The sequence below is a fragment of the Microbacterium sp. 1.5R genome, from assembly GCF_001889265.1.
Classification (GTDB): Bacteria; Actinomycetota; Actinomycetes; order Actinomycetales; family Microbacteriaceae; genus Microbacterium.
On record NZ_CP018151.1, the window covers coordinates 1,365,839 to 1,422,337 of the forward strand.

Annotated in this window: 53 protein-coding genes (2 of these 53 only partly in view); 25 read left to right on the forward strand and 28 right to left on the reverse strand. The window is 68.2% G+C overall.

The annotated features are described in order from the left end of the window. Both BMW26_RS06345 and BMW26_RS06350 read right to left on the reverse strand, forming a co-directional pair. Positions 1-107, reverse strand: the start of a protein-coding gene (locus BMW26_RS06345) for a bifunctional o-acetylhomoserine/o-acetylserine sulfhydrylase (protein WP_056278296.1). It extends 1,216 nt beyond the left edge of the window; 107 of the gene's 1,323 nt are visible here — the first part of the coding sequence; it begins with the start codon at positions 105-107; its stop codon lies off the left edge, out of view. Positions 108-250: 143 nt separating this feature from the next. Then, positions 251-841 carry a TetR/AcrR family transcriptional regulator gene (locus BMW26_RS06350; RefSeq protein WP_053095691.1) on the reverse strand — a complete coding sequence of 197 codons (591 nt, stop codon included), beginning with the start codon at positions 839-841 and terminating at the stop codon, positions 251-253. 34 nt (positions 842-875) lie between these two features. Between BMW26_RS06350 and BMW26_RS06355 the strand changes: the two genes are divergently transcribed. From BMW26_RS06355 to BMW26_RS06370, 4 genes are read left to right on the forward strand one after another with little or no spacing between them, the layout of a single operon-like run. Beyond that, positions 876-1,862, forward strand: coding sequence for a DMT family transporter (locus BMW26_RS06355; RefSeq protein WP_083569306.1), 987 nt, complete (start codon positions 876-878; stop codon positions 1,860-1,862). Then, complete coding sequence (locus BMW26_RS06360; RefSeq protein ID WP_171821902.1) at positions 1,856-2,638, forward strand: SDR family oxidoreductase; 783 nt, start codon at positions 1,856-1,858, stop codon at positions 2,636-2,638. Before BMW26_RS06355 ends, BMW26_RS06360 begins: the two co-directional genes overlap by 7 nt. A gap of 2 nt (positions 2,639-2,640) precedes the next feature. Then, positions 2,641-3,351, forward strand: a complete 711-nt coding sequence (locus BMW26_RS06365) for a uracil-DNA glycosylase (RefSeq protein WP_072591070.1) — start codon at positions 2,641-2,643, stop codon at positions 3,349-3,351. Between the two features lie 4 nt (positions 3,352-3,355). Then, positions 3,356-3,973, forward strand: a complete 618-nt coding sequence (locus tag BMW26_RS06370; RefSeq protein ID WP_053095693.1) for a GNAT family N-acetyltransferase — start codon at positions 3,356-3,358, stop codon at positions 3,971-3,973. 9 nt (positions 3,974-3,982) lie between these two features. On the opposite strand, the gene BMW26_RS06375 is transcribed toward BMW26_RS06370, so the two are convergent. The 6 genes from BMW26_RS06375 to BMW26_RS06400 all read right to left on the reverse strand — a co-directional run bounded on the left by BMW26_RS06375 (position 3,983) and on the right by BMW26_RS06400 (position 9,930). After that, on the reverse strand, positions 3,983-4,777 hold the full coding sequence (locus BMW26_RS06375; RefSeq protein ID WP_083569307.1) for an ABC transporter ATP-binding protein: 795 nt from the start codon (positions 4,775-4,777) through the stop codon (positions 3,983-3,985). Beyond that, entirely contained in the window at positions 4,774-5,565 is a 792-nt protein-coding gene (locus tag BMW26_RS06380; RefSeq protein WP_072591071.1) for an ATP-binding cassette domain-containing protein, read from the reverse strand. The genes BMW26_RS06375 and BMW26_RS06380 overlap by 4 nt, the downstream gene beginning before the upstream one ends. Next, positions 5,562-6,428, reverse strand: a complete 867-nt coding sequence (locus BMW26_RS06385) for an ABC transporter permease (RefSeq protein ID WP_053095695.1) — start codon at positions 6,426-6,428, stop codon at positions 5,562-5,564. The genes BMW26_RS06380 and BMW26_RS06385 overlap by 4 nt, the downstream gene beginning before the upstream one ends. Then, positions 6,428-7,375, reverse strand: a complete 948-nt coding sequence (locus BMW26_RS06390; RefSeq protein WP_053095696.1) for an ABC transporter permease — start codon at positions 7,373-7,375, stop codon at positions 6,428-6,430. The genes BMW26_RS06385 and BMW26_RS06390 overlap by 1 nt, the downstream gene beginning before the upstream one ends. Positions 7,376-7,388: 13 nt before the next feature. Then, positions 7,389-8,909, reverse strand: coding sequence for an ABC transporter substrate-binding protein (locus tag BMW26_RS06395; RefSeq protein ID WP_072591072.1), 1,521 nt, complete (start codon positions 8,907-8,909; stop codon positions 7,389-7,391). Between the two features lie 94 nt (positions 8,910-9,003). Further along, positions 9,004-9,930 (reverse strand): alpha/beta fold hydrolase, encoded by a 927-nt coding sequence (locus tag BMW26_RS06400; RefSeq protein WP_072591073.1) that lies wholly within the window; start codon positions 9,928-9,930, stop codon positions 9,004-9,006. A 171-nt stretch (positions 9,931-10,101) separates the two neighbouring features. Between BMW26_RS06400 and BMW26_RS06405 the strand changes: the two genes are divergently transcribed. Genes BMW26_RS06405 through BMW26_RS06415 form a run of 3 tightly spaced genes read left to right on the forward strand, consistent with a single transcriptional unit; the run spans position 10,102 to position 11,807 of the window. Continuing rightward, positions 10,102-10,584: a carboxymuconolactone decarboxylase family protein gene (locus BMW26_RS06405; RefSeq protein ID WP_072591074.1), complete on the forward strand. Its 483-nt coding sequence runs from the start codon at positions 10,102-10,104 to the stop codon at positions 10,582-10,584. Continuing rightward, the gene (locus BMW26_RS06410; protein ID WP_072591075.1) at positions 10,581-11,303 is read left to right on the forward strand and encodes a tyrosine-protein phosphatase; all 723 of its coding nucleotides are present in this window, start codon (positions 10,581-10,583) and stop codon (positions 11,301-11,303) included. Before BMW26_RS06405 ends, BMW26_RS06410 begins: the two co-directional genes overlap by 4 nt. A 33-nt stretch (positions 11,304-11,336) precedes the next feature. After that, the gene (locus tag BMW26_RS06415) at positions 11,337-11,807 is read left to right on the forward strand and encodes an SIP domain-containing protein (RefSeq protein ID WP_053095701.1); all 471 of its coding nucleotides are present in this window, start codon (positions 11,337-11,339) and stop codon (positions 11,805-11,807) included. A 13-nt stretch (positions 11,808-11,820) separates the two neighbouring features. On the opposite strand, the gene BMW26_RS06420 is transcribed toward BMW26_RS06415, so the two are convergent. The 4 genes from BMW26_RS06420 to BMW26_RS06435 form a co-directional block, all read right to left on the reverse strand. Beyond that, the gene (locus BMW26_RS06420) at positions 11,821-12,267 is read right to left on the reverse strand and encodes a Fe-S oxidoreductase (protein ID WP_072591076.1); all 447 of its coding nucleotides are present in this window, start codon (positions 12,265-12,267) and stop codon (positions 11,821-11,823) included. Further along, complete coding sequence (locus BMW26_RS06425) at positions 12,264-13,067, reverse strand: arginase family protein (protein ID WP_072591077.1); 804 nt, start codon at positions 13,065-13,067, stop codon at positions 12,264-12,266. Before BMW26_RS06425 ends, BMW26_RS06420 begins: the two co-directional genes overlap by 4 nt. A gap of 68 nt (positions 13,068-13,135) precedes the next feature. Continuing rightward, entirely contained in the window at positions 13,136-13,879 is a 744-nt protein-coding gene (locus BMW26_RS06430) for a PspA/IM30 family protein (protein WP_053095704.1), read from the reverse strand. A 55-nt stretch (positions 13,880-13,934) separates the two neighbouring features. Then, complete coding sequence (locus BMW26_RS06435) at positions 13,935-15,986, reverse strand: TPM domain-containing protein (RefSeq protein WP_072591078.1); 2,052 nt, start codon at positions 15,984-15,986, stop codon at positions 13,935-13,937. 122 nt (positions 15,987-16,108) lie between these two features. Here BMW26_RS06435 and BMW26_RS06440 point away from each other — a divergent pair, with 122 nt between their 5' ends. The 5 genes from BMW26_RS06440 (at position 16,109) to BMW26_RS06460 (ending at position 20,170) form a co-directional block, all read left to right on the forward strand. Continuing rightward, complete coding sequence (locus BMW26_RS06440; protein ID WP_056278323.1) at positions 16,109-16,948, forward strand: DUF3097 domain-containing protein; 840 nt, start codon at positions 16,109-16,111, stop codon at positions 16,946-16,948. A gap of 43 nt (positions 16,949-16,991) precedes the next feature. After that, on the forward strand, positions 16,992-17,717 hold the full coding sequence (gene trmB, locus BMW26_RS06445) for a tRNA (guanosine(46)-N7)-methyltransferase TrmB (protein WP_072591079.1): 726 nt from the start codon (positions 16,992-16,994) through the stop codon (positions 17,715-17,717). Next, the gene (locus BMW26_RS06450; protein ID WP_072591080.1) at positions 17,714-18,607 is read left to right on the forward strand and encodes a CPBP family intramembrane glutamic endopeptidase; all 894 of its coding nucleotides are present in this window, start codon (positions 17,714-17,716) and stop codon (positions 18,605-18,607) included. Before trmB ends, BMW26_RS06450 begins: the two co-directional genes overlap by 4 nt. A gap of 28 nt (positions 18,608-18,635) precedes the next feature. Continuing rightward, entirely contained in the window at positions 18,636-19,028 is a 393-nt protein-coding gene (locus tag BMW26_RS06455) for a DUF1304 domain-containing protein (protein ID WP_056278330.1), read from the forward strand. Between the two features lie 65 nt (positions 19,029-19,093). After that, complete coding sequence (locus BMW26_RS06460) at positions 19,094-20,170, forward strand: DNA polymerase IV (RefSeq protein ID WP_198032391.1); 1,077 nt, start codon at positions 19,094-19,096, stop codon at positions 20,168-20,170. 15 nt (positions 20,171-20,185) lie between these two features. On the opposite strand, the gene BMW26_RS06465 is transcribed toward BMW26_RS06460, so the two are convergent. The 3 genes from BMW26_RS06465 to BMW26_RS06475 form a co-directional block, all read right to left on the reverse strand. After that, positions 20,186-20,587 carry a RidA family protein gene (locus BMW26_RS06465; protein ID WP_072591081.1) on the reverse strand — a complete coding sequence of 134 codons (402 nt, stop codon included), beginning with the start codon at positions 20,585-20,587 and terminating at the stop codon, positions 20,186-20,188. 88 nt (positions 20,588-20,675) lie between these two features. Next, positions 20,676-23,237, reverse strand: a complete 2,562-nt coding sequence (locus tag BMW26_RS06470) for a X2-like carbohydrate binding domain-containing protein (RefSeq protein WP_232224535.1) — start codon at positions 23,235-23,237, stop codon at positions 20,676-20,678. Positions 23,238-23,326: 89 nt separating this feature from the next. Further along, positions 23,327-25,531: an alpha-galactosidase gene (locus BMW26_RS06475; protein WP_072591082.1), complete on the reverse strand. Its 2,205-nt coding sequence runs from the start codon at positions 25,529-25,531 to the stop codon at positions 23,327-23,329. 164 nt (positions 25,532-25,695) lie between these two features. Here BMW26_RS06475 and BMW26_RS06480 point away from each other — a divergent pair, with 164 nt between their 5' ends. The 3 genes from BMW26_RS06480 (at position 25,696) to BMW26_RS06490 (ending at position 29,344) form a co-directional block, all read left to right on the forward strand. Next, a complete protein-coding gene (locus BMW26_RS06480) occupies positions 25,696-26,670 on the forward strand; it encodes an ABC transporter permease (RefSeq protein WP_082297779.1) in 975 nt (324 codons plus the stop codon). Further along, positions 26,667-27,650, forward strand: a complete 984-nt coding sequence (locus BMW26_RS06485) for a carbohydrate ABC transporter permease (RefSeq protein ID WP_230100627.1) — start codon at positions 26,667-26,669, stop codon at positions 27,648-27,650. The genes BMW26_RS06480 and BMW26_RS06485 overlap by 4 nt, the downstream gene beginning before the upstream one ends. A 65-nt stretch (positions 27,651-27,715) precedes the next feature. After that, on the forward strand, positions 27,716-29,344 hold the full coding sequence (locus tag BMW26_RS06490; protein ID WP_072591083.1) for an extracellular solute-binding protein: 1,629 nt from the start codon (positions 27,716-27,718) through the stop codon (positions 29,342-29,344). A gap of 131 nt (positions 29,345-29,475) precedes the next feature. Here the strand turns inward: BMW26_RS06490 and BMW26_RS06495 are convergent, their stop codons facing one another. From BMW26_RS06495 to BMW26_RS06530, 8 genes are all read right to left on the reverse strand, one after another. After that, entirely contained in the window at positions 29,476-30,642 is a 1,167-nt protein-coding gene (locus BMW26_RS06495) for an ROK family transcriptional regulator (RefSeq protein WP_083569309.1), read from the reverse strand. Beyond that, a complete protein-coding gene (locus BMW26_RS06500; RefSeq protein WP_198032393.1) occupies positions 30,642-31,646 on the reverse strand; it encodes an acetylxylan esterase in 1,005 nt (334 codons plus the stop codon). Before BMW26_RS06500 ends, BMW26_RS06495 begins: the two co-directional genes overlap by 1 nt. Beyond that, a complete protein-coding gene (locus tag BMW26_RS06505; RefSeq protein ID WP_083569310.1) occupies positions 31,636-34,059 on the reverse strand; it encodes a glycosyl hydrolase family 95 catalytic domain-containing protein in 2,424 nt (807 codons plus the stop codon). Before BMW26_RS06505 ends, BMW26_RS06500 begins: the two co-directional genes overlap by 11 nt. Before the next feature lie 98 nt (positions 34,060-34,157). Next, positions 34,158-35,135: a zinc-binding dehydrogenase gene (locus tag BMW26_RS06510; protein WP_072591085.1), complete on the reverse strand. Its 978-nt coding sequence runs from the start codon at positions 35,133-35,135 to the stop codon at positions 34,158-34,160. A 44-nt stretch (positions 35,136-35,179) separates the two neighbouring features. Then, positions 35,180-35,602 (reverse strand): organic hydroperoxide resistance protein, encoded by a 423-nt coding sequence (locus tag BMW26_RS06515; RefSeq protein WP_053095718.1) that lies wholly within the window; start codon positions 35,600-35,602, stop codon positions 35,180-35,182. Between the two features lie 32 nt (positions 35,603-35,634). Beyond that, positions 35,635-36,063: a MarR family winged helix-turn-helix transcriptional regulator gene (locus tag BMW26_RS06520; RefSeq protein ID WP_053095719.1), complete on the reverse strand. Its 429-nt coding sequence runs from the start codon at positions 36,061-36,063 to the stop codon at positions 35,635-35,637. Positions 36,064-36,154: 91 nt separating this feature from the next. Further along, positions 36,155-38,497: an arylsulfatase gene (locus BMW26_RS06525; protein ID WP_072591086.1), complete on the reverse strand. Its 2,343-nt coding sequence runs from the start codon at positions 38,495-38,497 to the stop codon at positions 36,155-36,157. A 111-nt stretch (positions 38,498-38,608) separates the two neighbouring features. Next, entirely contained in the window at positions 38,609-39,322 is a 714-nt protein-coding gene (locus BMW26_RS06530) for a GAP family protein (protein ID WP_072591087.1), read from the reverse strand. A 315-nt stretch (positions 39,323-39,637) separates the two neighbouring features. Between BMW26_RS06530 and BMW26_RS06535 the strand changes: the two genes are divergently transcribed. Then, complete coding sequence (locus tag BMW26_RS06535) at positions 39,638-42,088, forward strand: LuxR C-terminal-related transcriptional regulator (protein WP_072591088.1); 2,451 nt, start codon at positions 39,638-39,640, stop codon at positions 42,086-42,088. A gap of 31 nt (positions 42,089-42,119) precedes the next feature. On the opposite strand, the gene BMW26_RS06540 is transcribed toward BMW26_RS06535, so the two are convergent. Both BMW26_RS06540 and BMW26_RS06545 read right to left on the reverse strand, forming a co-directional pair. Continuing rightward, complete coding sequence (locus tag BMW26_RS06540; protein WP_053095722.1) at positions 42,120-42,542, reverse strand: DUF6325 family protein; 423 nt, start codon at positions 42,540-42,542, stop codon at positions 42,120-42,122. A gap of 26 nt (positions 42,543-42,568) precedes the next feature. After that, a complete protein-coding gene (locus BMW26_RS06545) occupies positions 42,569-42,955 on the reverse strand; it encodes an SHOCT domain-containing protein (protein WP_053095723.1) in 387 nt (128 codons plus the stop codon). Between the two features lie 131 nt (positions 42,956-43,086). On the opposite strand from BMW26_RS06545, the gene BMW26_RS06550 reads away from it, so the two are divergent. From BMW26_RS06550 to BMW26_RS06590, 9 genes are all read left to right on the forward strand, one after another. After that, positions 43,087-44,217 (forward strand): AI-2E family transporter, encoded by a 1,131-nt coding sequence (locus BMW26_RS06550; RefSeq protein WP_083569313.1) that lies wholly within the window; start codon positions 43,087-43,089, stop codon positions 44,215-44,217. A gap of 108 nt (positions 44,218-44,325) precedes the next feature. After that, complete coding sequence (locus BMW26_RS06555; RefSeq protein ID WP_072591090.1) at positions 44,326-45,999, forward strand: SulP family inorganic anion transporter; 1,674 nt, start codon at positions 44,326-44,328, stop codon at positions 45,997-45,999. Then, entirely contained in the window at positions 45,992-46,423 is a 432-nt protein-coding gene (locus BMW26_RS06560) for a DUF6325 family protein (protein ID WP_053095726.1), read from the forward strand. The genes BMW26_RS06555 and BMW26_RS06560 overlap by 8 nt, the downstream gene beginning before the upstream one ends. Position 46,424: 1 nt before the next feature. Next, on the forward strand, positions 46,425-46,781 hold the full coding sequence (locus BMW26_RS06565) for an SHOCT domain-containing protein (protein ID WP_053095727.1): 357 nt from the start codon (positions 46,425-46,427) through the stop codon (positions 46,779-46,781). A 31-nt stretch (positions 46,782-46,812) separates the two neighbouring features. Continuing rightward, entirely contained in the window at positions 46,813-47,487 is a 675-nt protein-coding gene (locus BMW26_RS06570) for a GAP family protein (RefSeq protein WP_072591091.1), read from the forward strand. A gap of 25 nt (positions 47,488-47,512) precedes the next feature. Beyond that, the gene (locus BMW26_RS06575) at positions 47,513-48,877 is read left to right on the forward strand and encodes a hypothetical protein (protein ID WP_072591092.1); all 1,365 of its coding nucleotides are present in this window, start codon (positions 47,513-47,515) and stop codon (positions 48,875-48,877) included. A gap of 76 nt (positions 48,878-48,953) precedes the next feature. Beyond that, entirely contained in the window at positions 48,954-49,583 is a 630-nt protein-coding gene (locus BMW26_RS06580; RefSeq protein ID WP_053095729.1) for a hypothetical protein, read from the forward strand. A 16-nt stretch (positions 49,584-49,599) separates the two neighbouring features. Further along, entirely contained in the window at positions 49,600-51,291 is a 1,692-nt protein-coding gene (locus tag BMW26_RS06585; RefSeq protein ID WP_083569441.1) for a SulP family inorganic anion transporter, read from the forward strand. A gap of 106 nt (positions 51,292-51,397) precedes the next feature. After that, positions 51,398-53,731: an arylsulfatase gene (locus BMW26_RS06590; RefSeq protein WP_072591093.1), complete on the forward strand. Its 2,334-nt coding sequence runs from the start codon at positions 51,398-51,400 to the stop codon at positions 53,729-53,731. A 16-nt stretch (positions 53,732-53,747) separates the two neighbouring features. Here the strand turns inward: BMW26_RS06590 and BMW26_RS06595 are convergent, their stop codons facing one another. From BMW26_RS06595 to BMW26_RS06605, 3 genes are all read right to left on the reverse strand, one after another. Then, the gene (locus tag BMW26_RS06595; protein ID WP_072591094.1) at positions 53,748-55,376 is read right to left on the reverse strand and encodes a SulP family inorganic anion transporter; all 1,629 of its coding nucleotides are present in this window, start codon (positions 55,374-55,376) and stop codon (positions 53,748-53,750) included. A 74-nt stretch (positions 55,377-55,450) separates the two neighbouring features. After that, positions 55,451-56,158: a potassium channel family protein gene (locus BMW26_RS06600; RefSeq protein WP_198032394.1), complete on the reverse strand. Its 708-nt coding sequence runs from the start codon at positions 56,156-56,158 to the stop codon at positions 55,451-55,453. After that, positions 56,155-56,499, reverse strand: partial view of an AI-2E family transporter gene (locus BMW26_RS06605; protein ID WP_072591095.1) — the end only. Its footprint extends 774 nt past the window's final position; only the last 345 of its 1,119 coding nucleotides appear in the window; its start codon lies beyond the right edge, outside the window; the stop codon is at positions 56,155-56,157. The genes BMW26_RS06600 and BMW26_RS06605 overlap by 4 nt, the downstream gene beginning before the upstream one ends.

The window sequence follows — 56,499 nt, forward strand, 5'->3', positions numbered from 1 at the left end:
GACGTGGTCTGGTAGATCGGAGTGGCGCGGGCCTTGGTCACGGGGTCGGGAGCCGCGCCGGAGTGGATCTGCTTGGTCTCGAAACGCCAGGTCTCGGGTGCGGACATGTGTTCCCCCTGGAACTGTTGGAAGGTCGATTCGACTGATGTCGTTGATGCGACAGTACGGAATATCGGAAGTTGTCAACAGTGGGTGGGAAATGTGACGTAATGAACACCGGCCGGATCCCGGCGCCGGTGCGCGTGCGGGTTCAGGGCCGGCCGAGAAGCCTCGCCGCCCACGTGCGAGCGATCGCGAACGGCTCGGCGAACGTCGTCATCCCGACCGTGACGATCGCGCCCTCGTACAGCAGCATCATCGCCTGTGCCATCGCCTGCGGATCGGTGATCCCCGCTTCGCTGCAGAGCTCCTCGAACAGATCGAGGAGCCAGGCCTTCTGGCGAGACACCTCGGGGAACACCGGGTGGTCGTCGTTGCCCTCGCCGATCTCGGCTCGGGCGTTGATCGCGCTGCATCCCTTCGGGCTGTTCTCGTCGGACCAGGAGATCGCGGCGTCGAAGACCGCGAGCACACGGTCGGCGCCGGGATCGGGCACCCGGGCGAGCTGGCCGGCGACGTGGTCGCGCCACCGCGCATCCCGGTGCTGGAGGTAGGAGACGACCAGCGCCTCCTTCGACCCGAAGCGGTCGTAGAGCGTCTTCTTCGTGACTCCGGCCGCCTCGGCGATCGTGTCGACCCCGACCGCGTGGATGCCTCGCTCGTAGAACAGTCGGGATGCGGCGTCGAGAACGCGCCGCCCTCCGGGCGTGAGCGGGACGAGTTCGGGAACGGACGAGGTCATGCGGACGACTATACCAGTCTGTATAGTCGGCATCATGAGTAAACAGATCGGTGTACTTCCGGTCGTGACGACGGCGACCGCCGCGACCGCATTCGTCGTGACCTGGAGCTCGGGGTTCATCATCCCGGCGTTCGCCACCGTCGAGGTCTCGCCCCTGACGCTCCTCGTGTGGCGGTTCGCGCCCCTGGCCGTCGCGCTGCTCGTGCTCGTCGTCGTCTCAGGAGCGGCGACGGGGATGCACCGACGTGAGCTCCGGATCCAGGCTTCGATAGGGATCTTCGCGCAGTTCGGCTACTGCATCGCGGTCTACGGTGCCGTCGCCGCAGGCATCGCCACCGGCACCGTGGCTCTCATCGACGCGGTGCAGCCCCTGGTGGTGGCTGTGCTCGTCGGGCCCATCCTCGGTCTGCGTGTGCGCGGAGCTCAATGGGTCGGGCTCGGAGTGGGCGCGATCGGAGTGCTGCTCGTCATCCAGTCGCAGCTCGGCGCCACCGAGGCTCCACCTGCGGCCTATGCGCTGCCGGCCGTCGCCATGGTGTGCCTCATCGTCGGCACCCTGCTGCAGCGGAAGACCGGGGTGCAGACCGGCGTGCTCGTGACGCTGACCGTCCACGTGACGGTGACGGCGGCGCTGCTCGTGGTGATCGCGGCGGTGACGGGGACGCTGGTTCCGCCCGCCTCCGGATCGTTCTGGCTCGCCGTGGTGCTGACCGCGGCCGCTCCGACGCTCGCCGCATACGGCCTGTACTGGTGGCTGCTGAAGCGCATCGGCATCACCGCCCTGCAGGCGCTGCTCTTCCTGATCGCGCCGACGACGTCACTGGCCGGAACCATTCTGCTGGGGGAGCCTCTGACGATCCTCACGATCGCCGGATTCGCGCTGTGCGGAGCCGGGGTCGCACTCGTCCTCGTCTCCGAGGTCCGGTCGGCGCGCGTCGACTCCCGACGCGGCGCGTCGACGCGACCCGACGATGCGCAGCGGCTTTCGCGGCCGGAACATCGTACGGTGGAGGAATGGTGAACAGGCGTGCAGTGGTGACGGGTGCGAGTTCGGGTATCGGACAGGCGACGGTGCGCGCGCTGCGCGCCCGCGGCTGGGGGGTCGTGGGAGTCGCGCGACGGGCGTCCCGACTGGAGGCGCTCTCGGCGGAGACCGGGGCGTCGACGATCGCGTGCGACCTGACGAACCCGGAAGCCGTCGCAGCGCTGGTCTCGGAGCTCGAGGATTCGGGACCCGTGCACGCTCTCGTGCAGGTCGCGGGCGGAGCGCGAGGCACGGATCGCATCGAGAACGCGTCGATCGACGACTGGCAGTGGATGTACGACGCGAACGTGCTCTCGAGCCAGCGTCTGGTGGCGGGGCTCCTGCCTCTGCTTCGTCGGGCAGCCGCCGCGGACGGTCACGCGGACACCGTGTTCGTGACCTCGACGGCCGCCCAGGTGGCCTACCCGGGCGGCGGAGGCTACAACGCCGCCAAGGCCGCGCAGGCCATGCTCGTGCACGCCCTCCGTCTCGAGTTGAACGGCGAGCCGATCCGCGTGTCCGAGATCGCTCCCGGAATGGTGCACACCGAGGAGTTCACGCTCAACCGTCTGGGCGGAGACGCGGTCGCGGCAGAGGCCGTGTATTCGGGCGTCGAGGCGCCGCTGCGTGCCGAGGACGTCGCCGACGTGATCGCCTATGCCCTCGACGCGCCCGCTCATGTGAATCTCGACCTCGTCACGATGCGACCCGTCGCGCAGTCGGCCAACCATCTTCTCGCCCGCGGACCGCTGCGCGTGCGGCCGATCGACTGAGGATGACCGCGCGCACTCTCGCCGAGCTCGCCGGCGACGGTCTCATGGACCCCGAATGGGCGGACGCACTCGCTCCGGCTCAGCAGACGATCACCGCCCTCGGGGAGCGGCTGCGGGAGGAGCAGGCCGCAGGACGCGGTTATCTTCCCGCGGGCGATCACGTGCTGCGCGCCTTCGAACGCCCGATGTCCGACGTCAAGGTGCTCATCACCGGCCAGGACCCGTATCCGACTCCCGGGCACCCGATCGGGCTGTCGTTCGCCGTCGACCATGACGTGCGGCCGCTGCCGCGCAGCCTGGGGAACATCTACCGGGAACTCGCGAGCGATCTCGGCATCCCGCCTGCCCCCCACGGAGATCTGTCCGCGTGGAGCGACCAGGGGGTCCTGCTGCTCAACAGGGTGCTGACCGTGCGGCCCGGCGAGGCCGGCTCCCATCGCCGCTGGGGATGGGAGCAGGTGACCGAGCTCGCGATCCGCGCACTCGTCGCGCGGGACCAGCCGCTCGTCGCGATCCTGTGGGGCAAGGACGCCGCGAATCTGCAGCCCCTCCTCGGCGAGACCCCCGTGATCGCCTCGGCGCACCCGTCTCCGCTCTCCGCACGGCGCGGATTCTTCGGCTCTCGGCCGTTCTCGCGAGCGAACGAGCTGCTCGACGGGCTCGGTGCGAGTCCGATCGACTGGCGCGTCGGCGAAGCGCCCCCTCTAAGCTGATCGCATGCAGTTCGAGCCCGGTGATCGCCGCCGTGTGCTGCCGCGCCATCTGCGCCCGCAGCCCGAACCCGACGTGTTCTCGTACTCGATCCGCCCCGCACGTTCGGGCGACCTCCCGTACGTGCGCGAGATCTACAACCATTTCGTCAGCAATTCGGTGGTCACTCTCGATGAGCGGCGCAGCAGCATCCCCTACTGGCGTGAGAAGTTCGCGCTGCTGAGCAAGCTCGGCCTGCCCTTCCTGGTGGCGGTCTCGCCGGCGGGGGTCGTGATCGGGTACGCGCTGGCGCAGCCGTGGGCGGGCAAGAACGCGTACCGGTACACGGTCGAGGACTCGATCTACCTCGGCCCGGGAGCCGGCGGCAAGGGGCTCGGAGCTGCGCTGCTGCAGGCGCTCATCGACGCCTGCGAACAGCTCGGCATCCGCGAGATGGTGGCCGTGATCAGCGACACGAAGGCCGACGCCTCGATTCGGCTCCACGCGAAGCTCGGCTTCGTCGAGGCCGGACGGATGGGCCGGGTCGGGCACAAGTTCGGCCGGGACCTCGGGACCGTCTACATGCGCCGCGCGCTGCGTCCCAGCCGTCGGCGGAAGTTCTTCAGCACGAGCTCGGCGCGCTGACGACCCTGCTCACGACGGGGGAGCGGGGATCACGGGGATCGCGGCGAGGAGAGCCTTCGTGTAGTCCTGCGTCGGGCGCAGCAGCACGTCTGCGGTGGGTCCTCGCTCGACGACGGCGCCGTCCTTCATCACGACCACCGTGTCGCACAGGTTCTGTACCACGCCGATGTCGTGCGACACCAGGACGAGCGTCAGGTCGGCGCTGCGTCGCAGCTCGATCAGGAGCTCGAGGATCTGAGCTCGCACGGTCACGTCGAGCGCCGACAGGGGCTCGTCTCCGACGAGGATGCGGGGTCGATGCACGATGGCGCGGGCCAACGCGATCCGCTGCCGCTGCCCTCCCGAGAACTCGTGCGGGTAGCGGTCGCCCATCTCGGGTTCGAGGCCGACCTGCTCGAGCACGTCGCGCACGCGCGCGCGGTCGTCTCCCTCGATGCCGAGCGCCCAGAGGGGCTCGCGGATGATCTGGGCGGCGGTCATCCGAGGGTCCAGCGATGCGTACGGGTCCTGGAACACGAGCCCGGTCTGACGGCGCAGCCAGTGCAGCGAGCGGGCGGATGCCGCGGCATCCACGACTCTTCCATCGACGGTGACGGTGCCGGACGTCGGACGGTCGAGTCCGAGCAGCAGTCTGACGAGCGTCGATTTCCCCGACCCGGATTCGCCGATGATCCCGACGGACGACCCCTCGACGATGTCGAGGTCGGTCGGCGCCAAGGCTGTCTGCCTGCGCGTCGGCTCGAAGGCGGAGCGCTTGGGGATCACGAAGTCACGCCGCAGAGACCGCGCCTCGATCAGGCTCATCGCGTGCCTCCCTCGGGCCGCCACAGGGTCGCGGTCGCGTCGCGGAGCAGCCCTTGGGTGATCGGCGATGTCGGGGCGGTGAGGAGCGTGCTCACGCGAGCCGCCTCGACCACGTGGCCGTCTTCGAGGACCACGCCCTGGGTCGCGACCTGAGCGAGGACGGCGAGATCGTGGGTGATGAACACGAGTGACATGCCCTGCTCCTCGACGAGGTTCAACAGCAGAGCGAGGATCTCGGCTTGGATCGTGACGTCGAGAGCGGTCGTCGGCTCATCGGCGATGAGCAGACGCGGTCGGCACGCGAGCGCCATCGCGATCGCCACCCGCTGCCTCTGACCGCCGGACAGCTGGTGCGGATACCGATCGACGATCGACGCCGGGTCGGGCAGGCGCACGCGAGCCGCCTCCTGGATCGCTCGCTCTCGGGCCTCTCGTCGACCGATGCCCTCGTGGATGCGGATCGACTCGGCGATCTGCCTGCCGACCGTGCGGATCGGGTTCAGAGCGGTGCGCGGCTCCTGGAAGACGATCCCGATCTCGTCACCGCGCAGGCGTGCGAGCTCGCGATCCGGCATTCCGATCAGCTCAGTGCCGTTCCAGCGGATGCTGCCGCTCGCGGTCGCGCCGTCGGGAAGGAGCCCGAGAACGGCCAGGGCGGTCAAGGACTTGCCGGATCCGGATTCGCCGATCAGGCCCAGGCGCGATCCGTCCGGCACCTCGAACGAGACGCCGTCGACCACCGGCCGTCCGTCGATGCGGACGACGAGGTCGGTCACTTCGAGACTCATGCGATCACCGCCGGCGTGTGGATCTCGGCGGCGCGATGGCGCAGCGTGGGATCGGTGGCCTCGCGCAGGCCGTCGCCCAGGAGGTTGAGAGCGAGCACCGTGATCGTGATCGCGAGGCCCGGCCAGATGACCGAGAGGGGATGCACGCCGATGTAGCGCTGGAGATCGGCGAGCAGCAGCCCCCAGCTCGGCTCCACCACCGACGCGCCGAAGCCCAGGTACGACAGTCCCGCTTCGGCGAGCACGGCGACCGCCATCGACCACGACAGCTGCACGATGAACACGGGCGCGACGTTGGGCAGCAGGTGGCGCGCGAGGCTCTGACCGGTCGTCAGGCCGGAGGCCCGCGCGGCGAGGACGAAGTCGCTCTGCTGCACGCGGCGCAGCTCTGGTCGGGTGACGCGAGCGATGTTGACGCCGAAGCCGATGCCCACCGACCAGATCACCACCCAGAGCGAGCCGCCCCAGACCGACGAGATCATCATCGCGATGAGCAGCACGGGGAAGGCGATCAGGATGTCGACGAGCACGGCCACCGTCTCACGCAGCCACCGTGCCGTGAGCGCGCCGAGCGCGGCCAGGGCGATGCCGACGACCGTGGCGACGAGCCCGGCGCCGATGCTCACGAACACCGTCGTCCGAGAGCCCGCCATGAGCAGACTGAGGATGTCGCGCCCGGTGTCGTCGGTGCCGAGCAGATGGGGCCAGCCGGGGACACCCCAGCGAGCCGCCAGATCGGACTCCTGCGGGTCGAACGGCGTCCAGAACAGCGAGACGAGCGCCGTGAGAGCGACGATGGCGACGACGATCAGACCGAATCGCCCGGTCGCGGTCCGCCACAGTCTCGACAGCCAACCGGACATCAGGCCTCCCTCTGCCGAGGATCGATCGCACGATGGACCAGATCGACGAGGAAGCCCACCACGAGCACGAAACCGGTGAGCACGAGCAGCTCGCTCTGCACCTTGACGAGGTCGCGCGTTCCGACGTCGGCCACGAGCATCCGCCCGATGCCCGGGAGGGTGAACAGCTGCTCGATGACGACCGAGCCGACGATGATGCCCGCGACCTGCAGTCCGAGGACAGTGATGATCGAGAGTCCGACTGCCGGTATGCCGTGGGAGATGAGGGCGCGCGTGCGGGTGAGTCCCTTGGCGGCGGCGGTGCGGACGAAGTCCTGTCCCGCAGCCTGCAGGGTCGCACTGCGCACGAATCTCATGAGCATCGCGCCCTCGACGATGCCGATCGTGAGAGCGGGCAGCAGCAGCGATTCGATCGCTCGCCAGGGCGTGCTCCACCCGGTGCGGGGGAAGCCCTGCGGGGGAAGCCAGCCGAGCCAGACCGAGAAGACGACGATGAGCATCATGCCCGCCCAGACGACGGGCACCGCGGCGAGAGCCTGCGCGCCCACGCTCAGCGCCGTGCCTCCGCGACCGCCACGACGCAGCGCGGCCAGGATTCCGAACGGCACGGCGATGAGGACGGCGATGAGCAGGGAGAGGATGCCGAGCGGGACCGTGACCTGCGCCTTCTCGAGCAGCTCCTCGCCGACCGAGGCGCCCGAGAGGAGCGACGTGCCGAGATCGCCGCGGAAGATCCCGCCGATCCACTCCGCGTACTGCGCGGGGAGAGGACGGTTCAGACCGAGGGATTCGCGAAGGGCCTCCACCTCGTCGGGGGAGGCCTGCGTGCCCGCGATCAGCTGTGCGACATCGCCGGGGAAGACCCTGAGTGTCAGGAAGATCACCGCACTCGAGACGAGGAGCCCTGCGATGAGCAGGGCTCCTCGAACGAGCGCGTAGCGGATCACGACGTGCGCGTCATCACTTCTCGGTGGCCACGGTCACCCCGGCCAGGTTGATGCGGGAGTTGATCGAGTCCTCGGGGAAGCCGGTCACGAGCGGGCTCACGGCCGTGATGGTCGCACCGTTGTACAGCCAGTCCGCCGCGTGGTCCTCGGACACGATGCGCGCGGCTTCGGCGAGCAGGTCCGCGGACTTGTCGGGATCGACCTCGGCCAGCGCCTCGGTGTACAGGCCCTGCACCTCGGCGTTGTCGTAGCCGAAGTAGTAGTCGGGGTTCGCGAAGTTGCCGAAGTCACGCGGCTCGACGTGCAGCACGAAGCTGAGGTCGTAGTCGTGGTTGGTGTAGACGTCCTCCAACCAGGTCGGGAACTCGACGGAGTCGACATCGAGGGTGACGCCGACCTTCTGGAAGTCCGAGATGAGCACCTTGGGGACCGTCGTTCCGTAGAAGCTGGGGATCGTCAGGGTGAGCTCGAGATCCTCCTGGCCGGCTTCTGCAAGCAACTCCTTCGCCTTCTCCGGATCGTAGGAGACGACATCGGAGAGGTCCTCGTAACCGGGGTCCAGCTCGGGGATCGGTCCGTACAGGGTGGATCCCGCACCGACGGCCTCGACGAGAGCCTCGTGATCGATCGCGAGGCGGAGTGCCTCGCGTACCCGCACGTCGTCGAGAGGCGCCTTGGCGTTGTTGAACGCGAGCGTGGCCTTGTCTGTGGTGCGGCCGGTCGTGAGGGTGAAGTCGCCGGAATCCTCGAGCTGCGGGGCGAGATTCGGGTCGACGGCTGTGAGAACCTGAACCCCGCCGTCGAGAGCGGTGTTCACTCCGGCGGTGAAGTCGGGGATGTACTGGAACTCGACCTCGGCGACTCCCGCCGGTTCGCCCCAATAGGCGTCGTTGCGGGCGAAGGTGATGGCGCTGCCCTTGTTCCACCGAGTCAGGGTGAAGGGGCCGGTTCCGTTCTCGGCGGTCTTGAGGTCGGTCGTGTCGCCCGTCTGGAAGACGAGACCCGCAGGCCCGGTGAGCGAGAACAGGAAGTTCTGGTTCGGCTCCGTGAGCACGATCTGCACCGTCGCGGGGTCCGGGGCGGTGATAGAGGCCACCGAGGCGAACTCGGCGTTGCCCTGCAGCGTCGCGTCCGTGCGGACGGCCTCGTACGAGGCGACCACGTCGGCCGAGGTGAGTGCGGTTCCGCTGTGGAACGTGATGCCCTCGTTGAGGGTGAACGTGTAAGTGAGTCCGTCGTCGGAGACCTCGTAGTCCGAGGCGAGGCGGGGCACGATCTCGTTCTCCTGCGTCCGGCTGATCAGACCCTCGTAGATGTTGTCGATGAGGATCTGCTCGAGGGCGGCGCCGCTGGTGTGACGGATGTCGAGATTGGTGGGTTCGAGGACGAGCCCCACCTGGAGCGTCGCGTCCGGATCGGGCTCTCCGACGGGCTCAGTGGTCTCGGGCTCTGCGGCACCCGCGCAGGCGGTGAGGACGATGGCGCTCGCCGCGATGGCGGAGATCAGCGCGAGTCGTCGCGTACGTCGGAACATGGGTTGTTTCCTCTCGGTGCGGCAGTTGCTGTGTGCCGATGGATCGAGCCTAGGGATGTGTCGGGTGGGTGAGGGCGGAATGTGGAACGGAACGTCACATTCCGTGCGGCGGGAGCGAGGACGAGATCACCGCGGCGAGCTGCCCGGGCGCGGTCTCCTGAACGTTGTGGGTGGCCTGGACGGCGACCACGCGGGCCTGAGGCAGACGATCGGCGAACTCCTGCGCATCCGCTGCGGTCACGAAGCCGTCGATGGCGCGGAGGAGCGTGAGGGGTGCCGACGTCTGCGAGAGATCCTGCCAGCCGGTGGTGTGAAGTGCGGACGGCGCCGAGACGTCGCCGCGGTCGTGCGCAGCGAGCGTCTGGGCCGCGAGGTGCGCGAAGTGGTGCTTCCACTCGACGCGGCCGTCGGCGCGCACGCGGGTGTTCAGGAACACGCCCCGCTCGGTGTCAGACCTGGCGCCTCCGAACCCGAACGAGATCGCGCGGTCGACGAGCTCGTCGCGCGTCTCGAAATCCGTGGGGCCGGCGTAGAACTCGCGCAGGGCGGCGGGCCCGGCGGACGTGTCGATGCCCGGAGTGATGTCGACCACGATCAGCCCCGACACGAGGTCGGGACGGGCAGCGGCAAGAGCTGCGCCGGTGAGGCCGCCGAGCGAGTGACCCACGACCAGCTGCGGGGCGTCCGTCCAGGCGTCGAGCGCCGCGGCGACGTCGAGGGCGAGAGTGCGAGGGGTGTAATCGAGGTCGTCGCGCCACGACGAGTCGCCGTGACCGGCGAGGTCGATCGCCAGCACCGGCTGCTGGAGCGCGAGCACCGTCGTGTCCCACGTGTGCGCATTGAGACCGGCGCCGTGCAGCAGTGTCACTCGAGGTGCCTCGTCGCCGAATCGCAGCGCGCTCACCTGGCGGCCGTCCGGCAGGGGCAGCGTCACGCGTCGAACGGACGGTTCGGAGACCCCCATCGTCTGCGCCTGTGCGGGAAGATAGCTGAACTCGCTGGTGTCGATCGCCACCTGCATATTCTGCTCTGCTTCGAGGGTGGTGGGGAAATGCGGGAGCATTATGTTTGCCGTAACCCGGCTCACCCTTGGCGAAAAGGTATCAAATCGGCGCTGTCATTTCGCGCTCTGCATTCTCGCTTCCTGTGAGCGGCTCGCCAGCTTGAGTGCACAACGGAATATCATTGAGCCATGAGCGAGACGCGAGTGCACCTCTCAAAGACCGAGCCGGCGGCCTACCAGGCGCTCGACGCCTTCGCCCGCACTGTGGGAGACATCTGCGCAGCCAACGGGATCGACGATCGGCTCAAGGAGATCGTGATGATCCACTCGTCGCAGCTCAACGGGTGCAGCTACTGCACGCGTCTGCATGTGGATCGCGCGCTCAAGGCGGGCATCGACACCGACACGCTCATGCAGATCGCGACGTGGCGCGAGAGCAATGTCTTCAGTGACCGCGAGGAAGCCGCGCTCGAGCTCGCCGAGGCTTTCACCTTCATCTCCGAGGAGGGCATCTCCGACAACGTGTACGACCGGGTCGGTGGAGTGTTCACCGAGAAGGAGTACGCGGCACTGAGCTGGGCCTGCATCTCGATCAACGCCTTCAACCGAGTCGTGATCGCCGGAAGATACCCGGTTCCGCCGCGCTCGCCGCAGGCTCAGGCGCAGGCATGAGCGTTCTCGAGGTCGACGGGGTCAACAACTTCCGCGACGTCGGGGGGATGCTCGCAGACGGTGGTCGGATCCGTTCGGGCGTGCTGTTGCGATCCGGCCAGCTCTCGGCGGCGACCACTGCCGGGGTGAACGAGGTCCGTCGCCGCGTCGCTCACATCGTCGATCTCCGCGACGGCGAAGAGGTCGCCGCAGAGCCGACTGAGATCGAGGGTCCCGACACCACTCACCTTCCGCTGTTCCTCGGATCCGTGCGGTCGTTCTTCGAGACGGACACGAGCCTGGAGGATCTCTACCTGCACCTGCTCGAGGAGAGCGGAGATCGGCTCGTCGCCGCGATCCGCATCATCGCCGAGGGGGAGCCGACTCTCGTCCACTGCACGGTCGGCAAGGACCGCACCGGGGTGACCGTCGCGCTCGCGCTCGCCGCAGTGGGCGCCGACCGTGAGGCGATCGTCGCGGACTACGCGCTCACGGAGTCGCTGCTGCCCGCCGAGCGGTCGCAGCGCATCGCCGCGTACCTGAGGTCGCAGCATCCGCAGGCGGTGCACGCCGTCGCTCTGGCGACGCAGTCGCCGGCACCGGTGATGCGGGCGCTGCTCGAGCAGGTCGACGAACGTTGGGGTTCGGCCGCCGGCTATCTGCGCGCGAACGGGATGACGGACCAGGAACTCGAGTCTCTGCGACGCGCACTGGTGGAAGAAGTCCCCGAGCAAGGTTAGGCAACCCTTCATGTGCTGTATGATGGATGCATCATGGAGACCTTCCTCGAGACCCGCAGCACGCGTGCCGAGCGCCGCGCCGCACGTCGCCGTGCTCACCACCTGGTGACGGCCGACGAGCACTCGCTCACCGAGCTCGAGGTCTTCCTCGCCACTCTGCCGCTGTGCGCGTCGGGTCGGATCTTCATCGAGGTCGCCGACGCGTCCGACATCGGCGTGATCGAAGCCCCTGGACGCATGACGGTCACGTGGCTCGCTCGATCCCAGCGATCGGGCGCACCGGGAAGCGGGCGAGCGTGCGCACCCGGCGAGGCTCTCGCCCGAGCGACCTGCGCATGGGCAGACGAGATGCTCTGCGACGACGAACTCGACACCCACGTCACCCTTCTCGGAGGCTTCCTCGGCACGGCTGACATCGTCGAGCACCTGACGGGCGCCCTCGAGATCCAGCCTGCTCAGATCCACGCTCCGGAGCGCTTCGGGCTGCTGCCCGTCGACCGCTGAGCGCCTCCGCGCTCTACGGCCGCGACCTGCTGCGGCGCACGTAGTTGCCGTCTTCCAGGCCTGCCTCGATCTCGAAGCGGTTACGCAGCGGATCCCTGCCCGCGAACAGGTAGAGCACCGGAAGCAGGATGCCGTAGCGCAGCCACTGCGCCTTGTGCACCGCCTCGTGGCGCAGCACGGCGTCGCTCGGACGGGCGTCACCCGTCAGGAAGCAGCCGCCGACGCACACTCCGCCGCGGTTGAACGTCCAGTTCGGCATCCCCTGGAACACCCACAGGCCCGATCGGCGTTCGACGGGACCCGTGCTCCACAGGGACCCCCAGATCCAGCCCACGGACGTGCCCCACCAGTAGCCGATCCGGCTGATCGGCGAACGCAGGAGGAACGCGGGGATCCGGCGGTCGAGTCTCCGACCGCGAGCCACAGCGCGGTCGGCGGCCGGCCGCCAGTCGGACGTCATGCGACGGCTCCGACGAGACGGAGCAGCGCGCCGAGGTCCTCGACCGCGTCAACGGGTGAGCGAGGGGCGAACCCCGCGATGGTGGCGCCCGCCAGCGGCACACGGGACCGCAGTGCGCGGATCGCGGTGCTCAGACTCGCGGGCGAGAGTCCGAACGGTGCGGGGGAGGAGACACCGGCGATCTCCGCAGGGTCGAGCACATCGACGTCGATGTGCACCCATACGCGGCGCGCGCCGGTCGCTTCGACCGCGTCGGCGAGAGCGTCGGGCGATTCCAGATCGTCGACGGAGAGCTGGGCGAGGCCGTCGAGGGCGGTGACCTCGTCGTCGTCGAGATTGCGCATGCCCACCGTGACCACCCGATCGCGGGGGATCCCGGGCGAGAGCGCGAGTTGAGGCTCTCCGTCGCCGAGTACCGCGCGGAGCGCCATGCCGGAGAACGCTCCGGAGGGTGAGGTGTCCGGCGTGTGCAGGTCGGCGTGGGCATCGCACCACACGACGGCCAGGTCGTCGGTTCCGCCGGGAAGAGCCGCCAGGGCGGCGACGGTCACGCTGCAGTCGCCGCCGATGATCACGGTGTCGGCGGTCATGCCGGTTTCGACGAGCTCTCGGGTGCGAAGGAGAGCGCTGAGTCGGCGGACGCCGGTGCCGAGGGATTCACCGGCTTCGACCGGCACATCGAGCACCGTGGTCGCGGCACGCGGAAGGTCGCCAGCGATCGCCGAGGCGCCGTCGACGAGCAGCATCGCGCGAGCGGCGGGGGAGCCCTGCCACTGCGGGACGACGAGGAAACGCACCATGGGTGCCTCCAGCTGAGAAAGAGGAGCGGGTGCCTCGGACGCGAGGATCCGAGGCACCCGCAGGTGTGTCAGGAGCCTTCGATGGCCTGGCGAGGGGCGGAGCCGCCCGCCTTCAGCTCGGCGAGACGAGCCTCGACCTCGGTGAGCTCACCGAGGTCTTCGAGGCTCTCGAACTGAGCGTCGAGGCTGGATGCCGCGAGCTCGATCTTGCCCTGGGCGAGGGCCTCCTGACGGCGGACCTTGTCTTCGAAACGTCCCAGCTCGCTGGTGGGGTCGAGGACGTTGATCGAGGAGACCGCATCCTGCACCTTCGTCTGAGCCTCGGCGACCTTGGCGCGGGCGAGCAGCTCGCTGCGCTTGTTCTTCAGCTCGCCGAGCTTGTCCTTCATGCCGTTGAGGCCGGACTTCAGCTTGTCGACGATCTCGGTCTGAGCGGCGATCTGCGGCTCGGCCCCGGTCGCCTCGCGCTCGGCGCTGATCTGGCGCTGCAGAGCGATCTTCGCGAGGTTGTCGAACTTGTCGGCATCGGCGGCGTCGCCGGTGGAGCGCATCTCGTCGGCCTTGCGGCTGGCGGCGAGAGCCTTGTTGCCCCACTCGGTGGCGGCCTGGACGTCTTCTTCGTGGTCGCGCTCCAGCAGACGCAGGTTGCCGATGGTCTCGGCGATGGCCGACTCCGCGTCGGCGATGCTGTTCGTGTAGTCGCGAACGAGCTGGTCGATCATCTTCTGCGGGTCTTCCGCAGAGTCCAGGAGCGAGTTGATGTTCGCGCGGACGAGGGTCGAGATACGTCCGAAGATGGACTGCTTGGTCATGCGTGGTTCCTTTCAGAGGGTCGGACTCGATGTCTGGGGTCGATAGGTGTGCGGTTCAGAAGCGTCGCCCTCCCGAACGGCCGCTGCGGCCGCTGGAGCGGCTGCCGCCGCCTCCGCCGAAACCGGAGCTGCGGAACCCGCCGCCACCGCTGGAACGCCAGCTGCTGCTGCGCGAGGAGCCGCCGCCTCCGCCTCCGCCGCCCGAGAGCAGACCGCCGATGATGCCGCCCAGGATGTCGCCGCCCAGGCCGGAACCGCCGGAGCCTGATCCGCCGCCGAAGATGCTGCCGCCGGCGCCGCCCCATCCGCTCTCATAGCGGCTCGGGCTCATGGCCGCGACATCCGCCTGGGCGGACGAGGTGGCCTGCCGGGCGAGTTCGAGCGCGCGTCCTGCTTCTGCGAGCGCGGTCTCGGGATCCGACGACCGCAGACTCACGGCCTGAGTAAGGGTCGCGTCGGCCTGGGAGAGGCGGGTGCGAGCCGTGGAGCCGACGGTTCCCCGCCGCGTCTCGATGTACTCGCGCGCTGCTCGGATCTCGGAGCCCGCCTGCGTCAGGGTCTGCTCGAGAAGCTGCTGCACGCGTCGCGCCCGTTCCACGGCCTGGGTGCCCTCCGCGATCGCGGCGTCGATCTGCGTGTTCGCCGCGCTGAGCGCTTCGAGCACGCGCTGCGGACTGCGCGATGCTCCGGAGAGGTCGGCCTGCGCACGCTGCAGCTGCTGCGAGGTTGCGGCCGCGACCGCGGCGAGCGTGCCTCCGGCGTCAGGCAGCTGCTGTGCCGCGGCGATGTCGGCCTGCAGCTCGGCGACGAGAGCCTGCGCCTGCGATTCGATACGGGAGAGTTCGGTGCCCAGCGCGGTGATGGCCTCGACCAGCTGTGTCGCCTGCGCCACCGACTGCTCGGCCGTGCGGATGGCGAACGCCGCCTCGCCGGAGCGACCGGCCGCTATCGCCTGCTGCGCGGCCTCGATCGAGCGGTCGGCCAGGGCTGCCCGCTCCTGAGCCTGTGCCGGGTTGTCGGACACCGTGCTCAGTGCCGATGCGTCGTAGGTGGCGGACAGCGCGGCCAGAGCGGGAGCCGCGGAAGTCAGAAGCGGGACGAGAGCGGCTCGCTCGCCGCGGACTCTGTCGAGTTCCTGTGGTGCGTTCTGCTCGAGCTTGCGGAGCGCGTCGAACGCGTCGGTGTTCTCGTCGAGGACGTCGTCGATCTCGTCGCACAGCCGGATGATGCGGATGTGCCAGGCGCGGCGATCGTGGACGGTGTCCTCGATCTCGTCGTCGAGCTTCTGCTTCAGATCGAAGGCCTCGGACATCTTCGACTTCGCGGTCTCGACTGCTCCGCTGAACTCGGCGGTCGCCGCGTCGCCGAACTGGGCGACGGCGAAGCCGAGCTCCTCGCGGCTCGAGGTGATCGCATCGTCCGCCTGCACGAGTGCGGCCCCCGCCTGCGTCTCCACCTGCTCGTCGGTCAGCGTGGAGAACGGATCGTTCGGATCGGGCGTCTCGGGCATGGCGCCACGCCTGCGGATCGCGGCATTGCGACGCGCGCGGCGAATGAGGGCGATGATCAGCCAGATGATCAGGCCGACCGCGATGACGGCGACCACGATCAGTGTGGCCCGTAGAGCGCCCGCACCGCCGTCGCCCTCGATCTCGTCGGCGGCGAGGACGATCATGCCCTCCCAGTCCTCTTGTGCGGCCAGACCCTGGATCTTGTCTTCCACGTCGTCGAGCTCGCTGTCACTGAGCGGGCCGTCGGGTGCTGCCGAGATGTAGTAGCTGCGTCCCTCTACCGCGATCGCGAGCAGGTACTGCTCGGAGCCGAGGTTGTTGTTCTCTGCGACGGTATCGGCCCAGGCGACGTTGTCGGTCGGCGAGGTGAAGTCATCGACGAGGACGACGAAGAGATCGGACGAGGAATTGTCGCTGAGCGTCTGGAGTCGAGCCTCGACGGCGTCCTCTTGGCTCGGGCTGAGGACGTCGGCGTCGTCCGTCACGTATCCCGAGTCGAGCGTCACGGGGTCGGTCGCGGAGGCAGCAGATGCGGAGAACGCGGCTGCTGCAGCCGCCGCGGTCAGTGCGGCCAGCGCCAGCCACCGTGTCTTCATCGTGTTCCCTCCGACCGGCAGCCGAGCCCCATGGCACGAGTCTATGCACAGAGGCCGACACGCGACACCTTCCGAGGGGGGATAGCCGTTCGCCCTCAGCGGAGACACATACGCTGGATGGCATGGACGACAGGTACGGATCCGATGTGCTCGCTGCCGGCTGGAGGGAACGAGCAGCCAAGCCGGTGCCGCAGGTTCCCGCCGAGCTCGATCTCGTCGTCGAGGTGGCGCAGGACGGATTCTGCGGAGCGGTCACACGGGTGCAGGGCGGCAACGTCGAACTCGAGGACCGGGTGGGGCGCAAGCGCCTCTTCCCGCTCGGAGGCGGGTTCCTGATCGACGGATCACCGGTGCGGCTCACGGTCCCGGCCGCGAAGGAGCAGGGCCTCCGACGCACGGCATCCGGATCGTTCGTCGCCGCCGATCAACGAGCCAGGGTCGCGCTTCCCAGCCGGATCCTGGTCGAGGGCAAGCACGACGCCGAGCTGGTCGAGAAGGTATGGGGAGCGGACCTGCGGGTCGAGGGCGTCGTCGTCGAGTTCCTGCAGGGAGTCGACCTGCTCGACGAGCTGCTCGCCGCAGAGCCTCCCAGTGCATCGCGCCGCTACGGGGTCCTCGTGGATCACCTCGTGCCCGGGTCGAAGGAATCGCGCATCGCCGACGCCGTCGCCCGGGGTCCGCACGGCAGGCATGTGAAGATCGTCGGCCACCCGTTCGTGGATGTCTGGCAGTGCGTCACCCCTCGGGCTCTCGGTATCGCGAGATGGCCGGAGATCCCTCGGGGCACGGACTGGAAGACCGGGATCTGCCGCGCATTCGGGTGGCCGTACGAGACGCAGGCGGACACCGGTCGAGCCTGGCAGCACATCCTGTCGAAGGTGCACACCTACCGCGACCTCGAGCCGGCGCTCCTCGGTCGGGTGGAGGAGCTGATCGACTTCGTGACGGCACCCGCCTCCTGACCCGCGGTCGGTGGCGTTCAGCGCCGCCGACTACCCTGGAAGCATGCCCGAACCCCGCACCTTCCGCGACGAACCGGTCTCCTTCGTGCGCCGCAGCGGCCGGATGTCCGATGCTCAGGAGCGCGCGTTCGAAGAGCTCGGACCGCACTACCTCCTCGACGTGCCCCGCGATGTCGCCTGGACCTCGGTGCACCCGGAGGCGCGTCTCGATCCCGCCTCCGAGTACGGGCGGGATGCGGACCTGTACGTCGAGATCGGCTCCGGTCAGGGGCACGCCATCGTCGCCGCCGCATCGTCCCGCCCCGACGACGACTTCCTCGCGGTCGAGGTCTTCCGCGCGGGTCTCGCCAGGACCATGCTCGACGCCGACCGCGAAGGCGCTCGCAACGTCCGCGTGGTCGAGGCGAATGCGCCGGAGGTGCTCTCGTCGTACCTCCCCGAAGCGGCAGCGGCAGAGGTCTGGATCTTCTTCCCTGATCCGTGGCACAAGAAGAAGCACACCAAGCGCCGTCTCGTCCGCGAGGGGTTCGCCGACACCGCCGCTCGCGCACTCCGTGACGGCGGTCTGCTCCGCCTCGCGACCGACTGGGAGGACTACGCGCTGCAGATGCGCGAGGTGCTCGACGCGGAGCCTCTGTTCGAGCGCGCCTTCGACGGCGACTGGGCCGAGCGATTCGATGGACGCGTCATGACCGCATTCGAACGCAAGGGGATCGCCAAGGGGCGAGACATCCGCGATCTCGTGTATCGGCGGAAGTCGCGCGCGTGATCACCGCGCAGCGCATCTCGGCGACGTGGCCGGCGGTCGTCTCCGCGCTCCTCGTGTGCGCTGCGGCGCCGGCGTTCTTCGTGGTGCAGATCCCGTGGCTCGGCTGGGCGCTGCTCGCACTCGGCGTCGGGAGCGCGTGGCTCGTCGAGCGCCGTCTGCCGGTGACGGCGGATCAGACGGTGCGCGTGGGCACGCGTCGCGAGAGCGCCCGAGTCGTGGGGACCAGCCGTCAGCCCTCACTCACCAGGGACCTGTCCCTGATCGCCCTCGGCATGCTCATCGTCAGCGTGATCCCGCTCGCGGCAGAGCTCGACAACCTCGCGATGCTGCGGTTCACGCTCGCCCTCGGCGGCGCGGTGGCGGTTCCGTACGTCGTCTCCCGCTTCGTGTTCCGCGACCGGGCGATCGGCTTCCCCTGGCGGGCGCACCGCCGGTGGGGGCTCCTGCAGTGGGGCTGGCTCGTCGCCGTCCTGGTGCTCGGCTGGCTGATCCTGCCGTTCTACTTCATCACCAGCGGCGTCTATCAGAACTGGCCGGTCGTGGACTCGCCCGACCTCATCGCCCGGCTGTTCGTCGGCGTCGGAGCGGTCGGCATCTGGGACGAGCTGTTCTTCATCTGCACCGTCTTCGCCCTGCTGCGCAGGCATTTCCCCGACGCCCTCGCCAACGTGCTGCAGATGATCGTGTTCGTCTCATTCCTGTGGGAGCTGGGCTATCGCGAGTGGGGACCGCTGCTGACCATCCCGTTCGCGCTGCTGCAGGGGTTCATCTTCATTCGGACGCACTCGCTGGCCTATGTCGTCACGGTGCACCTGCTGTTCGATGCGGTGGTGTTCGGAGTGCTCGTGCACGCCCACAACCCCGGGCTTCTGCCGATCTTCCTGATCTAGCGCGAGCGGACATCGATACGATCGAGTCATGCTCATCGTCGGACTCGTCCTCGCCGCGGCCGCTGCCGCCTTCCACGTCTTCATCTTCGCGCTCGAGTCGCTGAGATGGACAGAGCCCGAGACGAGGAAGATCTTCGGCGTCGCGAGCGAGGCGGACGCCCTCACGACGAAGGCGCTCGCCTTCAACCAGGGCTTCTACAACCTGTTCCTCGCGCTGACCGCGCTGCTCGGCGTCGGCTTCGTGATCATCGGCTTCACAACGGTGGGACTGACTCTCGTGTTCGCCGGAACGGGGATGATGCTCGCCGCCGCACTGGTGCTGATCCTCTCCGATCGCACGAAGGCGCGTGCCGCGGTGATGCAGGGCACGCTGCCGCTCCTCGCCCTGATCGCGACCGCGATCGCCGTCTCGATCGGCTGATCTCGGTGATGCGCTGATCGTCTCCGAGGGGTGACAACTCGCTCGGCACGGGCCACACTCGGTGCATGACCGACTGGGTGCTGCACGTCGACATGGATCAGTTCATCGCTGCGGTCGAGGTGCTGCGCCGACCGGAGCTCGCAGGGCTCCCCGTGATCGTCGGCGGCCGGGGCGACCCGACGGAGCGCGCCGTCGTGTCGACGGCGTCGTACGAGGCGCGGAAGTTCGGCATCGGATCCGGCATGCCGCTGAAGATCGCGGCAGGTAAGGCGCCTGAGAACGCGGTCTTCCTGCCGGTGGACCACGACGCGTATGAGTCGGCCTCGACCGAGGTGATGTCGACACTGCGTGCGCTGCCCGGGGTGGTGCTCGAGGCCATCGGCTGGGACGAGTGCTTTCTCGGCGTGACCACGGACGACCCCGAGCAGACGGCGCGCAGCGCGCAGAACGCGGTGCTCGAGTCGACGGCACTGCACTGCTCGGTCGGCATCGGCGACAACAAGGTGCGGGCCAAGATCGCCACGGAGTTCGGCAAGCCCCGGGGTGTCTTCCGGCTCACCGCCGAGAACTGGTTCGACGTGATGGGAGACCGGCCTACTCGGGGCCTGTGGGGAGTCGGCCCGAAGGTTCAGAAGCGGCTCGCCACCCGCGGCATCACGACGGTCCGGGAACTCGCTGACGCGGACGAGGCAGAGCTCATCGCGGAGTTCGGACCGCGGATGGGCGTCTGGTACCACGGGCTGGGCTCGGGTCTCGGTCCGACCGTGGTCGACAGCACCCCATGGGTGGCCCGTAGCCACAGTCGCGAGATGACGTACCAGCAGAACCTCACGACGACTGCAGAGGTTCAGGCGGCGCTGACCGAACTGGCGGGGCAGGCCTTCGACGACTGCGCCGCCGAGGGGCGCCCGGTCGTCCGCGTGCATCTGAAGGTGCGCTATGCGCCGTTCGAGACCAAGACCTTCGGCCGCAAGTTGCCGGAGCCGACCACCCGGCGCGCGACGGTCATCGAGGCGGCACTTGCGCTCGGTGCCACGCTCGATCACGACCGGGAGGTCAGACTGCTCGGCGTCCGCGCGGAGATGGCCATGCCCGAGGGCGGTGACTCGGCCGAGCGGACCCCGGTGCGCGGAAGGATCTGAGTCGGCGCGCCGCGGTCATTCACGGATGACGGCGGCGATCGCGCTCACCTCGATCACTGCGCCCGGGACGCCGAGCCCGGCCACGAGGGCTGCGGTCACCAGCGGAGGGGCGCCATCACGGGCGAGCGTCGCTGCGACGGCACCGTAGGCGGCACGAAGATCGGCATCCTGGTGGATGTAGATCGTCCAGCTGATGACATCTTCGAGGCCTGCGCCCGCCGACTCGAGCGCGATCCGAGCGTTCTCGACCGCGCGGAGCGACTGCTCGGCGGCATCCGTCGAGACGAGCGCGCCCGTCTCATCGACGCCGTTCTGGCCGCCGACGTGGATCGTCGTGGCCCCGGGCGGGACGACGGCGACATGACTGAAGGCGGGGCTCACGACGAGTCCCGCCGGCTGTGCGAGTGTGATCTCCATCTGCAGAGTGTGCACCCGGGGGCGGACATCCGCGATAGGGTTCGTCGGCGGTGCATCGGGGCGGGCACGGGGCCCGCCCCGACGGGGATCAGCCGACCTTCTTGACCGTGTATCGGAACACGTCCGTGCGGAGCACGTCTCCCGACGTCTTCACGACCTTGATCGTGTGCTCGCCGTCCTTCAGCCCGGTCGCCTCGAACAGTGTCTGATTCGAGACGCGCGACTCGGCGTGGGTGTCGACGCTCTTCACCTTCTTGCCGTCGATGTACACATCGACGGCTCCCTGGTCGGGTGCCTTCGGGCCGAGCCACGCGACGCCGGTCCCGCGGAACGTGAACGACACGGAGTCGCCGTCGGCCGTGGTGGCGTGGACATCGTCGAGATGGTCTCCGGTGAACGCGAAGTCCAGCGTCGCGTCCCCCACCGGGAGTGCGGCGAGGTACGACGACTTCAGTGTGACCGTCGATCCGGACAGCGTGTAGTCGGCGTCGCGCTCGAGCGGCTCACCGCCGAGGCTGATCGAGGAGAGCTCGCTCGGGTCGCGCAGCACATCGACCGTCACGTCGGCGGGAGCGGCCTTGTTGAACGCACCCGAGGTCGTGCTCAGCTGGCTGTCGAGAGTGACGACGAGCTTGTCGAGCAGCATGAAGGATCCGGACTTCTTGACCACCCGCAGGGTGTGACTTCCGCTCGCGAGATCGGCGACGGCGTAGACCACCTGCTGGGAGAGGCGCCCGTCGGCCGCGGGCAGCGAGGTGTCGACGGTCTCGACCAGCTGTCCGTCGAGGTAGACCTCGACCTCGCCCTGCGATTCGTGCTTCTCGGTGACGTACTGGATCCCGGTTCCCTGGAACGTGTACTCGAAGGCCGCTCCGTTCGTCTCGACGTAGTGGACGTCGTCGCCGTGGTCGCCCAGCCCGCGGTTGTTGCTGTCGCCCCAGGACCCGCTGTAGCCGATGCGTGAATCGTCGTCGTTCAGGGTCACTGTCAGCCCGGTGGCGGGCGGTTCGGGCGTGCCTCCACCCGGGGTGTCGGACACCGCGACGGTGAAGGGCTGCGATGTCGCAGGCACCTCGTTGCCGTCGTTGCGCACCCACGCCCCGTCGTAGCCGACCCGCAGCGAGTCGTCGTTGACGGTGAGTGCCGCCTGCTTCGCGGGCGTCACCTTCAGAAGGCGCACGCCGTGGATCGGCACGCTCTCGGCGGTGAAGCCCTCCGCTTCCGATCCCAGGTTCTTGCCGGCCCAGAGATCGCGGACCTTCGCGGAGCCGTCGAGTCCGATGTCGGACCAGTCGACCGTGATGTCGGCGTCTGCACGGCCCAGGTTGTACAGCGCCACGGTGTAGGTGCCATCCGGGTTCAGTGCGTACCAGACCTGCTGCTTCGTGGCCGTCGAGACGGGGCGAGCGGGCACGCCTGCCTGGTTCACGGCGATGACCTCGCGGTTGGTGATCAGCTCGAGCCCGTACTCGTCGAGGTTCGTCAGATCGTTGCCCAGGTACATCGGCGCCGCGGAGGTCGCCCAGAGCGTCGTCGCGGTGCGGCGTTCGTCGCGCGTGAGGCCGTCCATCTTCCCGTTGCCCACGTTGAGGGAGTCGAGGTCGTTCCAGCCTGCGGGCCCGGCGTGGCGCCACCAGTCCGAGAGCCTCGGGAACAGGCGAGCGACGTTCTCCCAGGTGGTCAGGGCCTCATCGCCGCAGTAGCATTCGACGTCCCAGTCGATGCGCCAGCCGTCTGCATACTGCTTCCAGTAGTCCGCGTAGTCGATGTCGACGGCCCAGGAGAGCTCGAACCAGATGTCGTTGCGGTCGAGCGCCCGAGACCAGGCGGCGACCTCCTCGCGGGCGTCCATCGACAGGTCGCTGATTCCGGAGCCGGGGGTGACGCTGTCGAACTTGATGAAGTCGACTCCCCATTCGCCGAGCAGATCGGCGATCGAGTCGATGTACTTCTCGGTGCAGGGGTTGTCGAAGTCGAGTCGGTACCCGAAGCCCCAGTAGTCGCCCTGCTGGAGAGGCTGCTTGAGCAGATTCTCGGTCGTGCAGCCGGGAGCGCCGTAGATCGGGAGCGCCTTCTGCGCCGTCTCGAGGCTCATCCCGGGAATCAGATACAGACCCACCTTCTGGCCGTTGTCGTGCACGTGGTCGATCACCGCGTCGAGCCCGTCGGGGAACAGCGTCGTGCTGGGAATGGGGCGTCCGTACTCGTCCTGGCCTCCGTTCCAGCCGGCGTCGATGTTGATGTAGTCGTAGCCGTAATCCTGGAGCTTGTCATGCATGGCATCCGACTGAGCCATGATCTGATCGGCGGTGATCCACTGGCCTCCTTCGTACACCTGCATGCTGTAGCTGCTCCAGCCCATGTAGGGGGCGGTCGATCGGTTCGAGATGCCGTCTTCGGTCTCGTCCGCAGGCGTGCGCGTCGCATCCGCCGGTGGCTCCTGCTCCGGGGTGCTCGAGGGAGCAGGTTCCGGTGCCGGCTCTTCAGTCGGTGCCGGCTCTTCGGTCGGTGCCGGGTCGTCCGTCGGCGCGGGAGCCGTCGTCGGCGTCGTCTCCGGCGCCGGAGTCGGTTCCGGTGTCGCCTCGGTGGCCCAGCTCGCGCCAGGTGCCAGAGCGAGGACGATCGCTGTCGCGGCGAGTGCCGCGGTCAACGAGGCCGCTCTCCTTCTCTGTCGGTGTGCGTTCATTGCTTTCCTCTCGTTCGACTGCTCTGTCGGGGGATGGGAAGGAGGTGTGACCGTCAGCCGTCTGCGCGCCTGATCTCGATGAGCATCGCCTGCTGCGGATTGAGCGTCGGCAGGGGGACGCCGGCGGTGACGAGGACGGACCCCGGCATCTCGACCGGGACGGCGACGGCGGCCGTCACCCACTCGGGGTCTCCACCGTGTCTGCTCGACGCGCCGAGATCTTCGCGGATCCGGACGGTGTACGGCGCAGCGGCATCCAGTCCGGGAAAACGCACCCGACCGGACTGACCCGATGCCGATGTCGTGAACCGGCTCCAGGTGAACAGCGCTTCGGATGCGTCTCGGGCCACGATTCCCGAGAGTGATGTCGCGGGATCCGCGAGGTCCGCGTTGACGACGCGACCGCTGTGCAGCAGCTCGCGGAATTCGCGGTACATCGCGGTCCAGCGGGCGATCGCCGCCAGCTCGCCGTCGTCGACGACGGTGAGGTCCTGCTCGATGCCGGCGTGCGCGGTCAGCGACGTCGCCAGACGGAACGACAGATCGGTGGTGCGGGCCGTGGTGTGCGATCGCGCGGAGCCGAGGTGGGAGCCGATGAGTTCGGGAGGCACGAGGCTGCGCGTCCACCGCTCGATCTGGACGCGTTCGACCGGATCGTTGCAGTCCGAGGCCCAGACACGATCGGTGCGGTCGAGGATCCCGAGGTCGATGCGTCCGCCGCCGCCCGAGCATGTCTCGATCTCGAGCCCCGGGTGCCGCGAGCGCAGCTCGTCGAGCAGGCGGTAGAGCGCGGCGGTCTGCCGGTGGACGCTGGGCCTGTCCCCATCGCCGCCGCGACTGACCGCTTCGAGAAGATCGCGGTTGTGATCCCATTTCAGGTAGTCGATCGAGTGCTCGCGCACGAGAGCGTCGAGACGCGCGAGAAGGTAGTCGTACGCCTCGGGGCGCGCGATGTCGAGAACGTGCTGCGACCGGGATTCCGGGCCGAGGCCCTCGGCCGGACCCAGTACCCAGTCCGGGTGGGCGCGCGCGAGATCGGAGTCGAGATTGATCATCTCGGGCTCGAACCAGAGACCGAACTGCATCCCCTGAGCACGCACGACATCGACGAGGGGCCCGAGTCCGTCCGGCCACACCTCATCGTCGACGAACCAGTCGCCCAGGCCGGCATCCGCTTCGCGGCGTCCGCGGAACCAGCCGTCGTCGAGCACGATGCGCTCGACCCCCACCTCCGCCGCACGCTCGATCAGCGCGGTGAGGCGCTCGAGGTCGTGGTCGAAGTAGACCGCCTCCCAGGTGTTGAGCACCAGGGGTCGCGGCGAGCGCGGATGCGTCGGACGCGCGCGCAGGCGCCCGTGGAGTCGGTCGCTGATGGCGTCGAGTCCGCTGTCGGACCAGAGGAACAGCGCGGTCGGTGCGTCGTAGCGGTCGCCGTCTTCGAGGATGATCTCGCCCGGGTGGAGCTCCTCGCCGGCTCCGATGACCGAACTGAACACGCCAGCGCCCTCGGGAAGGCGCTCGGCGAGGTACTGCTGTTCACCGCTCCACGCGAGGTGCACGGCCCAGATCTCTCCGTGCCGGAAGCCGAATCCGGCGGTTCCGGCCGCGAGCAGGAAGGGCGAGTCGTGTCCCGGCTTGCCGCGGTGCGCGGCGCGACGGTGGGTGCCGAAGCCGAAGGGCGAACGCTGCGGGGAGCGCTCACGGCACCACTTCCCGGTGAAGTCGAGGATCTCGGTCGCGCGCTCGGGGAGCGGAAGCAGCGACAGCACGGCGCCCACCGTGTAGGGGGTCCGACCGATGCGCGGACTGAGGGCGGAGTCGCGTGCGAGGGACGTGTCGACCGCGAGAACTCCGTGCGGGTCGAGGTGATATGCGAGTTCGGTGCGGATGCCGCTGATCGTGTCGTCGAACCGGAGGACGATGCGCCCGCCGACGCCGTCGGACGGGATCTCGACATCGTGTCCCACGAGTCGAGGTCGGGGGGTCGTGGCGCGTCCGCTCGCGTGACCGGAGAGAGCTGCGGTTCCCGACCAGCCCTCGTGCTCGGTGGGCAGTGCGGAGAAGGCACGCGGGATGTCGGGGGAGTTGTTCAGCTGGGCGGGCCCGGCCGTGAGGGCGAGCGCCGAGACGGCTGCGGGATCGAGGTCTCCGAGGTCCGCGCCCCAGTGCAGCACACGGGGGATCGGGTCGGAGATGTGGACGATGAAGGCGGCACCAGCGGCGCGGAGTGCGACGACGGTGTCTGCACGGGAAGTCATGGGATGAGACCCTCCGGTAGTTACTTGACAACGTCAATAAATCACGTTTGAGATGGACGTGCAAGCGATCCCTCGAAATCGCCGACCGGAAATCGAGCGTTTACTTTTTCGGCTCGGCGTGATTTTATTACGACGTAAAGTAATCCTGCCCTGGGAGGGCGATCATGAAGCTCAGTGCTGAGCACGCACCACCGGTCGAGATCTCGCCGCCGAGTCCTCGACGCACCGACGCACGTTCGCGATTCGTCCGCAGCCTGCGCCGCTACTGGCAGCTGTACCTGCTGCTGCTCCTGCCCGTCATCTGGTTCATCGTGTTCCGATACGTGCCGATGGCCAACGCGGTCATCGCGTTCAAGAACTACAACCCCATCGACGGCGTGTGGGGGAGTCCCTGGGTGGGATTCGACAACTTCACCGCACTCTTCCGCAACCCGGTGTTCCCCAAGCTCATCGGCAACACGTTCATCCTCGCGGTCTACACCCTCATCGCGAGCTTCCCGCTGCCGATCATCCTCGCGATCCTGCTCAACGAGGTCCGACTGCGGTTCTTCACCCGCACGGTCCAGCTCGTCACGTACGCGCCGTACTTCATCTCCACCGTCGTGATCGTGTCGATGACGATCCTGCTGCTGTCTCCACGCGTGGGCATCCTGGGCCGGACGCTGAGCTTCTTCGGCGCAGGTCAGGTCGATCTGCTGGCGAGCGCCGACTTCTTCCGGCACATCTATGTGGCGACAGACATCTGGACGACCACCGGGTACTCCGCGGTCATCTACCTCGCCGCCCTCGCGTCCGTGGACACCTCCCTCTACGAGGCCGCCAAGATCGACGGCGCATCACGGCTGCAGAAGATCTGGTACGTCGACCTGCCGTCCCTGCTGCCGACAGCGACGATCATCCTGATCCTCGGGGTCGGCAACATCATGGCGATCGGGTTCGAGAAGGCGTTCCTCCTGCAGAACGCACTGAACCTCTCGACGTCGGAGATCATCCCGACGTACGTCTACAAGACCGGCATCCTGAACGCCAACTTCAGCCTCGGAGCCACCATCGGACTCTTCAACGCCGTCATCAGCCTCGTGCTCCTGCTCGTCGTCAACGGCATATCCAAGCGAGTGACAGGAAGTGGGCTGTGGTGAGCACCGTGATCAGAGAGCAGCCCCTGCTCACCGAGGAGATCGTCGTCGGATCGGGCTCAGGGCGCGGCCGCCGCCGACGGGACCCCGTGGCCTCCGGGGTGAAGGTGAAGGAGACCAGAGCGGATCGCGTCTTCGTGATCGCCGCCTACCTGCTGTTGACGGTCTTCCTGCTCGTCGTGCTCCTGCCGCTGCTGAACATCGTCGCCAGCTCGTTCTCCAGCCCTCAGGCGGTGTCATCCGGCCGGGTGCTGTTCTGGCCCGTCGACTTCACCCTCCGTGGGTACACCGAAGCTCTCAACAACCCCGCGATCCTCCGCGGATTCGGCAACTCTGTGTTCTACACCGTGGTCGGCACGATCATCAGCGTCGCCGGCACGGTCGCCATCGCGTATCCGCTGTCCCGGGCGAACCTGTTCGGGCGCAAGACCCTCACCGGCGGCGTCGTCTTCACGATGCTGTTCTCCGGCGGAGTGATCCCGATGTACATCGTCGTCCAGTCGCTCGGCCTGCTCGACACCCGATGGTCGATGCTCCTCCCGAACGCGATCGGCGTCTGGCAGGTGATCATCGCGATGGTCTACTTCCGCTCGTCGATCCCCGACGAGGTCTACGAGGCGGCACAGCTCGACGGTGCGAGCGAACTCCGCATCCTCTGGACCATCGTGCTGCCGCTCGCCAAGCCGCTGCTCGCGGTCATCGCGCTGATGTACGCGATCATGCAGTGGAACTCGTACTTCGACGCGCTGCTCTATCTGCGTGACGCCGACCTGCAGCCGCTGCAGCTCGTGCTGCGAGGCATCCTCATCCTCAACGACGGCGGAGGCGGTGGCGACCTGGCCGCCCAGCTCGAACGTCGAGAGCTCGCCGACCTGCTCAAGTACTCGACCGTCATCATCGCCACCGTGCCGATGCTGATCGTGTACCCGTTCGTCGCGAAGCACTTCAGCAAGGGGATCATGGTCGGCGCCGTCAAGGGCTGACCACTCCTCTCACAGACCCACCACACACACCCGCACACCTGAACCGGTCAAAGGAGATTCCGGCAATGACACACTGCATCACACGAGGCGCGATCGCGGCGGTCACCGTCGTCGCGACGGGACTGGCGCTCGCCGCCTGCACCCCGGCGAGCGACGACAACGGCCAGCTCGTCGCATTCGGCCCGCAGGGCGAGAACGGCTCGCTCAAGGACAATCTGTTCACCCAGGAGGTCGAGAAGAAGTTCGACATCGACTTCGACTGGCAGACCACGACCTACGACGGCAGCGTCGCGGGGGAGAAGCGACAGATCTCGCTCGCCAGCGGCGACTACCCCGACGCGTACTTCCTCGTGCCGTGGGTCGACGGATTCTCGCGCAATGAGATCCTCAAGTACGGGCAGCAGGGGGTGCTCGTGCCCCTCGAAGACCTCATCGACGAATACGCCCCCAACCTCGCCGAGCGATTCGAGGAGAAGCCCGATTGGAAGCAGTCGGTCACCGCGCCTGACGGCCACATCTACGCGATCACCCAGTGGAGCGAGTGCTTCCACTGCAGCTACCCGTCGAAGCTCTGGATGAACACGACCTGGCTCGACGCCCTGGGACTCGAGCAGCCGACCACCACCGAGGAGCTGCGCACGGTGCTGCGCGCCTTCAAGGACGGCGACCCGAACGGCAACGGCGCCGCCGACGAGGTGCCGCTGAGCGGCTCGGCGTCGGAGCCGATCATCAACTATCTGATGAACGCCTTCACCTATGCGCCGGTCGGCGGACCCTCGAGCCCGCCGCCTCTCGTGCTCGACGGCGATGAGGTCGCGCTGAACGCCACCTCGGACAGCTGGCGGGCGGGGCTGGAGTACATCACGTCGCTGGCGCAGGAAGGGCTGCTCGACACCGGGGCGTTCACGCAGAACGGCGACGCCCTCAAGGCGCTCGGAGACAGCGGGGACGCGCAGATCCTCGGCTCCGCCGTCACGCTGCACCCGTACGTGTTCGTCTCGGCGGACTCTCCTGACGGACGTGACAAGAACTACGACGCGGTCGCGCCGATCGCGGGTCCGGACGGCACTCAGCTCGCCACGTGGCGGTCGCCGGTGAATCCGGTGGGAACGTTCGCGCTGACCAACAAGTCGACCGAGGACGAGCGCATCGAGGCCATCAAGCTGCTCGACTACCTCGCGACGGACGAGGGCCAGATCCGCGCGTCGATGGGACCGGAGGGGGAGGCGTGGGTGCCCGCGGTCGACGGCGACCTCGCGCTCGACCCCGAGCTCGAGCCGACATTCCGTCCCATCACGTATGACGAGACCTCCAACGCCGCGTGGCGTTCGATGTCGCAGTACTGGGACTCGCTGGAGTTCCGCAACGCCCAGGTCGTGCCGGAGGACATCTACACGCCCGACGGATACGAGCGACGTCTGCTCTACGCGACGCAGGAGTACGAGCCCTTCCAGCCCGACGAGAGCGTGATCTTCCCGATCGAGAAGCTGTGGCCCGACCTCGAGACCTCGGCCGAGCTCGCGGAGCTGCAGACGAACATCGCCACCTACATCACGCAGGCTCAGGCGGAGTTCGTCACGGGGCAGCGCGACATCACGGACGACGGCGCGTGGGACGCGTACGTCGCCGACATCGAGGGCCTCGGGCTCGCACGCTACCTGGAGCTGCTGCAGACCGCGTACGACGCACTCTGATCGACACGGGATGCGCGGGACGGATCATCCGTCCCGCGCATCTCTGCGCTGCGGACCGTGGCGGGCTGGGCGCGAGAAGGGGACGGATGCCGATGGCATCCGTCCCCTTCTCTTCCGCTCGTCCCGAACGGTCAGCGCACGAGCGACTGGATGGCGGCGGCGGATGCGCCTCGCGCCCAGTCCTCGAAGGTGTGCGGACGGGTCAGGATGCGGCAGCGCGCCGCAGCGCCGAACGCGTGCGCCTCGAACGCGTCGTGCAGGGTCTTCTCGAACAGGTCGAAGTCCGAGACGCCCTCGCCGCCGATGATGACGACCTCGGGACCGGTGAGGTTCACGAGGGTGGCGATGGCCGTGCCGATGAGGCGGGCCGCTTCGCGGAACGCGGCGTCGGCGTCGGCGTCTCCGGCGTGGGCGAGAGCCACGGCTTCATCGATCGCGACCGGCCGGCCGAGGGCACCGGAGACCGCCGCCTCGATCGCTCCGGTCGAGGCGGCGGCCTCGACGCAGCCGCGACGCCCGCACGGGCACACGAGTGCCGGATCGGCGAGCGGCAGGTGCCCGATCTCGCCCGCGACACCGAACGCGCCGCTCACGACCTCTCCGTTGAGGTGCAGTCCGCTGCCGATCCCGCGTCCGATGGTGACGATCGCGAACGAGGCGGTGCCGAGCCCGACACCGAACCAGTGCTCTCCGATCGTCAGCGCGTGCACGTCGTTCTCGAGCGTGACGGGCCAGGGGAGGCGCTCCTGGAGCAGGTCGCCGAGCGGCACGTCCGCCCACCCCATGATGTTCGACTCGCGCACGATCCCGGTGATGCTGTCGACGTCACCCGACACCGACACTCCGACTCCCGCGATGGCCGACGCGCTCTCGCCGAGCTCGGCCGCGAGCGCGGCGACGACGTCGGAGATGGCGTCGATGACGGTGTGCGGATCGTCGGCGGGAAGCGCACGACGAGTGCTGGCGAGCACGGTCGTGGCGAGATCGGTCGCGACGGCGATGATCTCGTCGACGTTGACCTTGACGCCGATCATGACCATCGACTCGAGGACGATGGAGACAGGGCTCACCGGGCGTCCGGGGGTGCCGTCGCGATGCGAGGCGGGCGGCGCGTCGACGAGGCCGGCCGCGACGAGCGGGGCCACCGCCTTCGTGACGGCGGCCTGGGAGAGCCCCGTCTGGCGGGCGATGTCGATCCGGCTGATGGGACTGCGCGTCAGGATCGTCTCGAAGACCCGTGATCCCGCGTCGGACGCCGAGCGGATCAGGGTGGTTCGCGCTGCGGTGTCGTGGTCCATCAGGTCCTTCGTGTCGTGTCGGCTATCGTAGCGAATCCGCCGTGAGGCGGTCGGCTGTGCAGGCCCAGGTGCTCGGCCGCGAACTCCAGGGCGTTCTCCTCGTCGAGGTCTCCGCCGGCCTCGTGCCCGTTGTGCGGCCACAGGACCACGGTCTTATGGCCGCCGTACGCGGCGAATGCGGGCAGCACGGTCTCGGGCGGCGCGATGCCGTCGAGGAGTCCCGAGCTCAGCAGAGCCGGGGCCGTCGCACGCTTCGCGTGGTTGATCCCGTCGAAATATCGGAGCGTCTCGAGAGCCGCTGCGGCGTCGCCGCGCCGATCCGCGAAGTACTGGGTGAGCAAGGTGTACGGGTGCTCGGTGCTCAGCGTGGCGGCCCGGTCGAGTTCGCAGAGGAAAGGTGCCTGCACGATCGCGACGGCGAGGTCGGGGACCAGGCCGGCGATCGCGAGCGCGATTCCGCCTCCCTGGCTCGCGCCCACCGCGCCCACGCGATCCGCGTCGACGACGTCGACGGCGCGGAGCGCGTCGACGGCTCGCACGGCATCCGCATACACCCTGCGGTAGTAGTACTCCTGAGGCGAGCGGATGCCGCGGGTGAGGAAGCCGCCGGCCGACGGACCGCCGTCGGCATGATCGTCATCGGTGTCGCCGTGTCCCTGTCCCCGCGCGTCCACCACCAGGTGCGCGTAGCCCGCGGCAGCCCACCGCAGATCGCGCAGGGCATGACCTCGGCCGTTGCCGTAGCCGAAGAACTGCACGAGCCCGGGGAGGGGCTCCGTGGCACCGTGCGGCACGCGCAGCCAGGCATGGACCGGTGTTCCGCCGTACCCGCGGAACGACACGTCGTACACGTCTATCTGAGTGAGACGCGTGGGCATCGGGGTCACGGAGAGGTCGAGCGGAAAGCTCCGAGTGCGAGCGATCGTGTCCGCCCAGAAGGCATCGAAGTCATCAGGCTCGGTCTGCGTGGTGGGGGCGACGACATCACGCACCTCACCGCGCACGGGACTCCTCCTGGTCGGCCGACGCGGAGAAGAGAAGATCATGATCGGCGAAATCGATCCGAGCGCCCGTCGGCACAGCGATGATCGCCTCCCGCTCGCCGTTCGAGACGGAGACCTCCCTGTCGCGCTCGCCGGGGTTGCGGAGAGCACCCGAGATCACCCGCCCGTCCGCCCAGGCGAGGTCGAGCACGAGGCCAGGTCGCACGGCGATGCCCTGGACGTCTCCGTGGGTCCAGGATGCGGGGAGCGCGGGAAGCAGACGCACTGTGCCGCCGTGGCTCTGCACGAGCATCTCGGTGATCGCGGCGGGGAATCCCAGGTTGCCGTCGATCTGGAAGGGCGGATGCGTGCTGAAGAGGTTGGGGAGCAGGCCTCCCCACTCCGAGCCGTCGACGGGCCCGTGCCGCGTGGCGTCGCCGTCGAACGGCGTCAGCGCCTCCTCGAGCAGCGACGCGGCGATGTCGCCCTGCCGTGCCCTGGCACGCAGTGCCACCTTCCACGCCCAGGACCAGCCCATGGCTCCCGGCCCGCGTGCGTCGATGAGCGCCACAGACGCGTCGAACAGCTCCGGAGTCCGCTCGGGCGTCACCTGGTCGAGCGGGAAGAGTCCGACCACGGGGGAGAGGTGCCGGTGCAGCGGTTCATGCTCGTCGACCTCTTCGGACCATTCGAGCAGTCGGCCGTCGGAGCCGATGCGCAACGGAGCGAGGGCTGCCAGCGCCTCGCGCACCTCGGCTTCCAGTGCGTCGTCGATGCCGAGTCGGCGGATCGCGACGAGCGCGCGCTCGAAGAGCGAGCCGATGAGGCTGAGATCCGACGTCGCGGTCAGGCCGAGCGGCGTCGGCAGACCGTCGGCGGCCACATAGGAGTTCTCGGGGGCCGTCGACGGCGAGGTGTGCAGGTGCCCGTCGGGGCCCGGAGTCAGCCAGTCGAGGCAGAACTCCACCGCGCCCCGCATCAGCGGCCAGATGCGAGCGCGGAGCAGCTCATCGTCTCCACCGAACTCGTACGCGTCCCAGAGGTTGTGGGTGAGCCAGACTCCGCCCATCATCCAGATCGCCCAGCTCGCCGCCCCGTGCCCGTCGCCGACCGGCAGGCTCCACCCCCAGACGTCGCTGTTGTGATGGGCGACCCATCCGCGCGTTCCGTACAGCTCCCTGGCGGTGTCGGAGCCGGTGCGGGCGAGGCGCTCGACGAGGGAGATCAACGGCTCGAGGACATCAGGATCGAGCAGCATCGGCGCCGCCCAGTAGTTCATCTCGGTGTTGATGTTGATCGTGTAGTTCGACGACCAGGCCGGTTGCAGCTGGTCGTTCCAGATCCCCTGCAGGTTGGCCGCAGGGCTGCCGGCACGAGAGCTCGACGCGAGGAGGTACATCCCGAATTCGGCGGCGATCGTCGCGCGGAGCAGGGGGTCGGAGCCGCGGAGAACGTCGCGATCGACGCTCCACTCGCCCTCACGCCGACTGCCGATCGCGAATCGCGCCCGAGTCATGCGGCGCCGGTCGGCGACGTGCTCGGCGAGGAGAGACGAGGCGTCGCGCTGAGCCGCGGCCTCCGCCCTCTCTCGTGCGCGATCCCGGATCGCCTCGCGTGAGGCGGTCCGCCAGTCCCCGTCGGCGTCGGCCCACCACGACCCGGCGCGCGACGAAGTGGACAGGGCGATCAGCAGGCGGCGGGTATGGCGGACGACGGTGTGATCGTCGCGGCGACCCACCTCGCCATCCGTGTCGAGGGAGACGGCGACGGCCGCGTAGGCGTCGAACTCGGCATCGTCGTCGGCATAGCGCAGGGGGTCGACGGAGTCCTCGTGCAGCGGGGCGCCGTCGATCGGAACCTGCACATCCAGCACGAGCGCGTCGGACGCGTCGACGACGCGACCGCGGAGCGGGGTGGACAGCTCGATGGTGGTCTCGAACTCGTGGTCCGAGGTGAGCTCGATGATCAGGGCGCGAGCCGGAGCCGAGACCCAGGACCGTCGCGTCACGCGGCCGGCGGGGGTGCGCAGTGACTCGACGAGGGTCGCCCTGTCGAGATCGAGGACGCGAGCGGGGACGGTCTCATCCGATCGAGCATCGGCCACGCGCACGAGCAGATCGGCGAGAGGGAGGAACTCCTGCGAGTAGGGGCCCTCGAACGCCATCAGCAGCTCCTCCGCCCGGCGCACGTCGGCGGCAGCGAGGGCCTCACGGACGGCCGCGAGCCGTTCGGGACCGGCACCCCCGTCACGCACCTTCTGCAATGCGCGCGCGGGGCCGTCGGGCGTTCCCGACCAGATCGTCGAGTCGTTCAGCTGATAGTGGCCGTCGGAGCCGCCGAACGCCATCGCCCCGATGCGGCCGTTGCCGAGGGGCGTCGCCTCCTCCCAGCGGGTGGCGGGGGCGTCCCAGGTGAGGCGCAGGGTGTCGGTCATCGCACTCCGGTGTGTTCGATCGATCTCGATGTCACCGTCAGCGTAGGCGGCATTAATTGCCGCTGTCAAGTAATCCGACCGCCCTGCGCCTGACCAGGTCAGAACTGCAGGAGGACCTTGCCCACCCGGCCCGCGGTGTTGCTTGCGCGGACTGCCTCTGCGGCATCCGCCGCATCGAAGACGCCGGCGACGGGCAGGGTCAGCGTGCCGTCGCTGACGCGCTGGATCAGTTCGCCGAACAGGGCGCCGCGCGTGCCGGCATCCATGGTCTGGATCACCTTGCTGCCCCAGAAGCCCTTGACGGTCGCCTGCTTGAAGATGACGTCGCCCGAGGCGATCTCCATCGTGGGGGAGTTCATGGCACCGAACGCGACGAGAGTGCCACCCTCGCTGAGGAGCGACAGGACGTCGCCGGCCGACGAGCCGCCTACCGAGTCGATGCCGAAGGCGACGTGCGCGCCACCGGTGATCGCGGCGACCTGCTCGCGCCAGTCGTCCGCATCCGTGGAGACCACGTTCTCGATGCCCTGCTCGCGCAGTTCATCGACCCCGGCCGAGCGCCGGACGAGCCCGATGACGTTGACGCCACGAGCGGCGCCGAGCTGTGCCAGCATGCGACCGACCGCGCCGTTCGCCGCGTTCTGGACGATCCAGTCGCCCTTCTCGGCGCCCAGGAAGTGCAGCAGGCTGATGGTGCTGAACGGCATCGACACGAGCTGCGCGGCGCTCTCGTCGCTGAGCGACTCCGGCACGGGGATGAGGCCCGCGGCGTTCGCGACGACGTACTCCGCCCAGGCGCCGAAGGTGCCGCCCGTCGCGACGCGCTGACCGACGGAGAGATCGTCGACACCCTCGCCGAGAGCATCCACGATTCCCAGAGCCTCGGTGCCCGAAGCTGCCGGGAGCTCCGGCTTGAACCCGTAGGTGCCGCGGATCGTCCACAGGTCGTGGTTGTGGATGGGGGAGAGGACGATCTTCAGTCGGACCTGGCCGGGGCCGGGCTCCGGCGTCGGACGCTCGGTGACGGTGAGGACCTCTTCGGGTTCGCCGAAGGTCTCGTGGGTGAGGGCGCGCATGATGTTCTCCTTGTGGGATCGGTCGTGGTGGAGGTCGAGCGGGATCAGTCGTCGGAGACGGTGATCGCGACGTCGATGTTGCCGCGCGTCGCGTTGGAGTACGGGCAGACCTGGTGGGCGGCGTCTGCGAGCGCCTGAGCCTGCTCGTGCGGAAGGTCGGGGATGACGACCTCGAGCTGCACGGCGAGGCCGAATCCGCCCTCGCCGTTCGACCCGATCTGCACGCGGGCCCCGACCGACGAATCGGTGATCTTCACCTTCTGCGCACGCGCGACGGTCTGCAGCGCGGAGTGGAAGCAGGCGGCGTACCCGGCCGCGAACAGCTGCTCGGGGTTGGCGCCGTCGCCGCTGCCGCCCATCTCCTTCGGGATGGCGAGGTCGAGGTCGAGTCGGCCCTCGCCTGTGGTGACGCGGCCGTTTCGTCCGGCTCCGGTGGCGAGTGCTTCGGCGGTGTAGAGAGCGTCCATCGTGTGGACTCCTTCCGGGTTGCGGGTTGGGGTCAGTCGGCGAGCTGCAGGCGTGCGGTGAGCTCCTGCAGCTCGGTGATCAGGCGGTGACGCTGGTCGTCGTCCTGCATTCCGGCGAGGGCGGCGATCTTGGTATGAACCGGAGCGACTTCAGTGCGCAGAGCCATGCCGGTGTCGGTCAGGCGCACGGTGACGACGCGCTCATCGGCCGAGCTGCGGGCCCGCGCGACGTAGCCCGCCTGCTCGAGGCGGCGGACCAGGGGGGAGAGGGTGCCGGAGTCGAGCTGCATGGCGTCGCCCAGCGAGCCGATCGTCTGCTCGCCCTCCATCCAGAGGATCGCGAGCACGAGGTACTGCGGGTAGGTCAGACCCCACGGGGCCAGGAGGGCACGGTACGCCTGCGTCGTCGCTCGGGCGGCGGAGTACAGCGAGAAGCACACCATCTCATCGGTCACGGCCATACCTCGAGTATTGCACGCGATTAAATTGTGCACAACCTATCCTGCGAGGGGCAACGCACCCGGGATGCCGAGATCCCGGGTGCGCGCTCCGTCAGTCCCTGGCCATCGCCGCGGCCAGATGCGCCTCCAGGTCGAGGTAGGCGTCATCAGCGATGTCGAACACCACCTGCGCGATCTCGCCTCCGGTGAAGTCGAACCCGTAGCCGTACAGAGACGAGACGGGGTCGGCGCTGTCACGGCCGATCGTCAGTCCCTCGCCGCAGAGCGAGAAGTGTCCCAGCACGGTCCGGATCCTCTTCTCGCCGACCTGCTGCTCGTCGATGTACAGCTTCACCGGACCGACGCCCTCGCGGTGCTCGCCCATGCCCTCCTTGGTGAACTCCACGCCGATGATGTGTCTGCCGGAGGTCGGCGCAGGAGCGGAGACGCGATCCTCCGGCGGGATCCCGAGGAAGTTGTAGAGGTAATGCACCTCGCCGTCCTTCACGACGAGCGCATGGCCGCCGAACCGTGAGCCGTGGGCGAAGATGACGCCCTCGGTCTCGGGCGTGAACTCGATCTCGGCCGCGATCTTGTACGACACGTTGTGCGTGTTCGCCGCAGAGCGCTCCGGCACCTCGGTCGTGCCCGGGTAGTACACGAAACGTCCGGACGGCGGCGCCGGCTGGTGGAACTCCATCGCGACGAAGGTCTCGAAGTCCTTCGGGTTGCCGATGATCTGCAGGTCGTTCAGGGGCAGCACATCGTTGGCCTTCGCCTCTTCCATCCAGAGCGCCTTGAGCTCCTCGAGACGATCCGGGTGCTCGGCCGCCAGGTTCACGGCCTCCGCCCGGTCGACATCCGTGTGATAAAGCTCCCACTCGTCGTTCTCGAACCCGCTCGTGCCGGCCATGGGGCCGTGCACGGCGACGGCCTTCCACCCGTCGTGCCAGATGCCGCGCTGGCCGAGCATCTCGTAGTACTGCGTGTGCTTCTCGGTCGGCCCGTCGGCGGCCGCATCGAATGAATAGGTCATCGAGACCCCCGCGAGCGGCGTCTGCTCGACGCCGTTGTACACGTCGGGGAACTGCACCCCGCACGCCTCCAGAATGGTCGGCACGATGTCAGTCGAGTGGTGGTACTGGTGCCGCACCTCGCCACGCGCCCGCATTCCGGCGGGCCAGTGAATCACCAGAGGGTCGCAGACACCGCCCTGATAGGTGTAACGCTTGAACATCTTGTAGGGCGTCGAGAAGGCGGCCGCCCAGCCGGTGGGGTAGTGGTTGTACGTCTCGGGAGAGCCGAGCTTGTCGACCATCCGCAGGTTCTCCGCCTCGTCGTCGGGGTAGCCGCCGAAGATCTTGCCCTCGTTGACCGATCCGCTGGGGCTGCCTTCACCGGATGCCCCGTTGTCGGCGCAGTACAGGATCAGCGTGTTGTCGAGTTGACCGGAATCCTCGAGATAGTCCACGATGCGTCCGATCTGCGAGTCGGTGTACTCACTGAATCCCGCGTAGACCTCGGCCATCCGCGAGAACATCGCCTTCTCCTCGTCATTCAGCGTGTCCCAGGGCCGCACCTCGTCGGTGGGGTTGAACGTGCCGTCCGGCATCGGATTGAACGCGGTGAGCTCGGTGTCCTCCGGCAGGATGCCGCGTTCGATCATCCGGGCGAGCACCCATTCGCGATAGGCGTCGTAGCCGTCGTCGAAGGCGCCCTTGTACTTGTCGATGTACTCCTGCGGGGCGTGGTGGGGAGCGTGGTTGGCACCCGGGCAGAACCAGAGGTACCACGGCTTGTCGGGCTCGGTCTGCTTGACGTCTCGGATCATCGTCAGCGCCTGATCGGCGAGGTCCTTCGACAGGTGGTAGCCCTGCTCCGGCAGATAGGGCTGATCGATGTAATGGTTGTCCTCGGCGAGCGAGGGATACCAGTTGTTCGTCTCGCCGCCGATGAAGCCGTAGAAGCGGTCGTAGCCCTGCGCCAGCGGCCAGTGCTTCTTCGACGCCCCCGCGGTCCACTCGTCGATCGGGACGTTGTGGTTCTTGCCCACCCAGAAGGTCGCCCAACCCGCGTCGCGGAGGACATGTGCCATGGTCGCGTTCGACTCGGGGATGTGCGAGTTGTACCCCGGGAATCCGGTCGACGACTCCGAGATGGTGGCGAAGCCGTTCTGGTGGTGGTTCCGGCCCGTGAGAAAGGTCGAACGCGTGGGGGAGCAGAGTGCCGTCGTGTGCCACTGCGAGTACGTCAGACCGTGCTTCGCCAGCCGATCCATGGTCGGCATGTTGATCCTGCCTCCGTAGGGGGACCACGCGGCCATACCGGTGTCGTCGTAGAGCACCACCAACACGTTCGGCGCCCCCTGTGGCGGCGGCGAGGCGAGGAAGGCGTCCCAGTCCGCCTGCGAATCGCGGACGTCGAGCTCGATCTTCCCTTGGAATTCACGGACCATCTCTGCCTCCTTCGTCTCTCGGGAACGCGGTGTTCCCGAGCAGTGCAGCCGGCCGACCCGAAGTGGATCGGGGCGAGTCATGGTGCGTCATGACGCAACGAATTCGTTCGCTCATAGGAGCCCTGAGATGCCCTTCTGCAGCTGGAGGGCGCCGATCACGAGCAGCAGAGCGGCGTTCATCACGTGGGTGTTTCCGGCGACCCATCGTCGGGCGGAGTCGAGCAGCGGCTGCGAGCGCTCGCCTCGGATCGCGACGTAGAACACGGGCACCGCGATGGGCAACGTCCCGACGACCACGAACGCCAGGGCGACCCAGACCGCGTCGTCGCCGACCTGCGCGAGCGAGATGTCGAGCGCTGCGATGATGGCGCAGGACGCGTCGACGGGGTTCAGCACGAAGAGCGCCAGCCCGAGGAATCCGGTGCGCACGGGCCGGAACGTCTCGACGGCATGCAGCCACCCCGGCAGCTGCGGAGCGGCCGCGACCACCTGCTGCGGCGAGGATGCGGCGGCCATCTGACGGATGCGCGCAGAGCCCTTGCGGTAGACCCAGACGGCGGCGCCCGCGAGGAACAGTCCGATCACCAGACGGAGGATCGGCACCCAGAGCGGCGGTTCGCGAAGCCCGTGCACCTCGAAGACGCCGAAGAGCCAGAGAGCCAGCGCCAGAAGGCCGGCGAGCCCCACGACCCACCCGATCAGGAACGCGATGCCGTTCGCACTCGCTCGTCGGGAGAGCAGCACGGCCACCAGAGCCATGATCGCCAAGGGGCTCAGGACGACTCCGAGCGCGACGGGGATGAGTGTGACCAGCAGTTCACCCATGGTCGGCCCCATCCGTCATCGCGAACCTCCCCGCGCACGGTCCGGCGCGCTGATCTCAGAGTGCACCGAGGACGGCGCGGATGGTGTGTCTCTCACCCCATGCGGGTGAGGGCTCGCGGGACGGCGTCGTCGGTGACGTGGCGACGTGGAATCGCTCCCACCGACTGGTGATCGTCAGGGAGACACGCTCTTGTCCGATATACCGGCCATCGCTAGGTTGAGGGCATGGCCTCCCCCACGCGCCTGTCTCGTCCTGTACCCGCTGTGCGCTTCCGCCCTCCGGAACGACAACCGGGAGGCGTGCGGCGAGCGCGAGTGAACGATGCGCTGGTCGAGGCGGCGAGCGGACGGCATCTCAGCGTCGTCAGCGCTCCGAGCGGATACGGCAAGACGACGGCGGTCGCCGAATGGGCATCCGGCGCCGACGAACTCGCCTGGCTCGCCCTGACCCCATCGGATGCCGAACCCGGCGTACTCGCGCAGGGAGTGGTCGATGCGCTGATCGTCGGCGGAGAGAGAGCGGGACGTTCTCTCGCCCTCACACGCGGTCTCGTCGACCCGATGCGTGCCTACGCCGAGATCTGCGAGGGCCTCGACACGGTCGACGACATCGTGCATCTCGTCATCGACGATGCGCAGCGCGCCGGTGAGCACTGGCGAGACGGACTTCTCGGACTGCTGGCCGAACAGCCGCCGGACAATCTCCACCTCATGCTCGTGGGAACGACCCTTCTGGACATCACGCTGTCGCGGGAGCATCTGATGGACCCCGGCGCCTTCGTCGGATCCGACACCCTGCGCTTCACGCGGTCCGAGATCGAGCGGATCGAGGGCGTCGGCGCTTCCGGACTGGATGCGGAGACGATCCTGCGTGAGACGCACGGATGGCCGATCGCCGTGAAGCTCGTGGCCATCGGCGGGGCGCGCCCCTCATCCGACGCCGCCACGGCATCCGCGTTCCTCGGAGACTATGTGCGCGACCACGTGCTCAGCGCGCTGCCTGACGAGACCAGAGAGTTCGTGCTCGATGCCGCCATCTGTCATGAGCTCACGCCAGACCTCGCGAGCGCTGTGACCGGGCGTGCCGATGCGGCGTCGCTGCTCGACGACTGCGTGAGGCTCGGGCTCTTCCTCGACCGGTTCGAGGCGCCGCACGGTGTCGTCTACCGCTGGCATGGCTCGTTCGCCCGGCAGTGCATCGAGATCGCTCGCAAGGATCCCGAGCGCAGCGCCGAGCGTCATAGACGCGTGGCGCAGTTCTGGGAGGCCACCGATCCGCTGATGTCGGTCGCGCACTCGCTGCGGGCGAACGATCCGACGGGGGCCAGAGCCACCTTCATGCGCCACTGGATGCGTCTGGTCATGGGAGTGTGCGCGGCCGAGGTCGAGCGCCTCGCCACCGTCCTGCTGGGCTATCACCCGGACGACGCCGAGATCTTCGCCGTCCGGGCCTGCGCGACGGATGTGCTGGGCGAGCATCATCTCGCCCGCGAGCTGCTGGATCGCGCCGAGGCCGCACACCAGCGCGCCGGGGGAGGATGCTCGACGACCCTCGCGATCGCACAGCTGTTCGTCGCCGATGACCGCGAGCACGCGATGTCGGCGGGTTCCACGTTGCGTTCGCTGCTCGCCAGCTCGAAAGAGCTCATGGTCGACCGCGCCGCCGTCAACTACCTCATCGGATGGTCGGAGATCCGGCATCCCACCAACCCCACGCTTCCGGCCGAGTACTTCGGCGCCGCAGCCCGAGAGATCGAGGGCTCGGGCGAGGTGGGGCTGTGGAAGCGGGCGCTCGGCCACCTCGCATTCGGCCAGACCTGGGAGGGCCGGTTCACGGATGCGGAGAGAACCCTCGCCGAGATCCAGGCACCCGGCACCGCGCTGTCGGCCGCGATCGGCTATGCCGGCGGCAGCACCTCAGCAGCAGCCGGTCTGGTCGCCTACTGGGCGGGTGAGACCGGCGATGCGGTGCGGCACTTCGAGGCGGTGCTTCTGACCAGCGGGCATGACCCGTCATTCACGGCGGTCGCGCGGATGATGCTGGCGTACGCGGCCGCAGAGGGAGGCGAGGCCGCAGCATGCCGACGGGCTGCGATCGGCGTCCAGGACATCCCCCTCGAACTGCTCCACGGCGTCTCGTGGCCCGTGTTCCGCGAGTCGGCCATCGCACTCCTGGAGGAGGCCGTCGGAAACGAGGAGCGAGCCCTGCGGATCGCTCGCCGACACCTGGCGATCCCCGACCTCCCCCTCATCGGCGTCGCGCTCGCCGGGGTGCTCCGCCGGGGTGGAGACTACGCCGCGGCGTTGGAGATGCTGCGATCCATGCGCATCTTCGCGGAGGTCTCGTACGTCAAGTCATCGACGCTGATCACGGCCGCGGTCATGCGCCGTCACGTGGGCGATCACGACAAGGCGCACGACCTGTGCGAGGCGGCGATCGCGGTCGCGTCGGGCGAGAACGTGCGTCTGCCGTTCGGGCGCCGGGAGACGGCTGTCCGGCGACTCCTCAGCGAGCACGTGCACCATGGCTCCGAATTCGAGGACTTCATCGGCCGATGCCTGGCATCGGATGCAGCGAGTCCCGTGACCGGCTCGTTGTCCGACCGTGAGAGAGACGTCTTCCGGCAGCTGCAGACCTCTCGCACCCTCCCGGAGATCGCGAGCGAACTGGGCCTGTCCATCAACACCGTGAAGACCCATCAGCGGTCGATCTATCGCAAGCTGGCGGTGTCGTCGCGGCGGGAGGCCGTGCGGACCACGCTGTGAGGCGCGGGTCCCGCACGCGAGTGATCACACCTCAGGTGCGGCGACGGGCGCGCTCCCAGACGGCGTTGGCCGTCGCCGCGGACACGGAATAGGTTCCGATGAGCGGGTGGCCGAGACGGGCGAGGTCGGAGGAGAGCTGTGCGAACCACATCGGCTCCACGAGAACCACGGCTGCCCAGGCGCCGACAGGGAGCTCCATCGCGATGCGCCGGGCGTCGTCGCTGCCGACCAGGCCTGCGATCTGCAGTGACAGGCCGGCGAGCGAGAACTCCGCTTCGTCGATCTCGGTGAGGTCGTAGCCTCCTTCGCTCCGTCGATGCAGGAGGAAGAAGTCGAGCAGCTGCACCGTGCTGCTCTCGACCTGGCGCAGCAGCGACTCGAGCAGTGCAGGACTGGGACGGTCGGACCCGATCCTCACGACGAGGATCTGCACATCCCCGAGTTCGCGAGGCATCTGTCCGCCCGCCCCAGTCTCGGCTGTCAGGCCAGGGCCCGAGCCTTGATGGAGGCGAACTCCGCCTCGGTGATGGTTCCGGAGGCCAGGAGCTTGGCCGCCTTGTCGATCTCGTCGCTCGGGCTGCTGCCGGCGACGCTGCGGATGTAGCTGTCGGCCGCGTGCTGCTGCGCCTGCATGGACGAGACGTTGCGCTCTGCCATGCCGGGGCCGCGGGCGATCAGGTACACCAGTGCGGTGAGGAAGGGCACGAAGACCAGGAAGATGATCCACAGCGCTTTGAGCCATCCGTTCAGCGCATGGTCACGGAACAGGTCGGCGACGATGTTGAAGAGCACCATCAGGTAGGAGATGAATACGAAAGCCCAGAAGAACCACCAGATGATGGCCCAGAAGCTATCCCATATGGACATTGCAGACTCCTCTCGTTGAGTTTCTGTCTGTGGTGATAGTGGCACCGAGCATCATCGAAATCGCCGCCCCCTCACCCGGAGCGGGCGAGCGGCCGCCCGGACCCGTCCGGACGCCTCGATACAGTCCTCGTGTGGATGTGACCGACCCGCAGGATCCTGTGGCCCCGCCGACGACCTTGTCGCGGTGGGGGCGTCTGCAGCGAGTGCTCCCGGCGCATCCGCTGCGCTCGGGTTTCGCGGTCGCCCTCGGAGTGCTTCTCGCGATGGCGCTCGCCGCCACCATCGCGGGCATCTCCACCGTGCTGATGTCGATCTTCCTCGGCGTCTTCCTCGCCCTCGGGCTCGATCCGGCGGTGCGGGCGCTGGAACGCCGTGGCGTGCGCCGCCCCATCGGCGTCGCGATCGTCGCGGTCGCCTTCCTGCTGCTCGTCGTCGCGATCCTGCTCGTCGTCGTTCCGGCCATCGTGCGTCAGCTCGCCGCGGTGGTCGTCGGCGCGCCCGAGACGATCGAGTCGATGCAGCAGAGCCAGTGGTACCTCGATCTCGAACGCAATCTCGGCGTCGACCTCTCGGCGGTGGTCGCGGAAGGGGTACAGTCGCTCACGACCCTGTCATCGTTCCTGACGATCTCGGGAGGGGTCCTGAAAGCGGGATTCGGAGTCATCGGGGCGGTGTCGAGCTTCGTGATGGTCTCGGTGCTGACGCTCTACTTCGTCGCGTCGCTGGAGAGCATCAAGCAGTCAGCCGCTCGGCTCGTCCCCGCCTATCGGCGAGCGAGCTTCTCACGACTGCTCGACGAGGTGACGTCGTCGGTGGGCGGGGTGGTCGCCGGGGGAGTCACGCTGTCGTCCATCAATGCGGCCGTGGTGCTCGTCCTCCAGCTGCTCGTGGGGTCGCCCGCGCCGGCGGTGCTGGCGATCGCCGCGTTCTTCGTCACCCTCGTGCCGATGATCGGGTCACTGGTCTTCCTCGTGATCGGCGGCATCGCCACGCTGTTCGTCAGCCCGACGGCTGCGCTGATCTTCGTCATCGCGTACTTCGCCTACATCCAGATCGAGGCCTACGTCGTCACGCCGCGGGTGATGGGTCGCGCTGCCGCCGTGCCGAGCGTGCTCGTGATCATCGGCGCGATGATCGGCGCCACGCTTCTCGGTCTGCTCGGGGCGCTCGTCGCGATCCCGATCACCGCATCGATCCTGATCGTCATCCGCCAGGTGTGGATCCCGCGCCAGGACAGCGAGACGACCCCGCCGATCGAGTGACCGGCGCCCTTCACCCGCTTCGGGTGAGCGGCGGCGTCTCCGCTGACGCACCGATGTCAGCATGGGCACATCGTCCCGCATCGAGGGCGCGAGCGCGGAGGTGACGAGGTGCAGAGACCGCTGGCCGGCGTCACCCGTCACAACCTCGTGCGCGAGCTGCTCGCCGGCGTCACGCTCCTCGCGATCGCGATCCCCCTGAACATCGGGTATGCGCAGATCGCAGGTCTTCCCCCGACCGCAGGGCTCTACGCACTCGTCGTGCCGACGATCGTCTACGTGCTGGTCGTCTCGTCGAGACAGCTCGTCGCCTCGCCGGACGCGGCGGCGGCGGCGCTGGTCGCCTCCTCGATCGGAGGCCTCGCCGCGGCCGGCTCAGACGACTACATCGCCATGGCACTCGCGCAGGCGATCATCTGCGGCGTCATGTTCGTGCTGCTCGCGGTCTTCAAACTGGGATTCCTCGCGAACTTCCTCTCGAAGCCGATCCTGGTCGGATTCGTCGGGGGCCTGGCCCTCGACATCCTCGTCTCGCAGATCGCCAAGATGCTGGGCGTCTCGATCGATTCAGGCGGCGAGTTCGTCGACAAGCTGGCGGGTCTCGTCGGGGGTCTCGGCACCACGAACCCGTGGTCGCTTGCGATCTCCATCGCGTCGGTCGCGATCCTCGTGCTGGGTCGGCGGATGCTGAGCGCGGTGCCCTGGGCGCTCGTCGTGATGGTGCTCGCCACCGTGGTGGTGCTCGCCACCGGCCTCGCGGATCGTGGCGTGGCCGTGCTCGGCGAGGTGCCTGCGGGCGCACCGACCCTCACCTGGCCCGTGCTCGACTGGCAGACGTGGCTGCTGCTCGTGCCGTCGGCCATGGCTCTGACCCTCGTGACCACGGCCGAGGGGCTGCTCGTCTCCCGCTCGTACGGCGAGAAGCGGCATTACCGCACGTCTCCGAACCGAGACCTGCTCGCGTTCGGCGTCGCGAACATCGCCGCCGGGGCCCAGGGCAGCTTCGCCGTCGGGTCGTCGACCAGCCGCACCGCGGCGATGGACCAGTCGGGCTCGCGCACTCAGCTGCCCTCGCTCGTGCTCGCCGCCGGGACACTGCTGCTGCTGCTGTTCGGCACCGGACTGCTCGAGGACATCCCCTCGCCCGCGATCGGCGCGATCGTGGGGGTCGCGATCCTCCCGCTGCTGGGCATCAGGGAATTCGCCGCACTATGGCGGATCGATCGGTTCGAGTTCGCCATCGGCGCCGTGTGCTTCCTGGTGACGCTGTTCGTCGGTTCTATCCCCGGCATCCTGATCGCCTTCGTGCTCGCTCTCATCAACCTGGCGAGGCGCGCGTCGAGCCCGGCGATCGACGTGCTCGCCGACGATGATCGGCCGACGGCATCGCTGCTCGACGCCGCGCAACCCGGCGCGATGACCGCACCCGGGATCGTCGTGGTGCGGATGGCTGCGCCGCTGTTCTTCGCGAATGCGGATGCGTTCGCGACGGCGGTGCGCTCGGCGGTCGAGGCGCCGGGGCCGGGTGCCGTGCGCCACCTCGTCATCGACATGGAGGCGGTCACCGATGCGGATGTCACCGCGGCGGAATCGTTCGAGAGCCTCATGGAGTCGATGCGATCCCATGTCGTGACGGTGTCGTTCAGCCGTCTGCGCGCATCGGCGGAAGACCGACTGAAGAAGCTGGGGATCCTCGACGATCAGAGGGTCTTCGACACCAATCGTGCGGCGATCGAAGAGCTCAGCGCACGCGCACCGTCAGAGAGAGGAACACGAGATGAATGATTTCCGCTACGGACCCGTGGAGTACTACCTCGTCGGGTTCGAGGGGAGGCATCCGGATCCGAGCATCTTCGGAGCGCTGGACGACCTCATAGGCGCGGGGACGGTGCGACTGCTCGATGTCGTCGTCCTCGCGAAATCGGACGACGGGGAGATCGAGGTCTTCGACCTCGAAGCGGGCGAGGTGCCAGGCCTCAGCGAGCTCGACCCGCTGGCCGCAGGCCTCGCCGGCGACGAGGACATCGAGATGCTCGCCGAGCTCGTGCCCGCCGGCAGCTCGGCCGCGATCGTCGTGCTCGAGCTCGCCTTCGCGAGGGCGCTCGCCGAGAACCTCGCACGTGCCGGGGGAGAGGTGCTGCGGACCGACCGCATCCCCGCCCCGGTCGTCAACGCCATGATGGACATCCTCGAGCAGGAAGGAGAGTGACATGCCTCTGAGGAGATTCGGCCGTCCGGGACTGATCGGACTCGCCGCGAGAACAGCAGTCGTCGCAGGAACCGCGTCGGCGGTGTCGGGGGCGTCGATGCGTCACCAGCAGCAGCGGGCGGAAGGACAGTACGAGCAGCAGCAGTACGAGGCCGCCCAGCAGCAGGCGCAGATAGATGCCGCAGCCCAGAACGCGGCGGCGCAGTACGCAGCCGCTCCCGCAGCTCCCCCTGCGCCTCCGGCTGCGGGCGGCGCAGACGACATGATCGCCAAGCTCCAGCAGCTGGCATCGCTGCGAGACTCCGGCGTGCTCTCGGAGGAGGAGTTCTCCGCGGCGAAGCAGAAGCTGCTGAGCTGAGCGGCCGAGCGGGCGAGAAGAGGGAGACGTCATGGGTCCGGTGATCGGTCAGCTGCTGCCGCTCGCGGTGGGCATCGCGATCAGCCCGCTGCCGGTGATCGCCGGCATCCTGATGCTGATGTCTCCCCGCGCCCGCTCCACAGGGGTCGGCTTCCTCGTCGGATGGCTCGGGGGGATCGTGATCGTGGCCGTGCTGTTCGCCGCCCTCTCGTCGGTCCTCCCGGACCAGTCCGGCGACGGAGCCACTCCGATTCTCGGGGTGGTGCAGCTCGTCCTCGGTGTGCTGATGCTGCTCATGGCGGTGCGCCAATGGCGGGGTCGGCCGAAGCCGGGCGCACAGCCCGAGATGCCGAAGTGGATGGCGCAGATCGACGGGATGACGTTCTTCGCGGCACTCGGGCTCGGACTGCTGCTCGCGGCGCTGAACCCCAAGAACCTGCTGCTCGGAGCCAGTGCCGGCGTGACTCTGGGTGGCGCGGGGCTCGGTGTCGGAGACATGGTCGTCGTGGTGGTGATCTACACGATCCTCGCGTCGTCGACGGTGTTGATCCCGGTCGTCGGATTCCTGCTCGCGTCGGAGCGCCTGCGCGCGCCGCTGGGCAGATTGCGCGACTGGCTGCAGGCGGAGAACGCCGTCATCATGACGGTGCTGCTTCTCGTGCTGGGTGTGGTGATCATCGGCAAGGGCATCGCCGCCTTCGGGTGAGCGACGCAGAACGGAGGGGACTCGGATGAGTGAACTGGATGAGCTCCGCGAGCGCGTCGTCGCGCTCGAACGGGAGAACGACGAACTCCGCACGCCGAAGAAGCGACGATTCCGAGCGAAGAGCGTCGTCGGTGCGATCCTGCTCGTGCTGGCTGTGGTGCTCGCGCCCGTCGCCGCGATGGGAACCTGGGCCCGTCTGCAGTTGGTCGACACCGAGCGCTTCGTCGCCACATTCGCCCCGCTCGCGTCCGATCCGGATGTGCAGGATTTCGTCGCCGATCAGGTGACCACCGCGATAGACGAGCAGGTCGACATCTCGGCGGTCGTCGGCGAGGTGTTCGACGGCATCCGGTCGCTCGGGCTTCCACCGCGCGCCGACACGGCGATCTCACTGCTCGAGGGCCCCGCCGCGAACGGCGCGATCTCGCTGATCGACGGAGTGGTGCGCGATGTGGTGCGGTCAGACCAGTTCGCCGACATCTGGACGCAGTCGCTGCGCTTCACCCATGAGCGGGCCACGGCGATCATCCAGAACGCACCGGGCACGGCGGTGCAGCTCGGCGACGACGGCGCGGTCACGATCGAACTCGGAGTGGTGATCGACCGGGTCAAAGAGGCGATGTCGGAGCGCGGGATCGGCCTCGCCGACGTGATCCCCGAGATCGACAGGTCGATTCCCATCGCCCAGGCGGATGCCCTCGCACTGGTGCGCACGGTGTACCAGGTCGCGGACATCGGCGGCTTCTGGCTGCCGTGGCTCGTGCTCGGCCTCTTCGTCGCCGGCGTGCTGCTGATGCGCGATCGACCTCGAGCGCTCTTCTGGTCGAGCGCAGGTTTCGCTCTCGTGTTCCTGCTGCTCACGGCGGGCATGGGCATCGGGCGAGGTGTGTTCATCCGCGCGGTGAGCCCGTCGATCATGTCGGCCGCGGCGGCGACGGCGCTGTTCGAACAGCTCACGTCGCTCCTTGCGGGAACGATCGCCGCGCTCGCCCTCGTCGGTGTGCTGATCGCGATCTGGGCGTGGCTCGCAGGCTCGGGTCGAACGGCGGTCGCGTTCAGGGGACTCCTCGAGAGCGGGTTCTCGGCCGTACGCGGTGCGGCCGAGAAGCGAGGCCTCACGACCGGTGCCTTCGGTCGAGGGGTGGACCGCTCCCGAGGTCCGATCTTCCTCGTCGGTGCGCTCGCGGCGATGACGCTGCTGATCGTCACGCGACCGGTGTCGTTCGGGGTGGTCATCGGAGTCGGAGCGGGCCTGCTGGTCCTCGCGATCCTCATCGAGCTGCTGCGTCGGCCGGAGGGGGACGCGGACATCGCGCCAGTGGCACGTGATCCGCGAGACGAACCGGTGTCGGAGCCTCTGGCGGAGCGTGCTCCGGATGCCGTGAGCTAGCCCGGCCCCGGCGGCGCTCACCCTCGACGGGTGAGCGCCGCTGCATTCGACACGGATCAACGCAGAAGATGGGCGCATGACGGACGACTCGACACCCGAACGCACGAGAGCCACGCGGATCCTCGACATCGTCACGGTCGTCCTGCTCTCGATCACCGCGGTCGTCACGGCATGGTGCGGATTCGAGGCGTCGAAGTGGGGCGGCGAGATGTCGATCGCCTTCAGCCAGGCATCCAGTGCCCGGGTGCAGGCGGCGTCGGCCCAGTCGACAGCCCAGGCCGCGCGTCAGTACGACCTCACCATCTACACCGAGTGGGTGCTGGCGGAGGCGGACGGCAGGCAGGAGCTGGTGCAGTTCATCGAGCAGCGGTTCACCCCCGAGTTCACGGTCGCGTTCGACGCCTGGATCGCTGAAGACCGCGAATCGCAGGGGCCGTTCGTGATGGAGGAGTACGTGCCCCCGGGCACGAGGGAGGCCGAGGAGCTCAACGCGAGAGCCGATGCGAAATTCGACGAGGCCCTCGCCAACAACCAGCGCGGCGACGACTATTCGCTGCTGACGGTGCTGTTCGCCCTGGTGCTGTTCTTCGCCGCACTGTCGCAGCACCAGAGCGCGGTCTGGCGGCGCAGGACATTCCTCGCACTCAGCGGTGTGATCGCCCTCGTGGGGCTCGTGATCCTGCTGACGTTCCCGATCAAGATCTGACTCCGCTCCGATGCAGATGACCGGGGAGGAGCTGCGACAGCGCTGGTTGCGCTATCGGCGTCGGTTCGGCTCGCGCCGCACCATCCTCAGCGATCTGAAGGCCGGAATCGTGCTGGGGGTCGAGAGCGTCCCCGACGGGCTCGCGTCGGGTCTGCTCGCCGGGGTGAACCCCGTGATGGGGTTGAACGCCTACATCGTCGGGACGTTCGCCGGCGCGCTGGCCACCGGATCGGTCTTCATGTCCGTGCAGGCGACAGGCGCGATGGCGGTGATCATCGCCGATGTGCCCGAGGTCCACGGAGACGACGGCATGGGCGCGATGGCGATGCTGACCGTGATGGCAGGCATCGTGATGCTGGTGCTCGGCGTCGCACGGCTGGGCAGCCTCGTGCGCTTCATCCCGACGGCGGTGCTGATCGGATTCGTCAACGCCGTCGCCGTCAACATCGTGCTCAGTCAGCTCGAGAACTTCACGGGGTTCGACAGCGATGCCGACGCTCGTCTGCTGAGGGTCGTCGACATCGCCGCGAACCTGCTGCAGATCAGCTGGTGGTCCGTGATCGTGGGCACCGTCACGATCGGACTGATTCTTCTGCTCGAGCGCACCCCGCTCGGCGCGCTCTCGATGGTCGTCGCGATCATCGTCGGATCCGCGCTCGCCGTGGTGCTGCCCGACGGCGCGGTCGCGACGATCTCCGACGTGGCAGAGGCGGGTCGGAGTCTTCCCTCGGTCTCCCTGCCCGACCTGTCGATGATCTTCGTGCTCATCGTCCCCGCGCTGTCGCTCGCACTGGTCGGTCTCGTGCAGGGAGCCGCGATCTCCGGGTCCATCCCGAACCCCGACGGTCGCTACCCCGATGCCTCCGCCGACTTCCGCGGGCAGGGCATCGCCAACATCGCCACCGGGATGCTGCAGGGCATCCCCGTCGGAGGATCCATGTCGGCGACGGCGCTGTCCCGGGCAGCCGGGGCCCGCAGTGCGGCCGGCAACCTCATCGCCGCCGTCGTGATGGTGCTCAGCGTGCTCGTGTTCGGGCCGCTCATCGGATACATCGCCATGCCCGCGCTCGCCGGCCTCTTGATCCTGGTCGGCGTCCGCACGGTCAAGCCGCGGCAGATCGTCATGGTGTTCAAGACGGGCGCCGTGCAGATCGCCGTGTTCCTCGTCACCTTCGCGCTCACGCTCCTCATCCCGCTGCAGTACGCGGTGCTCGCCGGTGTCGGTCTCGCCGTGGTGCTGCAGATCGCACGCCAGTCGAATCGCGTGCGGGTGCGTCGGTGGGTGTTCGACGAGCCGAACGGGCGTCCGATCGAGCAGGATCCGCCCCCGACCCTCGAACCGGGGGAGACGGTCGTGCTGACCCCCTACGGCAGTCTGTTCTTCGCCTCCGCGCCCTCGTTCCGTCAGCAGCTGCCCGACGCCGAGCACAGCAGCCCCGGAGCATTCGTGATCATCCGCCTCCGCGGCACGGACGAGCTGGGAGTGACCTTCCTCACGATGATCCGCACTTACGCCCAAGAGCTTGCGGCGGTGGGGGCCACTCTGATGGTCGCGGGCGTCGGCCCCCGGGTGCAGGCGCAGCTGGCGTCGACGGGGGTGCGCGCCGTCGTCGGCGAGGAGAACATCTTCGTCGAGCAGCCCCGACTCGGAGACGCGCTGCAGGACGCGCTCGCCGAGGTGTCGCGTCGCCGACTCGACGCCGGGTGATCGATGTCCCTCACCCTTCACGGGTGACGCGTGAGGGTGGGGGGATTGCGGCATGACTAGCCTCCTCGGGACGGACCATTTCTCATACGGCGACGAAGGAGAGACGATGTCGGAATTCAACGCGGACTTCTCGGGCAGGATCGAGCTGGACGTCCGGGACTCGGTGCCCGACTGGTCGCCGTACGAGCTGCCGGTGGCACCCGAGGGCGCGCCGAACGTGCTGGTGGTTCTCTACGACGACACCGGCCTCGCCTCCTGGTCCCCGTACGGCGGACGCATCAACATGCCGACCATGGATCGCCTCGCTCAAGCGGGTCTCACGTACACGCAGTGGCACACCACGTCGCTGTGCTCGCCGACCCGGTCGACCATGCTCACCGGCCGCAACCATCACGTCAACCGTGCGGGCGTGATCATGGAGGGTACGAACGGCTTCCCGGGGTTCGCGGGGCGGCTCCCTGCCGAATGCGCCACGGTCGGTCAGATCCTGCAGCAGAACGGATACTCGACGTTCTGGGTCGGCAAGAACCACAACGTCCCCGAGGAGGACGTCGCCCCGGGCGGCAACCGCTCGATGTGGCCCCTTCAGCTCGGCTTCGACCGCTTCTACGGCTTCCTCGGCGGCGAGACGAACAACTGGTATCCCGATCTCGTCGAGGACAACCACTTCATCGACGCCCCCGCGACGCCGGAGGAGGGATACCACCTCTCGAAGGACCTCGCGGATCAGGCTCTGCGGATGATCCGCAACCAGCAGTCCTCGAACCCGTCGAAGCCCTGGTACATGTGGTTCTGCCCGGGTGCCAACCACGCGCCCCACCACGCGCCGCAGGAGTACATCGACAAGTACAAGGGCGCGTTCGACGACGGCTATGACGCGTATCGCGAGTGGGTGCTCGCCCGAATGGTCGAGAAGGGCATCGTCCCGGAGGGGACTGCCCTGACGCCGATCAACCCGCTGCCGGACGACGTCGCGAACCCCGCCGACGAGGTGCGCCCCTGGGACGAGCTGAACGACGACGAGAAGCGTCTGTTCGCCAGATTCGCGGAGGTGTTCGCCGGGTTCTCCGAGTACACCGACGCGCAGGTCGGGCGCATCATCGACTATCTCGAGGAGAGCGGCCAGCTGGACAACACGCTGGTCTTCTACTGCGCCGACAACGGTGCGTCGGGCGAGGGCAGCCCCAACGGCTCCGTCAATGAGAACAAGTTCTTCAACGGATACCCGGACGACCTCGCCGAGAACCTGGCGATGCTCGATCGCCTGGGGTCTGCTGACACCTACAACCACTATCCGACGGGTTGGGCGGTGGCGTTCTCGACACCGTTCCAGATGTTCAAGCGCTACTCGCAGTTCGCCGGCGGCACGTGCGACCCGATGGTCATCCACTGGCCGAAGGGCATCCGCGCGCAGGGAGAGCTGCGTCACCAGTACCATCACTCGGTCGACGTGGTCGCCACGGTGCTCGACGTGGTCGGCATCGACATGCCTGAGGTCTTCCGTGGCGTGGAGCAGCATCCGCTCGACGGAGTCTCGATGAAGTACAGCTTCGACGCGGCGCCGGATGCGGCGACAGAGAAGAAGACTCAGTACTACGCGATGCTCGGCACGAGAGGGATCTGGAAAGACGGCTGGAAGGCGGCTGCCGTGCACGCGCCGCTGACCGGCAAAGGACACTTCGAGGACGACGTGTGGGAGCTCTACAACGTCGAGGTCGACCGTTCGGAGTCGAACGACCTCGCGGCCAGCGAGCCCGAGAAGCTGAAGGAGCTCATCGCCGCGTGGTTCGAGGAGGCCGATGCCAACTTCGTCCTTCCTCTGGACGACCGCTCCGCGAGAGAGCAGCTCACCATCGATAGGCCCCAGGCCGAGAAGCCCCGGGAGCGCTACGTCTACTATCCCGACACCGCAGCGGTGCCCGAGAGCGTCGCGGTCAACGTGCGAGGGCGCTCGTACAAGATCATCGCCGACGTCGTGCTCGACGAGGGCGCACAGGGGGTGCTGTTCGCCCACGGATCGAGATTCGGCGGGCACTCGCTGTTCATCAAGGACAACCGCCTCACCTACGTGTACAACTTCCTCGGCATCCCGCCGGAGCAGACCTTCACCTCCGACGAGCTGACTCCCGGTCCGCACACCCTCGGCGTGGAGTTCGTGCGGGAGGGGGCGGGGGAGCACGGAGAGTCGCTCGGCACCGCCACGCTCTACGTCGACGACCAGGCGGTCGCCTCCGGACCGATGCGTGCCCAGATCGGCAAGTTCACGCTGTGCGGAGACGGGCTCTGCATCGGATGGGACAGCGCGGATCCGGTGAGCAGCCAGTACGGGGTGCCGTTCCCGTTCACCGGGGGCAAGCTGCTCGGGGTCGGTGTCGACGTCAGCGGCGAGCAGTACCTCGATCTCGAACTGGAGGCCGCCGCGATGCTCTCCCGGGAGTAGACCGCAGGCCCGGCCTCTAGCGGGTCGCGGTGAACGCCTCGTCGACGTTCGCGTGCACCCGGCCCTCGGCGATCATGCGCTGATACCACTCCGTCTTCACCGCGATCGCCGTGGCACGTTCCGGCAGCGCGGCGATGTGCAGCGTGCTGTCCATCGCGGTCAGCTCACGGTCGAGGTCCTCCAGCATGTCGAGGACCGTGATCGTGACGATGTCGAGCCGCAGGGCGTCGAGGATCACGATGCGCACAGGTTCGGGCCGTTCGGCGACGATGTCGATGATCGCCCTCTCGCATGCGAGAGCGTTGGCCGTGTAGAGCCCGCGGACAGTGTGGATCGCGAGGCGTCCGTCGCGCTCTCCGATGATCTCGAGCCGCGGGATGTTGAGCTCTCGCAGTACCAGGATCAGCGTCAACGCCACTCCGGCGGCCACTGCGGCCAGCAGCCCGACGGTCAGGCCGAGCACGGCGACGATGAGCGCGATCCAGAAGTCCGTCGGACTGATCCGCGCCCACCGGACCAGCAGGGGGATGTCGATGAGCCCGGCCACGGCGAGGAAGACCATCGCCGCGAGAGTCGCCTGGGGAAGCAGCGAGACCACCGGGCCGAGGAAGACGGCGACCACGATCGCGAGCGCGACGGTGACGAGCGTCGCGAGCTGGGTCCTGGCACCGGCGTCCCGATTGACCGCGCTCTGCGAGAACCCGCCGGCCGCGGGGAGCACGGTGAAGAAGGTGCCGGCGAGGTTGGCGGCTCCCACGGCGACGAGCTCCTGGTCGGCGTCGATGGCGGGCTCGGTCATGCGGCGCATGCTGCGCGCGACTGCCGCGGTCTCGAGGAAGACCATCACCGCGATCGCGAGGGCGCCGGGAAGCAGCGCTCCGATCTGCGTGAGGTCGGGAATGCCGGGGGTCGGGAGTCCCGAGGGCACGGGATCGATGAGCGCCACACCTCTCTCGTCGAGGTTCGCGAGTGCGACGAGGACGATTCCGCCGACCACGACGACGAGGGTTCCGGGGATCCGAGGGGCGAACCGCTTCAGCACGAGGAGGACGATCAGGCTCCCGACCGAGAGCGCGACCGTGGGCAGGTTGATGCTCGCAGCGGCCGCGATCGCGGCCTCGATGGTTCGGAAGAACCCCTCTCCCGAGACTTCCGATGTCTCGCCCAGGAGCTTGGGGAGCTGCCCCACGGCGACCGTGCCGCCGACACCGATCTTGACCCCCAGGATCGTCGCCGCACTGATGTTCTCGACCAGCGATCCCCACCGCAGCAGGCGCGCACCGATGAGCAGCAGACCGACCAGCATCGCCAGGGTCATCAGGCTTCCGGCCGGGTCCTCGACGCTCGACGCGACGGATGCCGTCACCAGCGTCGTGGCCGTGAGAGTGGCGATGGTCGACGTCGTCGACACGCTCATCGCGCGGGACCCGCCGAGCAGCGCATACACCAGCATCGGGATGATGCACGTGTAGAGCCCTACCTGCACGGGCAGGTTCGCGATGGTGGCGTATGCCATCGCCTGCGGCACCACGACGGCACCGGCTGCGAGGCCGGCGACGACATCGCGCATCAGCCATTCGCGACGGTACCCCGCCATGCTCGGCAGGAGGACTCGCGGGGCGCGTCGCGTGGCGTGGTCGCTCATGTGCTCATGCTGGCATCGAGACGCAGACCGGTCGCCGGCATGTCACCCGTCGAGGGCGAGGAGCGTCGTGTCGGTCACAGCTGCTCACGGGTCTCGTCGCGGTGGGTGATCCGTCGCACCCGGTCTCCGATGTACGAGATGACGAGCGCCGAGGTGGTGCCCACGATCGCGATGCCGCCGATCATCAGACACACCGCGTACACCCGTCCGAGAGTCGTCACCGGGTAGGTGTCGCCGTAGCCGACTGTCGCGATGGTGACGCACGCCCACCAGATCGCCGTGCCGAAGTCGATGATCGTCGCCTCAGGGGCGCCGCGCTCCACCTGCAGGGTGGCGAGCGAGATGAAGTAGACGAAGAGCACCGTGTACGCGAGGGCGAAGGTGATGATCTGCGCCCGGACCGCGTCGCCGGTGCGGCGATGGAAATAGGGGAGGCCGCGTGCGAGCTCGACGACGCGGAACGCTCGGAACAGGGGGACGACAACGGACAGGACTTCGACGGGATGGTGCACCAGGAATGCGACGCGGCTCCCGGCCGGGGTGAGCGCCACTCGCACGATGAGGTCGATGACCAATGCGAGCCAGGTGATCGCGATCTCGACCACGAGCACGAGGCGTACCCAGTCTGGAAGGCCAGGCACGAGCACGATCACCGAGTACGCGACGATGAAGCCGAGGCCGAGCACCGTGAGGGGAACGGTCGCAGCGGACTCCCAGCGCTGCAGCGTCTCCCGCGCACCCTGCGGCTCGTCTCGGGCGGTGCCGGTCACGTCGTCGGTCACCGCGACCACCGTCGGACGCGGCGTGAATCCCAGGGGATGCGACGAACGACGCGCCCTTCCCTGGTCGCCGGTGACGGGCGAGCGCCGCGGTCTCCCGATACCCAGCGCAGCCAGAGGGTGTCGTCACTGCCTTCGAGAAGCAGAGTGCGCGCCAGGAGAGTCAGCGGCACAGCCAGCAGAGCACCGACCGGTCCGATGATCACGGTCCAGAACACGACGGCGAAGAAGCTCAGCGTGACGCTGAGCCCGACGGCATCACTGACGAAAGCCGGCTGAACGAACACCTGCAGAACGACGTTGACGACGCAGTACACGATCACCACGCCGAGAAGCAGCGGCCA

Coding starts and splice junctions, on each gene's coding strand:
- BMW26_RS06350 (WP_053095691.1), bottom strand. CDS start 841: ATGACCTCGTCCGTTCCCGAACTCGTCCCGCTCACGCCCGGAGGGCGG.
- BMW26_RS06355 (WP_083569306.1), top strand. CDS start 876: ATGAGTAAACAGATCGGTGTACTTCCGGTCGTGACGACGGCGACCGCC.
- BMW26_RS06360 (WP_171821902.1), top strand. CDS start 1,856: ATGGTGAACAGGCGTGCAGTGGTGACGGGTGCGAGTTCGGGTATCGGA.
- BMW26_RS06365 (WP_072591070.1), top strand. CDS start 2,641: ATGACCGCGCGCACTCTCGCCGAGCTCGCCGGCGACGGTCTCATGGAC.
- BMW26_RS06370 (WP_053095693.1), top strand. CDS start 3,356: ATGCAGTTCGAGCCCGGTGATCGCCGCCGTGTGCTGCCGCGCCATCTG.
- BMW26_RS06375 (WP_083569307.1), bottom strand. CDS start 4,777: ATGAGCCTGATCGAGGCGCGGTCTCTGCGGCGTGACTTCGTGATCCCC.
- BMW26_RS06380 (WP_072591071.1), bottom strand. CDS start 5,565: ATGAGTCTCGAAGTGACCGACCTCGTCGTCCGCATCGACGGACGGCCG.
- BMW26_RS06385 (WP_053095695.1), bottom strand. CDS start 6,428: ATGTCCGGTTGGCTGTCGAGACTGTGGCGGACCGCGACCGGGCGATTC.
- BMW26_RS06395 (WP_072591072.1), bottom strand. CDS start 8,909: ATGTTCCGACGTACGCGACGACTCGCGCTGATCTCCGCCATCGCGGCG.
- BMW26_RS06400 (WP_072591073.1), bottom strand. CDS start 9,930: ATGCAGGTGGCGATCGACACCAGCGAGTTCAGCTATCTTCCCGCACAG.
- BMW26_RS06405 (WP_072591074.1), top strand. CDS start 10,102: ATGAGCGAGACGCGAGTGCACCTCTCAAAGACCGAGCCGGCGGCCTAC.
- BMW26_RS06410 (WP_072591075.1), top strand. CDS start 10,581: ATGAGCGTTCTCGAGGTCGACGGGGTCAACAACTTCCGCGACGTCGGG.
- BMW26_RS06415 (WP_053095701.1), top strand. CDS start 11,337: ATGGAGACCTTCCTCGAGACCCGCAGCACGCGTGCCGAGCGCCGCGCC.
- BMW26_RS06420 (WP_072591076.1), bottom strand. CDS start 12,267: ATGACGTCCGACTGGCGGCCGGCCGCCGACCGCGCTGTGGCTCGCGGT.
- BMW26_RS06425 (WP_072591077.1), bottom strand. CDS start 13,067: ATGGTGCGTTTCCTCGTCGTCCCGCAGTGGCAGGGCTCCCCCGCCGCT.
- BMW26_RS06430 (WP_053095704.1), bottom strand. CDS start 13,879: ATGACCAAGCAGTCCATCTTCGGACGTATCTCGACCCTCGTCCGCGCG.
- BMW26_RS06435 (WP_072591078.1), bottom strand. CDS start 15,986: ATGAAGACACGGTGGCTGGCGCTGGCCGCACTGACCGCGGCGGCTGCA.
- BMW26_RS06440 (WP_056278323.1), top strand. CDS start 16,109: ATGGACGACAGGTACGGATCCGATGTGCTCGCTGCCGGCTGGAGGGAA.
- trmB (WP_072591079.1), top strand. CDS start 16,992: ATGCCCGAACCCCGCACCTTCCGCGACGAACCGGTCTCCTTCGTGCGC.
- BMW26_RS06455 (WP_056278330.1), top strand. CDS start 18,636: ATGCTCATCGTCGGACTCGTCCTCGCCGCGGCCGCTGCCGCCTTCCAC.
- BMW26_RS06460 (WP_198032391.1), top strand. CDS start 19,094: ATGACCGACTGGGTGCTGCACGTCGACATGGATCAGTTCATCGCTGCG.
- BMW26_RS06465 (WP_072591081.1), bottom strand. CDS start 20,587: ATGGAGATCACACTCGCACAGCCGGCGGGACTCGTCGTGAGCCCCGCC.
- BMW26_RS06475 (WP_072591082.1), bottom strand. CDS start 25,531: ATGACTTCCCGTGCAGACACCGTCGTCGCACTCCGCGCCGCTGGTGCC.
- BMW26_RS06480 (WP_082297779.1), top strand. CDS start 25,696: ATGAAGCTCAGTGCTGAGCACGCACCACCGGTCGAGATCTCGCCGCCG.
- BMW26_RS06490 (WP_072591083.1), top strand. CDS start 27,716: ATGACACACTGCATCACACGAGGCGCGATCGCGGCGGTCACCGTCGTC.
- BMW26_RS06495 (WP_083569309.1), bottom strand. CDS start 30,642: ATGGACCACGACACCGCAGCGCGAACCACCCTGATCCGCTCGGCGTCC.
- BMW26_RS06505 (WP_083569310.1), bottom strand. CDS start 34,059: ATGACCGACACCCTGCGCCTCACCTGGGACGCCCCCGCCACCCGCTGG.
- BMW26_RS06510 (WP_072591085.1), bottom strand. CDS start 35,135: ATGCGCGCCCTCACCCACGAGACCTTCGGCGAACCCGAAGAGGTCCTC.
- BMW26_RS06515 (WP_053095718.1), bottom strand. CDS start 35,602: ATGGACGCTCTCTACACCGCCGAAGCACTCGCCACCGGAGCCGGACGA.
- BMW26_RS06520 (WP_053095719.1), bottom strand. CDS start 36,063: ATGGCCGTGACCGATGAGATGGTGTGCTTCTCGCTGTACTCCGCCGCC.
- BMW26_RS06525 (WP_072591086.1), bottom strand. CDS start 38,497: ATGGTCCGTGAATTCCAAGGGAAGATCGAGCTCGACGTCCGCGATTCG.
- BMW26_RS06530 (WP_072591087.1), bottom strand. CDS start 39,322: ATGGGTGAACTGCTGGTCACACTCATCCCCGTCGCGCTCGGAGTCGTC.
- BMW26_RS06540 (WP_053095722.1), bottom strand. CDS start 42,542: ATGCCTCGCGAACTCGGGGATGTGCAGATCCTCGTCGTGAGGATCGGG.
- BMW26_RS06545 (WP_053095723.1), bottom strand. CDS start 42,955: ATGTCCATATGGGATAGCTTCTGGGCCATCATCTGGTGGTTCTTCTGG.
- BMW26_RS06560 (WP_053095726.1), top strand. CDS start 45,992: ATGAATGATTTCCGCTACGGACCCGTGGAGTACTACCTCGTCGGGTTC.
- BMW26_RS06565 (WP_053095727.1), top strand. CDS start 46,425: ATGCCTCTGAGGAGATTCGGCCGTCCGGGACTGATCGGACTCGCCGCG.
- BMW26_RS06570 (WP_072591091.1), top strand. CDS start 46,813: ATGGGTCCGGTGATCGGTCAGCTGCTGCCGCTCGCGGTGGGCATCGCG.
- BMW26_RS06575 (WP_072591092.1), top strand. CDS start 47,513: ATGAGTGAACTGGATGAGCTCCGCGAGCGCGTCGTCGCGCTCGAACGG.
- BMW26_RS06580 (WP_053095729.1), top strand. CDS start 48,954: ATGACGGACGACTCGACACCCGAACGCACGAGAGCCACGCGGATCCTC.
- BMW26_RS06585 (WP_083569441.1), top strand. CDS start 49,600: ATGACCGGGGAGGAGCTGCGACAGCGCTGGTTGCGCTATCGGCGTCGG.
- BMW26_RS06590 (WP_072591093.1), top strand. CDS start 51,398: ATGTCGGAATTCAACGCGGACTTCTCGGGCAGGATCGAGCTGGACGTC.
- BMW26_RS06595 (WP_072591094.1), bottom strand. CDS start 55,376: ATGAGCGACCACGCCACGCGACGCGCCCCGCGAGTCCTCCTGCCGAGC.